Annotated in this window: 50 protein-coding genes and 2 pseudogenes (2 of these 52 running past the window's edge); 21 read left to right on the forward strand and 31 right to left on the reverse strand. The window is 36.6% G+C overall.

The window, feature by feature from the left end; all coding sequences use genetic code 11:
* From fabF to IEV85_RS03185, 4 genes are all read left to right on the forward strand, one after another.
* On the forward strand, positions 1-529 hold the 3' portion of the coding sequence (gene fabF, locus IEV85_RS03170; protein WP_188460352.1) for a beta-ketoacyl-ACP synthase II. Its footprint begins 725 nt before the window's first position; only the last 529 of its 1,254 coding nucleotides appear in the window; its start codon lies off the left edge, out of view; it ends in the stop codon at positions 527-529.
* Between the two features lie 9 nt (positions 530-538).
* Positions 539-1,270: a ribonuclease III gene (gene rnc, locus IEV85_RS03175; protein WP_188460353.1), complete on the forward strand. Its 732-nt coding sequence runs from the start codon at positions 539-541 to the stop codon at positions 1,268-1,270.
* 195 nt (positions 1,271-1,465) lie between these two features.
* Entirely contained in the window at positions 1,466-3,313 is a 1,848-nt protein-coding gene (gene nadE / locus IEV85_RS03180; protein ID WP_188460354.1) for an NAD(+) synthase, read from the forward strand.
* Between the two features lie 50 nt (positions 3,314-3,363).
* Complete coding sequence (locus IEV85_RS03185) at positions 3,364-4,443, forward strand: prolipoprotein diacylglyceryl transferase (RefSeq protein ID WP_188460355.1); 1,080 nt, start codon at positions 3,364-3,366, stop codon at positions 4,441-4,443.
* Positions 4,444-4,463: 20 nt separating this feature from the next.
* Here IEV85_RS03185 and yidD read toward each other — a convergent pair whose 3' ends face one another.
* A complete protein-coding gene (yidD, locus tag IEV85_RS03190) occupies positions 4,464-4,682 on the reverse strand; it encodes a membrane protein insertion efficiency factor YidD (RefSeq protein ID WP_229712510.1) in 219 nt (72 codons plus the stop codon).
* Positions 4,683-4,799: 117 nt separating this feature from the next.
* Between yidD and IEV85_RS03195 the strand changes: the two genes are divergently transcribed.
* Entirely contained in the window at positions 4,800-6,284 is a 1,485-nt protein-coding gene (locus IEV85_RS03195) for a BamA/TamA family outer membrane protein (RefSeq protein WP_188460357.1), read from the forward strand.
* On the opposite strand, the gene IEV85_RS03200 is transcribed toward IEV85_RS03195, so the two are convergent.
* A complete protein-coding gene (locus IEV85_RS03200) occupies positions 6,281-6,922 on the reverse strand; it encodes a toxin-antitoxin system YwqK family antitoxin (RefSeq protein WP_188460358.1) in 642 nt (213 codons plus the stop codon). The two genes, IEV85_RS03195 and IEV85_RS03200, sit on opposite strands and share 4 nt — an antisense overlap.
* A 77-nt stretch (positions 6,923-6,999) precedes the next feature.
* Between IEV85_RS03200 and IEV85_RS03205 the strand changes: the two genes are divergently transcribed.
* From IEV85_RS03205 to IEV85_RS03245, 9 genes are all read left to right on the forward strand, one after another.
* Positions 7,000-7,818 carry a PorV/PorQ family protein gene (locus IEV85_RS03205; RefSeq protein WP_188460359.1) on the forward strand — a complete coding sequence of 273 codons (819 nt, stop codon included), beginning with the start codon at positions 7,000-7,002 and terminating at the stop codon, positions 7,816-7,818.
* Positions 7,815-9,896, forward strand: coding sequence for a ComEA family DNA-binding protein (locus tag IEV85_RS03210; RefSeq protein WP_188460360.1), 2,082 nt, complete (start codon positions 7,815-7,817; stop codon positions 9,894-9,896). The genes IEV85_RS03205 and IEV85_RS03210 overlap by 4 nt, the downstream gene beginning before the upstream one ends.
* 23 nt (positions 9,897-9,919) lie before the next feature.
* Entirely contained in the window at positions 9,920-10,612 is a 693-nt protein-coding gene (locus IEV85_RS03215) for a transthyretin-like family protein (protein ID WP_229712485.1), read from the forward strand.
* Positions 10,613-10,881: 269 nt separating this feature from the next.
* Positions 10,882-14,430 (forward strand): chromosome segregation protein SMC, encoded by a 3,549-nt coding sequence (gene smc, locus IEV85_RS03220; protein ID WP_188460362.1) that lies wholly within the window; start codon positions 10,882-10,884, stop codon positions 14,428-14,430.
* Between the two features lie 223 nt (positions 14,431-14,653).
* Positions 14,654-15,475, forward strand: a complete 822-nt coding sequence (locus IEV85_RS03225; protein ID WP_188460363.1) for a formate/nitrite transporter family protein — start codon at positions 14,654-14,656, stop codon at positions 15,473-15,475.
* Between the two features lie 388 nt (positions 15,476-15,863).
* Positions 15,864-16,541: a guanitoxin biosynthesis heme-dependent pre-guanitoxin N-hydroxylase GntA gene (gntA, locus tag IEV85_RS03230; RefSeq protein WP_229712486.1), complete on the forward strand. Its 678-nt coding sequence runs from the start codon at positions 15,864-15,866 to the stop codon at positions 16,539-16,541.
* Positions 16,541-17,047 (forward strand): FMN-binding negative transcriptional regulator, encoded by a 507-nt coding sequence (locus IEV85_RS03235; RefSeq protein WP_188460365.1) that lies wholly within the window; start codon positions 16,541-16,543, stop codon positions 17,045-17,047. The genes gntA and IEV85_RS03235 overlap by 1 nt, the downstream gene beginning before the upstream one ends.
* A 19-nt stretch (positions 17,048-17,066) precedes the next feature.
* Positions 17,067-17,687, forward strand: a complete 621-nt coding sequence (locus tag IEV85_RS03240; protein ID WP_188460366.1) for an FMN-binding negative transcriptional regulator — start codon at positions 17,067-17,069, stop codon at positions 17,685-17,687.
* Positions 17,671-18,252, forward strand: a complete 582-nt coding sequence (locus IEV85_RS03245) for a DUF1989 domain-containing protein (protein WP_188460367.1) — start codon at positions 17,671-17,673, stop codon at positions 18,250-18,252. Before IEV85_RS03240 ends, IEV85_RS03245 begins: the two co-directional genes overlap by 17 nt.
* A 257-nt stretch (positions 18,253-18,509) precedes the next feature.
* On the opposite strand, the gene IEV85_RS03250 is transcribed toward IEV85_RS03245, so the two are convergent.
* The gene (locus IEV85_RS03250) at positions 18,510-19,124 is read right to left on the reverse strand and encodes a hypothetical protein (RefSeq protein WP_188460368.1); all 615 of its coding nucleotides are present in this window, start codon (positions 19,122-19,124) and stop codon (positions 18,510-18,512) included.
* A gap of 101 nt (positions 19,125-19,225) precedes the next feature.
* On the opposite strand from IEV85_RS03250, the gene IEV85_RS03255 reads away from it, so the two are divergent.
* Positions 19,226-19,468: a DUF1989 domain-containing protein gene (locus IEV85_RS03255; RefSeq protein ID WP_229712487.1), complete on the forward strand. Its 243-nt coding sequence runs from the start codon at positions 19,226-19,228 to the stop codon at positions 19,466-19,468.
* Between the two features lie 1,009 nt (positions 19,469-20,477).
* On the opposite strand, the gene IEV85_RS03260 is transcribed toward IEV85_RS03255, so the two are convergent.
* The 22 genes and pseudogenes from IEV85_RS03260 to IEV85_RS03360 form a co-directional block, all read right to left on the reverse strand.
* Positions 20,478-21,875: an NAD-dependent succinate-semialdehyde dehydrogenase gene (locus IEV85_RS03260; protein WP_188460369.1), complete on the reverse strand. Its 1,398-nt coding sequence runs from the start codon at positions 21,873-21,875 to the stop codon at positions 20,478-20,480.
* Positions 21,876-22,329: 454 nt separating this feature from the next.
* Entirely contained in the window at positions 22,330-23,016 is a 687-nt protein-coding gene (locus tag IEV85_RS03265) for a Swt1 family HEPN domain-containing protein (RefSeq protein WP_188460370.1), read from the reverse strand.
* A 162-nt stretch (positions 23,017-23,178) separates the two neighbouring features.
* A complete protein-coding gene (locus tag IEV85_RS03270; RefSeq protein ID WP_229712488.1) occupies positions 23,179-23,445 on the reverse strand; it encodes a hypothetical protein in 267 nt (88 codons plus the stop codon).
* Positions 23,446-23,592: 147 nt separating this feature from the next.
* Positions 23,593-25,110 (reverse strand): hypothetical protein, encoded by a 1,518-nt coding sequence (locus IEV85_RS03275; RefSeq protein WP_188460372.1) that lies wholly within the window; start codon positions 25,108-25,110, stop codon positions 23,593-23,595.
* A gap of 50 nt (positions 25,111-25,160) precedes the next feature.
* Entirely contained in the window at positions 25,161-26,288 is a 1,128-nt protein-coding gene (locus IEV85_RS03280; protein WP_188460373.1) for a hypothetical protein, read from the reverse strand.
* A gap of 278 nt (positions 26,289-26,566) precedes the next feature.
* Positions 26,567-27,805 (reverse strand): hypothetical protein, encoded by a 1,239-nt coding sequence (locus IEV85_RS03285; protein ID WP_188460374.1) that lies wholly within the window; start codon positions 27,803-27,805, stop codon positions 26,567-26,569.
* A gap of 151 nt (positions 27,806-27,956) precedes the next feature.
* On the reverse strand, positions 27,957-28,511 hold the full coding sequence (locus IEV85_RS03290) for a hypothetical protein (RefSeq protein WP_188460375.1): 555 nt from the start codon (positions 28,509-28,511) through the stop codon (positions 27,957-27,959).
* A 533-nt stretch (positions 28,512-29,044) separates the two neighbouring features.
* Positions 29,045-29,431: a hypothetical protein gene (locus IEV85_RS03295; RefSeq protein ID WP_188460376.1), complete on the reverse strand. Its 387-nt coding sequence runs from the start codon at positions 29,429-29,431 to the stop codon at positions 29,045-29,047.
* Positions 29,432-29,565: 134 nt separating this feature from the next.
* Positions 29,566-29,637 (reverse strand): annotated as a pseudogene (locus tag IEV85_RS25300) (hypothetical protein); the annotation flags it as partial.
* Positions 29,638-29,649: 12 nt separating this feature from the next.
* Positions 29,650-29,805 carry a hypothetical protein gene (locus tag IEV85_RS03300; protein ID WP_188460377.1) on the reverse strand — a complete coding sequence of 52 codons (156 nt, stop codon included), beginning with the start codon at positions 29,803-29,805 and terminating at the stop codon, positions 29,650-29,652.
* A gap of 388 nt (positions 29,806-30,193) precedes the next feature.
* Entirely contained in the window at positions 30,194-30,535 is a 342-nt protein-coding gene (locus IEV85_RS03305) for a hypothetical protein (RefSeq protein WP_188460378.1), read from the reverse strand.
* A gap of 227 nt (positions 30,536-30,762) precedes the next feature.
* Positions 30,763-31,095, reverse strand: a complete 333-nt coding sequence (locus tag IEV85_RS03310) for a helix-turn-helix domain-containing protein (protein ID WP_188460379.1) — start codon at positions 31,093-31,095, stop codon at positions 30,763-30,765.
* Positions 31,096-31,109: 14 nt separating this feature from the next.
* Positions 31,110-31,442 (reverse strand): type II toxin-antitoxin system RelE/ParE family toxin, encoded by a 333-nt coding sequence (locus tag IEV85_RS03315; RefSeq protein WP_188460380.1) that lies wholly within the window; start codon positions 31,440-31,442, stop codon positions 31,110-31,112.
* Positions 31,443-31,603: 161 nt separating this feature from the next.
* Positions 31,604-32,263 (reverse strand): hypothetical protein, encoded by a 660-nt coding sequence (locus tag IEV85_RS03320; RefSeq protein ID WP_188460381.1) that lies wholly within the window; start codon positions 32,261-32,263, stop codon positions 31,604-31,606.
* 36 nt (positions 32,264-32,299) lie between these two features.
* The gene (locus tag IEV85_RS03325) at positions 32,300-33,049 is read right to left on the reverse strand and encodes an AbaSI family restriction endonuclease (protein WP_188460382.1); all 750 of its coding nucleotides are present in this window, start codon (positions 33,047-33,049) and stop codon (positions 32,300-32,302) included.
* A gap of 401 nt (positions 33,050-33,450) precedes the next feature.
* Positions 33,451-34,158: a tetratricopeptide repeat protein gene (locus IEV85_RS03330; protein WP_188460383.1), complete on the reverse strand. Its 708-nt coding sequence runs from the start codon at positions 34,156-34,158 to the stop codon at positions 33,451-33,453.
* Positions 34,159-34,166: 8 nt separating this feature from the next.
* Positions 34,167-34,613: a GNAT family N-acetyltransferase gene (locus tag IEV85_RS03335; RefSeq protein WP_188460384.1), complete on the reverse strand. Its 447-nt coding sequence runs from the start codon at positions 34,611-34,613 to the stop codon at positions 34,167-34,169.
* Between the two features lie 270 nt (positions 34,614-34,883).
* Complete coding sequence (locus tag IEV85_RS03340) at positions 34,884-37,163, reverse strand: tetratricopeptide repeat protein (protein ID WP_188460385.1); 2,280 nt, start codon at positions 37,161-37,163, stop codon at positions 34,884-34,886.
* Between the two features lie 10 nt (positions 37,164-37,173).
* A complete protein-coding gene (locus IEV85_RS03345) occupies positions 37,174-37,848 on the reverse strand; it encodes a DUF1266 domain-containing protein (protein WP_188460386.1) in 675 nt (224 codons plus the stop codon).
* 2 nt (positions 37,849-37,850) lie between these two features.
* Positions 37,851-41,600 carry a zinc ribbon domain-containing protein gene (locus tag IEV85_RS03350; RefSeq protein ID WP_188460387.1) on the reverse strand — a complete coding sequence of 1,250 codons (3,750 nt, stop codon included), beginning with the start codon at positions 41,598-41,600 and terminating at the stop codon, positions 37,851-37,853.
* Positions 41,601-41,603: 3 nt separating this feature from the next.
* Positions 41,604-42,335 (reverse strand): hypothetical protein, encoded by a 732-nt coding sequence (locus IEV85_RS03355; protein ID WP_229712489.1) that lies wholly within the window; start codon positions 42,333-42,335, stop codon positions 41,604-41,606.
* 304 nt (positions 42,336-42,639) lie between these two features.
* Entirely contained in the window at positions 42,640-43,041 is a 402-nt protein-coding gene (locus IEV85_RS03360; protein WP_188460388.1) for a hypothetical protein, read from the reverse strand.
* Between the two features lie 191 nt (positions 43,042-43,232).
* On the opposite strand from IEV85_RS03360, the gene IEV85_RS03365 reads away from it, so the two are divergent.
* Positions 43,233-44,219: a hypothetical protein gene (locus tag IEV85_RS03365; protein WP_188460389.1), complete on the forward strand. Its 987-nt coding sequence runs from the start codon at positions 43,233-43,235 to the stop codon at positions 44,217-44,219.
* A gap of 271 nt (positions 44,220-44,490) precedes the next feature.
* Positions 44,491-45,255: an SDR family NAD(P)-dependent oxidoreductase gene (locus IEV85_RS03370; protein ID WP_188460390.1), complete on the forward strand. Its 765-nt coding sequence runs from the start codon at positions 44,491-44,493 to the stop codon at positions 45,253-45,255.
* Between the two features lie 227 nt (positions 45,256-45,482).
* Here the strand turns inward: IEV85_RS03370 and IEV85_RS03375 are convergent, their stop codons facing one another.
* The 6 genes and pseudogenes from IEV85_RS03375 to IEV85_RS03400 form a co-directional block, all read right to left on the reverse strand.
* The gene (locus IEV85_RS03375; RefSeq protein ID WP_188460391.1) at positions 45,483-46,814 is read right to left on the reverse strand and encodes an ADP-ribosylglycohydrolase family protein; all 1,332 of its coding nucleotides are present in this window, start codon (positions 46,812-46,814) and stop codon (positions 45,483-45,485) included.
* A gap of 468 nt (positions 46,815-47,282) precedes the next feature.
* Positions 47,283-47,765: a DUF2500 domain-containing protein gene (locus IEV85_RS03380; RefSeq protein ID WP_188460392.1), complete on the reverse strand. Its 483-nt coding sequence runs from the start codon at positions 47,763-47,765 to the stop codon at positions 47,283-47,285.
* Between the two features lie 503 nt (positions 47,766-48,268).
* Positions 48,269-48,361: pseudogene (locus IEV85_RS25190) on the reverse strand (winged helix-turn-helix transcriptional regulator); the annotation flags it as partial.
* A gap of 21 nt (positions 48,362-48,382) precedes the next feature.
* Positions 48,383-49,258: a thioredoxin fold domain-containing protein gene (locus IEV85_RS03390; RefSeq protein WP_188460393.1), complete on the reverse strand. Its 876-nt coding sequence runs from the start codon at positions 49,256-49,258 to the stop codon at positions 48,383-48,385.
* 163 nt (positions 49,259-49,421) lie between these two features.
* Positions 49,422-49,892, reverse strand: a complete 471-nt coding sequence (locus tag IEV85_RS03395; RefSeq protein ID WP_188460394.1) for a hypothetical protein — start codon at positions 49,890-49,892, stop codon at positions 49,422-49,424.
* Positions 49,893-50,016: 124 nt separating this feature from the next.
* Positions 50,017-51,948: a TM2 domain-containing protein gene (locus tag IEV85_RS03400; RefSeq protein ID WP_188460395.1), complete on the reverse strand. Its 1,932-nt coding sequence runs from the start codon at positions 51,946-51,948 to the stop codon at positions 50,017-50,019.
* Between the two features lie 343 nt (positions 51,949-52,291).
* On the opposite strand from IEV85_RS03400, the gene IEV85_RS03405 reads away from it, so the two are divergent.
* The 4 genes from IEV85_RS03405 to IEV85_RS03420 form a co-directional block, all read left to right on the forward strand.
* Positions 52,292-55,249 carry a tetratricopeptide repeat protein gene (locus IEV85_RS03405; RefSeq protein WP_188460396.1) on the forward strand — a complete coding sequence of 986 codons (2,958 nt, stop codon included), beginning with the start codon at positions 52,292-52,294 and terminating at the stop codon, positions 55,247-55,249.
* Between the two features lie 1,127 nt (positions 55,250-56,376).
* Complete coding sequence (locus tag IEV85_RS03410; RefSeq protein ID WP_188460397.1) at positions 56,377-56,967, forward strand: nuclear transport factor 2 family protein; 591 nt, start codon at positions 56,377-56,379, stop codon at positions 56,965-56,967.
* 24 nt (positions 56,968-56,991) lie between these two features.
* Positions 56,992-57,471, forward strand: a complete 480-nt coding sequence (locus IEV85_RS03415; RefSeq protein WP_188460398.1) for a Cif family virulence factor — start codon at positions 56,992-56,994, stop codon at positions 57,469-57,471.
* Between the two features lie 22 nt (positions 57,472-57,493).
* Positions 57,494-57,671, forward strand: partial view of a DUF418 domain-containing protein gene (locus tag IEV85_RS03420; RefSeq protein WP_188460399.1) — the 5' portion only. 1,049 nt of this gene lie beyond the right edge of the window; the window shows 178 of its 1,227 coding nt (coding positions 1-178); the start codon lies at positions 57,494-57,496; its stop codon lies off the right edge, out of view.

The following is a 57,671-nucleotide window of genomic DNA, read 5'->3' on the forward strand; positions in this document are numbered from 1 at the left end:
TGAAGAGTATGAGCACGCCAAAGCCAGAGGTGCTAAAATTTATGCTGAGATAGTAGGTGGTGGAATGTCTGCTGATGCTCACCACATGACTGCCCCTCACCCTGAAGGATTAGGAGCAACTAATGTGATGAAAAATGCTTTGGAAGATGCAGGTTTAGAGCCTACAGCCATTGATTACATCAACGTACATGGTACCTCAACTCCATTAGGAGATTTAAGCGAGTCTACTGCTATCAAAAAAGTATTTGGTGAGCATGCTTATAACCTTAACATTAGCTCTACCAAATCTATGACTGGCCACCTATTAGGTGCTGCCGGAGCTATAGAAGCTTTAGCTTGTATTTTAGCGTTGGAAAAACAAATTATTCCTCCAACCATTAATCATTTCACTGATGATGAGCAATTTGATCCTAAATTGAATTTCACATTCAATAAGGCCCAAAAAAGAGAAGTTAATACTGTTTTAAGTAATACTTTCGGGTTTGGTGGTCATAATACTTCCATCGTGATGAAAAAAGTTAATGATTAATCACTCACATTGATTAAGCATCTTTTTTTTACTTTTAAGAAACAAACAGAAAAAGATAAAAGGCTTATAGCCGCAATAAAAAATATTGTGGGGTATAAGCCTTTTAACTTAGCACTGTACCGGCTGGTTACGCAACACAGCAGTATCGCCAAAAAGCATCACAATGGCTTCAAGCAATCGAACGAGCGACTTGAGTATTTGGGAGATGCCATTTTAGGTGCTGTAGTAGCTGATTATTTATTCAAAAAATATCCTTTTAAAGACGAAGGTTTTCTCACTGAAATACGCTCCCGGTTGGTCAATAGAGAGTCACTCACTCAGCTGGCCAAAAAAGTAGGCATCAACACCCTGTTAGATGTCGATTTTTTCCAAAATAAGTATAGCTATAAATCTGTTTATGGAGATATGATGGAGGCTTTTATTGGAGCTGTTTACCTGGATAAAGGCTATAAATTCTGTCACAATTTCATCATCAAAAGGCTCATCCTCCCCCACTATGACCTCGATGAGATTATAGAAAACAATACTAATTATAAAAGCATCCTCATTGAGTGGTCTCAGAAAGAGAACAAGGAAATCTTTTTTAATATTGAAAATATTATTGAAGACAGAAGAAAAAAGGAATTTCAGGCTGTAATAACTGTAAATGGTAAAAAAGTAGCACAAGGCTCAGGTCTCAACAAGAAAAAAGCTGAGCAAAACGCTGCTTTTAAGGCATGCCAATTCTTCAAACTTACTTAGCCTTATTACGTTTATCAAGTCTTTTGTGGTGAAACATTATTCATTGTTTTCGCACAAAAAATCAACTAACTATTTTGCTTCTAATTTAAATTAATGCACTTATTCTTTAGGTGATTTATAGTAATTTCCATTCAACTATTACTTTAATTTGCAGCAGAGTTAAAACAATAAAACCGGAAATAAAGATAGATAATAATGAAAATAGCAGGTGCTACTTTAAATCAAACTCCTTTCGACTGGGAAGGCAATTCCAGAAACATTATTTCAGCATTATCTGAAGCTAAAGAAAAACAGCTAGATCTTATCTGCTTCCCGGAGCTAAGCATCTGTGCCTATGGATGTGAAGACATGTTTTATAGCAACTGGTTGTGGAAAAAGTGTTTTGATGTTTTAACAGAAAAAATTCTTCCTCATACTAAAGGCATAGCCTGTGTAGTTGGCTTGCCCCTGGTACACAATGATAAACTTTATAATTGTGCAGCATTTATTGAGAATGGAGAGCTTAAATATTTAGTTCCTAAACAGAATTTGGCTAATGATGGCGTACACTATGAGGTAAGATGGTTTACAGCATGGCCTGTAGATCTTCAGGAAACTTTTACTTACAAAGACAAAAGTTATCCTATCGGGGATCATGTGATTGAGTATGAAGAATACAAAATTGGCTTTGAAATTTGTGAAGATGCCTGGAGAACAGACCGACCTGCTAATCGGTTGCAGAAAAGAGGAGTAAACCTGATCCTGAACCCAAGCGCAAGCCACTTTGCTCTCAATAAGTCATTAGCAAGGCAGGAGCTGGTAGTAAATAGTTCAAAACAGTTTGAATGCACTTATGTTTATGCCAACTTATTAGGAAACGAGGCGGGTAGAATGATTTTTGATGGCGAGATAATGATCGCAAAAGAAGGAAGGCTTATTGTGAAAAATCAACTACTTTCTTTTAAAGATTATCAAATATGCTTTTGGGATAATTCTGAAAGTAACAAAGAAGCAGAACTATATGTCAGCAACGTTAATGAGGAATTTCAATATGCTGTGGCCCTGGCTTTGTTCGACTACCTGCGTAAAAGCAAAAGCAACGGATTTGTACTTTCCTTAAGCGGAGGAGCCGATTCTTCCACTTGTGCTATTCTGGTTTCAGAAATGATTAAAATAGGACTGAAAGAATTAGGCCTGAAGAGATTCCTGGAGAAAATTCATAAAACTGAATGGATGCAGGAAATCACTCAAAATAAAAGGCCTGAAACCACAATTGCACAGAAGCTCTTAACTACTGCTTATCAGAGCACCTCAAATTCCGGGCATAGCACTTATGAAGCAGCAAGAAAATTGGCACAGGAGATTGGTGCTGTTTTCTACCATTGGAATATTGACGATGAAGTAGAAACTTATAGCAAAAAAATTGAGCAAAACCTTAACAGACCGCTTACATGGGAGAAAGATGATGTAGCTCTCCAAAATATTCAGGCTAGGGCCAGGTCTCCTATCATCTGGATGCTGGCCAATATTAACAACGCTTTATTAATTACTACTTCTAACAGAAGTGAAGGAGATGTGGGGTATACCACTATGGACGGAGATACAAGTGGAAGTATAGCGCCTATAGCAGCAATAGATAAATTTTTCATTATAAATTGGCTGAAGTGGGCTGAAAGCGCACTTAATTATAAAAACCTAAGCTATGTAAATAAACTCAGCCCGAGTGCAGAATTGAGGCCAAAAGATAAAAAGCAAACGGACGAGCAGGATTTAATGCCTTACGAGTTATTACTTGAAATTGAAAAGCTGGCTATAAGAGACAAACTCTCCCCTGTTGAAGTATATGAGTCATTGAAGAATGCTGCAATAGCCGACAAACATTTGTTAAAAAAATCCATTATAAAATTCTTTCAACTATGGACGAGGAACCAATGGAAGAGGGAAAGGCTAGCTCCGTCATTTCACCTCGATACCTTTAATGTTGATCCTAAAACATGGTGTCGTTTCCCTATTCTGTCTTCTGGCTTTAAAGAAGAATTATCTATACTGGAAAAATGGGATTAAAGCATTGAATTCTTAGTTTTTAGGCTAATTTTGTCATAAATTATTAAATTATGTTGAGTTACATCGTCTGGTCACCCAAGCCTTATATTGTGGATTTAGGATTTACCGAATTAAGGTGGTACGGCTTATTATTTGCATTAGGATTTATTATTTCCCAGCAAATAATGTTTTATATCTTTAAAAAAGAAGGAAAAACTGAAAAGCAGGTGGAAGTGCTTACTTTTTACATGGTGATAGCCACAGTAATTGGTGCGCGTTTAGGCCATGTATTATTTTATGAGCCCGCACGATACCTAAGCAATCCTATTGATATTTTTAAAGTATGGGAGGGCGGACTTGCAAGCCATGGTGGTGCAGCAGGAATTTTAATTGCCCTTTACCTCTTTTCCAGAAAGTACAAAGACATCAGCTACTTGTGGATTTTGGACAGGATAGTAATTGTTGTAGCTATAACAGCCACTTTAATACGTACGGGTAACTTTATTAATTCTGAAATAATAGGCCTCCCTACAGAAAGTAACTATGGTGTAGTGTTTGGCAGGGACGTGGAAACACGGATAAATTATCTAAATGCTGCTATAGAGGATGTGTCTATCAGTAAACCAAAAAATAATGCTTCATTAGAAGGGATTGAAAGCCGTTTGAAGTACCCTGTGGAATTAACTATTACTTATAGTGCAGGAAATGATTTAGCAGCAGTTAAAAACTTTACCGAAACCAAACTTCTGGAGCAGCTTCAAAATAACAACATCACTGAGTATGCTGTTTTTGGTACAAACCCAACAATTAATTATAATGAAAAACAAGGCCAGGTAATCGCTACTATTTATGGAGATGGTGTTCCCCGGCATCCGGCTCAATTATATGAGGGCATTTCTCACTTCTTTTTGTTCTTGTTGCTCTTTTATTTATGGAACAGAAACAGAAGCGGACTTGCGGATGGCAGACTATTTGGCATCTTTCTTATTGGAAGCTTTGGATTGAGATTCTTCTACGAATTTCTAAAAGAGAACCAGGTAGCTTTTGAAGATAACCTGGCGCTAAACATGGGACAATGGTTAAGTATCCCTCTTGTATTGGCAGGTGTTTTCTTTATTATAAAATCCTTTAGAGCAGAAAAGAGAATATAAGTTTGGTAGAGGGATTTTAATCAAGGCACAGGATCATGGCCTGAACCTCCCCACGGATGACATTTCGCAATCCGTTTGGCTGCTAATTTAGTACCTTTAATTATTCCATGTTTCATAATTGCCTGTTTAGCATATTCAGAGCAAGTTGGAGTATATCTACATGAAGCAGGAAAAAAGGGAGAAATTCCATATTGATAAAAGATAATAGGCAATGACACTACTTTTCTTAGGAATTTTATTGTTTCTTGTTTTGTTGAAAATGCCAATTATTTATATTTAATTTTAACCAAATCACTATTAGCAAATATATATACTATACTAATTTAAAAAAGCAACTAAATAAACAACTCTGGTTTATGAGGGCTTTGCTTTTCCCCATAATTTTCTGCAGCTTTTATTTCAATGCTTTTTCACAAATTTCGGTTCAGAATAAAAACGAAAGAATAAAAGTAAGCAATATTGATACGGATAGCATTGATAAAAGGATTGTTAATGTAAAAGATATCCGAATTGTTGGCAATAAAAAAACCAAGAAAAGAATTATTACCAGAGAGATAGACATTGAAGTTGGTAAAGGATACACTGTTGGAGAATTGAAGAAACTGGTGAAGCTGGATGAAAACAAAATTTTTAATACCGGCCTCTTTACTTCTGTAATAGGTGAAATTTCCTTCGATCCTGCTATTGAAAACCAGGTGGAAGTGATTTTCTTTATGGAAGAACGCTGGTATATATGGCCAAGCATTATTTTTAACCTGGCGGATAGAAATTTCAGTGACTGGTTATTCAATCAGAATGCTGCCACAGATAGGTTTGAATATGGTTTCAGATTTGACCAATACAATGTAAGAGGCTTAAACGAAAAGCTTAGGGTTATGGCTCAATTTGGCTTTAAAAGGCGCTTTTCGCTCGGTTACAGAATTCCTTACCTTAATAAAAAACAAAAGCTAGGGATGGGTCTTAACTTTTCCTATAGTGAGTTTGACCAGATAGATATTACAAACGTAGGGGATAAGAGGCTGTTCATTGATGCTGACAGTCTTTTTGGAGATAATTCCGGAAGAAATATTATATCCACTAACTTTTATGCATCTCTGGACTTTACCTATAGGGAATCATTTTACAATACACATGCAATTGCTCTTTTCTATGACCAGATTACCGTGGCAGATACTATTAGTTCCCTTAATCCTATTTACCTGAATAATGGTGAGCCGGAGCAAATCTCTTTAAACCTTCGCTATAATTTTAGAAGAGATTTTCGTGACAGAAATAATTACCCACTAAAGGGCTTTTTAATTGATGTTGCTGTTGAGAAAAATGGCCTGGGAATTTTTAACGATATCAATCAGGGAAGCATTAAATTAAAATTGAATCAGTATAAACCTCTTAAATATAACTTCAATGTAGCCAGCTCAGTAACAGGCTATACCAGTTTTCCTAAGCAGCAACCCTACACTACTTTAAGAGGCCTGGGTTTTGCCAATGAACTTCTGAAGGGTTATGAACTGTATGTGATTCAGGGACAGCATTATATCATGCATAAGAGTGAATTGAAAAAAAGAATATTCTCTTTTGAAACTAACCTGGGTAAGCTAATGCCACTGAAGCAATTTCGTAAAATTCCTATTGCAGGTTATTTTAAGGTATTCTTTGATCAGGGATATGTACAAAATAACCTTAGTGTAACCAATGAATCATTATTTAGCAACAGGTACATTTACAGCTATGGAGCAGGTTTTGACCTGGTAACTTTTTATGATGCTGTAGTCAGGTTTGAATATTCCATCAATGCTTTAAATGAAGCAGGATTCTTTATTAATGTAAAAGCAGGTATTTAATCCAAATCGGCAGGGTCTACTGGTTTTTTCTTCCCTCTTTTGGTAAAATAGTACCAATCGCCTACCCTTTTGTCATTTTCATAATATCCTTCATACAATTTTCTTCCTTCCGAATCAAAATACTCCCAGAATCCATCCATCTTTCCTTCCTTAAAAATCCCGCGCTGTTCCAGGTTTCCGTTTTCCTCATAAAAGCTCCACAAGCCATCAGGCAGTCCATTTTTATAATGTCCAATTTGCCTCAAACTTCCATTTTCATTCCAGAATAGCCACTTCCCTTCATACTGGCTCCTTTCATAAATCCCTTTCTTTTCCAGCTGACCATTTTCATAAAAGTAAAATGCACTGTCAGTAAGCTGGTCATTTTTCCATTGTTCAATGGCTGAAAGATTACCGGAAGGATAAAAATACTCTGCCTTACCTGAAAGTTTCGCTTCCTGATAATTTTCGATAGCACTTAAAGCACCCTGAGGATAATAAAACCTCCATGTGCCTGATTTCATACTATTTTGCACTTTTCCGACAGATCTTAAATTACCTGTTTCATAGAAGGAAGAATCAGTCTGCGCATGAGATAATTGAAAAGTATGAAGCCAAATAACTATTAAAAAATACTTACTTTTATAGAGATTTTTCATACTTTGAGATCAGTTTTACCAGAACCTAACAATCTAATGCTCTGTTGTCATTTTTTTCTCCTCAAAAATACAAAAGGATGAGAAGAATTCTACTTCATATCATTCTTTCACAGTTAATCAGCGTCTATTCTAAAGCCCAATCCATTTATGCTCCTATTGGAGGTAGAATAATTGCGATGGGAGATGCCTCTGCCACTCTTGCAGGATTTTGGAGCGGATTCCATAATACGGCTGGCATCTCCAACCTGGAATCTCTATCGGCAGGAGTAGCTTACGAAAATCGTTATGGAATGGAAGGATTTAATTTTCTTGCTGCTGGTGTTTCCGGCCCCATACCTTTCGGCCATGCGTTTATAGGTGCTTTTCGCTTTGGAGATCATTTGTACAATGAACATAAAATATCTTTAGGCTATGCCAATGAAATCGGCATTATCCAATTAGGCGGCAGAATAAACTATTTACAGTATCAGGTACAGGATTTCGGCACAAAAAGCACCTACTCAATAGATTTTGGAGGAATAACATATCTTACTCCACAACTGGTGGTGGGTGCGCAGGCACTCAATATAAGCCAAAGTACTTTAAGTGAGGAAGATGAGCAAACAGTTCCTTCAATTCTAAAATTAGGCATTTCCTATAGGCCTAAGAAGTATTTTATGCTTAATCTGGAAGCTGAAAAAGATATTGAAAAACAAACTATCCTAAAGGCAGGTGCAGAGTATATTTTTCTTGAAAAATTCTTTCTCAGAAGTGGAATTCAGAGCAGTTCCTTCCAGACGTTTTATGGCCTGGGCTTTAAGTATCTTTCCCTCCAATGGGATTACGCGCTCAGCAACCATCCTGAACTGGGTTTTTCACATGCTATTTCCATGCAATACCTCTTAAGAAAGAAATGAAACGCTCAATAAAACCGATACTATTTTTAACATTGCTGATTAAGGGAGCTATACTTTGCGCGCAGAAAAGAAATACCGACTTTGATCTTCAGGATTTTATAGAAAATAACTTTTCAGTTCAGGACGATGATATCAATTACGAGGATATCTATGAGGCTTTATTTCAGCTCTATCAGTCACCGGTAAATCTTAACCGGGCTAACAGGCAGGACCTGCAGTCCTTATTGATACTGAGCAACCTACAAATAAATGAATTCCTAAATTATAGAAATCAGAATGGCAGGTTTTTAAGCATTTATGAACTTCAGGCAGTTCCGGAAATGGATTTGAATACAATTTACAAAATGCTGCCTTTTGTAATGGTGCGAGATGAAGGGTTGCAATCAGACAACAGACCTCTTTTAAAAAGAATATCAAATGAAGACAATAACTATCTCATTCTCAGAGCTGACCGTATATTGGAGAAAAAAAGAGGTTACAAATCTTCTGAGGAGCGAGAAAGACAATATATTGGAGATCCTAACAGGATTTACGCCAGATTCAGAGTAAGGCATACCAATGATTTCAGCCTGGGATTTACGGCAGAAAAAGATGCAGGCGAGCAATTCGCATGGAATCCGGAGAAGCAACAGTACGGTCCGGACTTTCTCTCATATCACTTTCAACTACAGAATCTGGGAAGGGTTAAAAATATTATTTTAGGAGATTACCAGCTACAGTTTGGTCAGTCTCTCCTATTTGGTGCCGGATTTGCTATTGGAAAAGGAAGTGAAACTGTAGCCACTGCCAGAAGAAGTAATCTCGGCATACTCCCTTATACTTCTGTGCTTGAAACCAACTTTTTCAGAGGCTCAGCTGCAACAATAGCACTTACCCAACAACTGGATTTAACTGCCTTCTATAGCTATAACGCTATAAATGCTAGTGTAGAGTTTGATTCAGCACGAAGCACGGAAAAATTCTTTACCTCCATCAGGCTGGCAGGATTTCATAGAACTGCCTCTGAACTGGCTGGAAAAAATGCTATACAATCACAGGATTTTGGTGGCAACCTATTGTTTCACACCAAAGCTGAAAACCTCAATATTGGCTTAAACTATGTTCAAACAATGTATGAAAAAGAGTTTATCAGAAATCCCAGGAAGTACAATCAGTTTGAATTTGCAGGAAAGCTCAATAGAAATGTTGGCTTATTTGCTAATTATTATTGGCGCAACTTTCATTGGTTTGGAGAAGCTGCTATAAGCCAGTCGAAAGGAATTGGAGCTATTGGTGGCTTTATTGCTTCCATCTCTCCCGATTTACAAATGAGCTTTATACTCAGAAATTATGATAGAGACTTTCACTCCTTTTACGGTACTGCTTTTGGTGAAAGCACCAGGAATATTAATGAAAAAGGTGTTTTCTGGGGCTTAAAATTCCAGCCCAACAGGAAGTTTATAGTGTCAGCTTATTACGACAGATTTAAATTTCCATGGCTTCGCTTCAGAGTAGATGCCCCATCAACAGGCAATGAATTCCTGAGCAGAATTGCCTACAATATCAACCGAAACATTTCACTGTACGGTCAGGTACGGGTAGAAAATAAGGAAAGAAACAGTGAAAAGGCTAATGACCCGGTGATTTATGGTTTATCAACTGGGCAAAAAAGAAATTATATCTTAAATTTAGATGTTAGACCAAAAAGTATTGTATCTATAAAATCCAGAATTCAGTTTAGTGAGTTTCTCTTTAATGAGAGATATAGCAATGGAGTAGCGTTAATTCAAGACCTAAACTTTGATTTTGGGAAATTAAGATTAAGTACCCGCTATGCTATTTTTGAAACTGATGATTTTGAAAACAGGCAGTACGTTTACGAAAAAGATGTTTTATATGCTTTTTCTATTCCTGCCTATCAAAATACGGGGGCCAGAACTTACGCCTTGTTGAAGTACAAATTGTCTAAAAAGCTACAGATGTGGGCACGTTGGGCTCGGTTCAAATACCTGGATTTGGAAAAAATAGGAAAAGGAAACGAACAAATAGAGGGCAATACAAAATCAGAAGTTAAACTACAAATGATGTATCAATTTTGAAAAAGCTACTGACTTTCACATTAATGGCTGTACTACTTTCAGGTTGTAAATACGAAACACCACCTGAAATGGTGGTGGGAAAATGGCAGATTGTCAAAATTACTGAAAACGGACATGAAAACACTGCACAATTTGTTAATAAGTACAACAAATTTATCATCTTCTCGGAAGACGGCACTTATACTCGCGGAGTGCTTGACAGCCTTTCCAATAAAAGCTGGATGCTTTACTCAGAAAAAAATGAGCTACTCTTATTAAATGGTAGCCCCGTACAAGGTGTAAAGCAGTGGAAAATCAAAGCTTCTGATAATCAACTGGAATTGACTGACAAACATGGTCATTTTAAAATCCTGCTGAACAGAATTGAAAACCTGCCGGAAATATCCATTAGAACTGAGAAGGATCTTATAGGAAAATGGATTGTGGATAAAGTAACTATCAACGGATATAACAACACAAAGGAGTATGCTTTTCCGGAAAGATGGATTCTACTGTCCAAGAATGGAAAGTTTTACAACGGAGGTAAAGATAACAATCAAAATACAGGTTACTGGCAGTTAGACGAAAACCTGACCGCTATTAACTTCTTTAACAATAAAGAGACAGCGGAAACATTTATTTCATTTTATATAGATGATGACAGAATTTGGTATGAAAAGAAAGATGATGATAGAAATAAGCCTTCTGTAAGAATCTATTTTAAGAAAGAAATGTAGCGGCCTCAAGATTCTTAATTTATAAATGTTTTTATTGATAGCAGATACTTTTTCACTTGAGTTGAAAGCGTTTTAAGTAATTCTTCTTTATCAGATGAATAATTATTATAAATTCTATCTCTTGTATTCAATTCCAGTATAGTTTCCACGGGACATCTGTCAATATAAAAGTCACCTTGGGTTTTTATCTTTTTCATTACGCAGTTATCCAAATAAATGATAAATTTGTTGTTCGCTTTTTTTAAGCAGAATACTTCTTTGGATACGATATGCAGCTTACCAAACTTGAAATTAAGGGATTTAAAAGTTTTGGTGATCGGATGGTCATCAATTTTGATAAAGGTATTACCGGTGTTGTAGGCCCTAATGGATGTGGTAAATCCAATGTTGTTGATTCAATTCGTTGGGTATTGGGCGAGCAAAAATCAAGGATGCTCCGTTCCGATAAAATGGAGAATATCATATTTAACGGGACCAAAAAGCGTAAACAGAGCAATCTGGCGGAAGTATCCCTTACTTTTAACAATACCAAAAATTTACTCCCTACAGAATATTCAAACGTTACAATTACCAGAAGGTATTACCGTACCGGAGAAAGTGAATATTTGTTAAATGGTGTCACCTGCAGGTTAAAAGACATCACCAACCTTTTTATGGATACCGGTATTAGCTCCAACAGCTATGCCATCATTGAATTAAAAATGGTGGATGATATCTTAACTGATAAGGATAACTCAAGAAGGGGATTATTTGAAGAAGCTGCAGGGATAAGTAAGTTTAAAATAAGGAAGAAAGAAACGCTTAAAAAGCTTGAGGATACAGATACTGATCTGGAGCGGGTGGAAGATCTTTTATTTGAGATTGAGAAGAACCTGAAATCTTTAGAAAAGCAAGCAAAGCAGGCGGAAAGGTATTATGAGCATAAGGCATCATACAAAGAAAAAAGTGTGCAACTGGCCAAGCAAACCGTTGCCGAAAAAAGAGATGTTTTCCTTAAGTTAACAAAGCAACTGGAAGCTGAAAATGATAAAAAGATAAGTCTTAACAGGCAGTCAGCCGAGCAGGAAGCCACATTAGAGAAGGCAAAAGCGGACTTACTACAACAGGAAAAGTTACTGGCTTCCAGGCAGAAAGCTTTGAATGAACATGTCAATAAAATACGCCAGTACGAAAGCGAAAAAAAGATAAAAAATGAACGCTTACGCTTTCTGCAAGATAAAAGTGACAGCCTGAAGCAACAGATTGATCAGGACAAACAAAGTAATGAACGGGCTGCATTCAGCATTAAAAGCTTAAGCCAGGAAAAAGAATCAGCAGAAAAGATTTTTTTCGAGACTGAGCAAAGAGTTCAAACGCTACAGGCTGAGTATGAAGCACAAAAAGCAAAGACTGCAGCCATCCGAGAAGAGGTAAATACACTTAACAGGCAGCAGAAAAGCCTGCAGGATGAAGTATACCAGCTGAATAAATCTGTAGAGATCAAAGAAATTCAGCTTTCTTCAGTGAAGCAAGAACTGGAAAGAAGTACCAGCGACAGCTCAGAACAAAGCGCCAGTGTAGCAGAATTCGATTCTAAAATAAATAGTCTCTCCACTCTTTTAGCGGAGAAAAATGAATACCTTCAAAACCTAAAGAATAAGGAAAACCACCTTAACCAGCAGCTTGAGGAAGGTAAACATACCATTGAGTTAATTAAGGAAGAACTTACCCAGTCATCCAGAAAGCTGGATGCGAGAGAGAACGAGTATAACCTCACGAAATCTTTAGTAGATAACCTTGAAGGTTTTCCTGAAGCCATCAAATTTTTAAAGAAAAGCTCCAAATGGGGAAAGAATGCTCCCCTCCTATCCGATGTATTAACCTGTTCGGAAGATTACAGGATCACCATAGAAAACTTTCTGGAGCCTTATATGAACTACTATATTGTAGAAACAGAAGCACAGGCCTATGAAGCGGTAAACCTATTGAGTGATGCCAGTAAAGGAAAGGCTCACTTCTTCATTCTGGATAGTTTCGAAAATTTCCAGCCTTCCGACACAAAACTGTATGACAATGCTGTGGCAGCCACTGAAATTGTGGAGTTTGATGCTAAATACAAAAGGTTGATTGCCTATATTCTGGATAATGTATATGTGGTAAAAGGCGATTATAACAAGATGCCTCAGGACAGGGAAAGCACTTTTATCACAGAAAGTGGAAAGGTGACGAAGCGTAAGTTTAGCATGTCCGGTGGTTCAGTAGGGCTTTTTGAAGGAAAGAGAATTGGTAGGGCTAAAAATCTGGAAAAGCTTCAGGAAGAAATTAAGCAGCTCAACAAAAAAATTACAGGAATTAAGGAGAGTCTGGAAACAAGGCAAAAAGACCTCGAAAACCTAAAACAGCATAGCTACAGGGAAAATATCGAGTTACTGCAAGCGGAAATTAATGAAGTAAATTCCGAATATGTATCTGTTAAAACAAAACAGGAGCAGTTTGCTCAAATGTTAAGCACGGCCGCTAATAAAAGAGAAGGGCTGGAGGAGCAACAGGAAAGACTTACCGAAGAAATAGAGGTGATAAAGCCTGAAGCGCAGGAAAAAACTGATCGTCTGAAAGATATTGAGCAGCGACTTAACCTCATTAGTGAAGACCTCAGCATCCAGGATGACTTGTTAAGCCAGAAGTCTTCTGCTTACAACCAGGAGAATATTGAATTTCACCAGCAGCAAAACCGGGTGAATAGTCTGGAGCAGGAAATTGGTTATAAACAAAATGCTTTTGAAAGTAGCAGCGAAAGGTTAGAGAAAAACACGGTACAGCTAAAGCAAAACGATGAAGACATTAAGCACCTTTTAGATACTGCCGAAAACAATGATGATGAGCTTCTCGGGATGTATGAAGAAAAGGAATCCATAGAGCTGGGTGTAAACGAGGTGGAAAAAGCGTATTACTCAGCCAGAGGGGAAATTGATGAAATAGAAAAGCAAACCAGGCAAATTCAACGCAATAAAGAGCAGGTTGATACGCTATTGATGGAAATGCAAAATAATCTCAATGAGACCAAGCTGCAACTTAATAGTGTGAAAGAAAGGCTATCGGTAGAGTTTGATATCGATTTGGATAAAATAATGGCCGAACAGGATGAAGAGAGTGAGACGAATGCGCCAGATACCGAAGAATTAAGGCAAGAGGTTTCCCGCCTGAAGGAAAAGATGGAGCGCATGGGGCCAATAAACCCTATGGCCATGGAAGCCTACGAGGAAATTAAGGAAAGAAACGATTTCATTATCTCGCAGCGTGAGGATCTGAGAAATGCCAAGGAGTCTTTATTGAATACGATAAGTGAGATTGATGAGGTAGCGCGTATTAACTTCATTGAAGCCTACGAGAAAATAAAAGAAAACTTCATGAAGGTTTTCAGGGCTCTGTTTACAGAAGAGGATGAGTGTGATCTTCAGCTTTCCGATCCGGACAATCCGCTGGAATCCAAAATTGAAATTATGGCTAAGCCAAAAGGTAAAAGGCCATTAACTATTAATCAGCTATCAGGAGGAGAAAAAACATTAACAGCTATTTCGCTACTTTTTGCAATTTACCTGCTGAAGCCGGCTCCTTTCTGTATTTTTGATGAGGTAGATGCTCCTTTGGATGATGCCAACATTGACAAATTCAATAATATCATCAGAGAGTTTTCTAATGAGTCGCAATTTATAGTGGTAACACATAATAAGCGTACTATGTCCAGTACAGATATTATTTATGGTGTTACCATGATAGAACAAGGAGTTTCACGCGTAGTGCCTGTAGATTTAAGGGATTTAGCAGATGCCGTGGAATAATATTCACCAGAGCTGCACTTTTTCTCCAAAGGAGGTTCAGGTTTTACTTAACTCTTCTTATTAATTCCGTATTTAGCAGACACTTTGGGAGATTTAAAATTATAATAAAATAGCACTTATTCATCTTTTATCTCTCAATGTCGTAATTATAGCTTCCAAACAAACTGATGCGATAAAAGTTTTAATGGTAAATAAGCCATTTTTAACCAAACTGCCAGCCACAATGTCTGAAACCGAAAAAAAGTCCAGAAAAGTAGAAGATGCTATAGAAAAGCCGAAGTCAGCCCACGAAATTTTCATGGAGCAGGTAGAAAAAGGTGAATTAGAGCACAAGAGGCCCTCAAGAGGTTTATTTATGTCGGCTATAGCAGGAGGAATGGAAGTTGGCTTTACTTTGCTGTTGGTGGGAATTGTACACACCTTGTTCTATGAGGAGATTTCAAAATCATATTTGGAAGTATTGTTGGCCATGGCTTATCCTATCGGTTTTATTTTTGTAATAATAGGTCGCTCAGAGCTTTTTACAGAGCATACCAACCTGGCTTTTGTTCCTGTTTTAAATAAATCAGCTACTTTTTCTAGTTTAGGGCGCGTTTGGACATTGGTATTTGTAGGCAACCTGGTGGGTGGATACCTTGTCTCTTTGATTCTATCTCTTCTGGGACCGGCTATGGACATTATTTCTTATGATACCTTCTATAAATTAGCCCATAAGCTGGTAGATTATAGTTTTGATATCATTCTGATTAGCAGCATTGTAGCTGGCTGGTTAATGGGTTTAGTTTCGTGGCTGGTGAGCTCATCGCAGGAAACCATCAGCAGGATTGTTGTAATAGTTATAGTTACTTTCTTAATTGGCATCGGTGGACTTCACCATTCTATAGTAGGTTCCATTGAAGTATTTGCCGGTCTTTTAGTCACTGACATAACTTTTGCGCAATATGGCCACTTTCAATTATGGTCTACAATAGGCAACCTGATTGGCGGAGTTTTATTTGTTTCTGTACTTAAATTCAGCACGGTAAAGCCTGATAAAAAGGGTTAAGAACCAACAGCGCACTCGAAAATGCTCTTAAACACATAGATATATATGTAAATAAATCTTATTTTAGTTATATTTCCTGCCTCGTTCAATCATCTTCACTTATTTAAGCTAATTACCTATTTTATTAAAAGAAATTAAGATAATACACTTCAGAGGAATTAAAATATATTCACTTCTAACCATTCATCTCAAAATAGGGATATTAAAACAAAATTGAACAAACTTGCGCAACCATCAATCCTCAAAACCAGTAAACTAAAAAAATAAGATTATTACTATTTTTTTCATTCTCTTCATGACCATTTTTTTTTAATTGTTGAAGAGTATTTTTTAACAAAAGCAGGATGCCTGTCAATAATTGACAGAGCAAATAATGCACTTTTTAATAATGGAAACTACCACACTAATACCCGATCGATTACAAGTTTTTAAAGAATTTGAGAACTTTATTGTAGCACAGGATCATCCTTGTCTGATGGCGCAATCTGTATTTAAAATGGGAGAAGTTGAACTTCATACCTATGAAAAATTAGGAGATAAAGTAACAACTACCCTCATTCTGGAAGACTTAGGCAATTACATTAAGGATTATAACTTTAAAGACAATAACTTCCAAACTTTCATAGCCTCTTTCCCTAATGAAGCTTATCCTTCAGAAGAATTTTTTGAGCAGGCTTTATGGGAGCAGTTGCAGCTTTTACACAATCAGGATACAGAAAGTTGGGATAAAACTGTGAGCAACAATCCGGAAGATAAAAACTTTAGCTTCAGCATATTAGGAAAGGCTTTCTATATTGTAGGTATGCATCCTGAAAGCTCAAGATATGCCAGAAGAAGCCCCTACCCAACTATTATATTTAACCTCCACTGGCAATTTGAAAAGTTGCGCGACATGAAAGCTTATGAAAATGTGAGGGATAAAATAAGGGAAAGAGATAAAGCACTGCAAGGGCACATTAACCCTGTACTGGAAGATTTTGGAAAAAGCAGTGAAGCACTTCAATACAGCGGTCGCAATGTTAATAAAGAATGGAAATGCCCTTTTCATGCTAAAAATAAGGAGTGATGAAAAGCGTAGACCAACACACTAAAACCAAAAAAGAACTGATATTTGATTTCATTCAGGCAAACCCGATCGCAAATATTATTGTAAGCGGAAATGACTTCTTAACCACCACTGTACCTATTTTAACTAAAGGTACAGCTGATGAATTTGTGCTTTACGGACATATGGCTAAGCATAATGCGCAGTATAAATACCTGGAAAACAAGAAAAGAGCTTTGATCATTTTCCAGGAAAAAGATTTATGTACTTCGGCATTGGATACTCCTGAGGCACAGTCTGAAACAGAATTTTCCGCTGTGCACATTAATGGGGAATTAAAGCTCCAGACAGAGGAAGAGTTGAGGAGTAGCCTGGAAAAAACGTTCGAGCGCCTCAGGCTATTTTATGGTAAAGAAAATACCTGTACCGAAAAAATAAACACCATCATTGAACGACAAATGCATCTTATAACCGGATTTTGGTGTTACCCAAACCTTACAAGTCCGGTTTCAAGACTTGTACAATAATCTTAAGAAAAGAAGTAGTATGTTTCAATCTGAAAAATATAAAAAGAGCGATAGAGATTTCACTTTTAATTTCATCAAAACACATCCTTTTGCCACATTTGTTACCTCAGAGAAAGACTTAATAGCTACTCACATCCCTATTTTGCTAAAGGAAGATGCAGAGGAATTTACTCTCTACGGACATATAGCCAACCAGAATGAGCAACTGAAGGATTTGAAAAATGGGGTAAAAGCTTTACTTATTTTTAAAGGGCCGGACAGTTACGTCTCTTCCTCCTGGTACCAGGAGAAGAATATAAGCACCTGGGATTATACTGCACTGCACATCAACTGCAGCTTAAAAGTGCAGACAAGTGACGAATTGGTAGAAAGCCTTAAGCGATTGGTATATCATTTTGAGAAAGATCGCCACGACCCACTACTTTATCATGAGCTGCCCAAAGAAATGCTTGAAGATCATCTTAAGCGGATTACAGGTTTTTGGCTGTATCCGGAACGAATACAAGGGATTGCAAAACTTCACCAGGGTTTTAAAAAAGAAGACATTTATAACATTACAAAGGAGCTGGAAAAAGAGGAAAACTACCAGGCTTCCGAAATAAGCAAACAATTGAAAGAAATTCATGGCACAGATCATTGAAAAACAAAGTGGAGTAGCCTTCCAAATCCAAAAAGGCCAAAAATTAAAAGTAATTGACCCAAAAGGTGGACAAGTAAGTGACATGGTGCTTTTTAATGCGCATGACAGACGCGAGAAAATTTCCAGTGGTAAAACGATGGATTTTGAAGAAAGCATTTTGATAACAGAAGGGAACTACCTCTGGAGCAACCGAAGCAACAAAATGATGCATGTTCTGGAAGACACCAATGGCAGAAATGATTTTCTGCTGGCTCCCTGCAGCCCTGCTACCTTCAAAATTATGTATGATGTGGACGGTTACCATCCCAGTTGCTTTGAGAACCTGCGCACTCACCTTACAAAATTCAATATTGATGCGGATGACATTCCTACTGCTTTCAACATTTTTATGAATGTGCAATTTGATGCCGAAGGCAAGCTAAGTGTAGAGCCTCCTTTGAGTAAAGCAGGGGATTATGTACTATTCGAAGCCCAGATGGATTTAATTGTGGGGCTAACTGCCTGCTCCGCTGAAGACAGCAATGGTGGTACTTTTAAGCCTATCCACTATGAGGTGATGGATTAGATATTACTTAAATAGAAGATATAAATAAAGTGTAAGCAGTTTCTACCTACTAAATAGACTGTAAATTATTCAAAGTGGTTGATTTGAAAATCTGCAAATAAAGCTAACACTAGCAAAAATAAGTTTTATTCTCGACAGTGATTTCGTTTTCTAAATAGAAGCTTCTTAATCACTTTTATTTAACTTCAAAAAACTAGTTTCAGATTTTAAATTCACATGCAATGTACATATTGCATGTGAATTCAACCTTATGGATACTATTCCATTATATCTGGTATTCCATTGCCATCACGGTCAGGATCTGATCCATTACACAATCCATCTCCATCATCATCATCAGTCTCTGAAGGAGATTCATTTAAATCAATAATTCCATTACAAGGTGAGCTACTTCCAGAATATTCTAAACAATAATTCACAGATGACATAGTAGTTTCTAAAAGATTATAATCACTCTTGATATCTACTACTCCATTTTTATAAACACCGTAAATTTTAACTTTTACTGTATTTAGTACCCCAACTGGAGTATCAAATACTGCAACATTGTTTGATTTCGTTTGTAAAGCAGGTATTTTAAGTAATTTTGCCTCAACAATATTATTATTACTTATTATTCCCACATAAACATGTCTATCATAAACGGTATGTTTTGTTCCCGATGAAGCATATAATGTGTAAGACTTGGCATCTCTAGCACAGTTACTCTCTATTACCAAGGCAGATAAAAGATGAGGTTTTTCGGGAAATGGATAGATGGGCCCATCGAGTACTTGAAGCTCACTTGTAGGAGCAATGTTAAAATCATCTTCGCTTTGACACCCTGAAGATAGAATGATAACTAATAACAATAATCTCAAAATATTAGACATTATGTAATAAGGTTTTAGTTTTAATATTGTCTAATATACCATTTTACAATTAAAACAAGAACATAAATTTATTTTAATTCACTTATTGCACATAATAAATTATGTCTACATATCTAACTAAACTCAATATTGATGCGGATGACATTCCTACTGCTTTCAACATTTTTATGAATGTGCAATTTGATGCCGAAGGCAAGCTAAGTGTAGAGCCTCCTTTGAGTAAAGCAGGGGATTATGTACTATTCGAAGCCCAGATGGATTTAATTGTGGGGCTAACTGCCTGCTCCGCTGAAGACAGCAATGGTGGTACTTTTAAGTCTATACACTATGAGGTGATGGCGTAATTCAAAATTTGCATTACATAGGGTGCTCATGATAAATCCTGCACTGTTCGATAACCAAATAATATCCCGATCGTTCGGGAAAAAGTCTTGCTAAAACCGGGCGGGCTGGTCGACAAAAAGGCAGGGAGCGCGTTGAATTGTAGCGTGGAATTTCGCCAGCTGGCGGATCTTGATTTTCCCCAAAGGGATGCCTTTGGCATTGTATCTTTTTGATCAAGTCATCGCAGTTATTGGAACTGAACTTCAAATGAGATAACTTGCCGCTGGTCAGCGATTGTCGACTTCCAGCTTTTTGAACTCATCCCGAACCCCGCCAGCTGGCGGGGCCCACCCTTCTCTTTTATGAAGAGAAGGGAATATTTGCAGCGGTCATTGTTATGTAACAATAGTAAGTTTAATGAATAATATCGATTTTTACGAGATTTCTCCCCTCTCTCCTCAAGAGAGAGGGGACAGATTTGTCAAAGACGAATCAGGAGCCTGCCAGCCCTTTGGCTGGGTGAGTTCTGCAAAGGTGGCTTCGCAACTATCCGTTTAAGCTACTTATATAGTAGCAAAAAGATAAAGAATAAAATTTTGTTTAAAATACCTTAAAGTGTAATTGAAACCTCAATATTTAGTAAAACCTCTCTTTTTTTGAGGTTTTACACTTAGTTTTAAAGTTTAAGAAACACTTATTAAGGTCAGTATATCTGGTTTTTGAGTTCAATTTCATTTTACATGAGTAGCCTATAGTAAATATTAATGAGATCACGGATAATTTTCTTTTTTTGAAAAATGTAAAAAGAAAATTTCCGAGATGACGTCATTATATAACGTTACGTCAATTTTTAATAAAACGAACTCAATTTACTGTGGATGTTTGACTCACATGGGCTGCTTTTACAATGTGATTTTCGGTAACTCGATGTTTTGAGCAAATATTTGGATTACCTGCATATAAAAAGCCACTGAATTTATATATCCAGTGGCTTTTATTGAATTATTTAATCATTCATTTATGGATCACTTAATTTGACAGGGTGATAGCTTTTACGTTAACAAACTCTTTCATCCCGAAACCACCATGCTCACGGCCGTAACCGGAATTTTTCACTCCACCAAAAGGCATACCAGGATTGGCCAATCCATAGGAATTGATATGTACCATACCTGTATCAAAGTGCTTGCTTGCCAATTCGAGTGCGCGGTCTTCATCTCTTGAGAAAATGGCACCACCCAAACCAAATTTACTATCATTGGCAATGCGCATAGCATCTTCATCATCCTTTGCTTTAATTAAGGAAGCTACAGGTCCAAAAAGTTCTTCTTCATAAGCTGCTTGGCCGGGCTTTACATTGCCTAGCACCGTAGCCGGATAATAATAGCCTTCCCTATCAGGAATTTTACCTCCACACAATATTTCAGCACCATTTTTTACACTTTGCTCCACTTGTTCGTGTAGCTCATCCCTCAAGTCTTTACGAGCCATTGGACCTAAGTCGTTGCTGTCATCTTTAGGATCACCATATTTCAAGCCAGCCATTGTTTTGACAAAACCTTCTTTAAATGTGTCATATAACTTATCTGTCACGATAAATCTTTTGGCCGCCACACAAGTTTCTCCATTATTAAACACGCGTCCTTTCACACACATTTTCACTGCCAGCTCTACATCAGCATCTTCCAATACAACGTAAGCATCATTGGCTCCCAATTCCAGCACGGTTTTTTTAAGATGCTTTCCAGCCATCTTAGCTATTTTGCTACCTGCTCCGGGACTTCCCGTGAGGGTAACGCCTCTTACGAGCTTATGCTCAATGACCGCATTGGACTGATCATGGCTGATGATCAATACAGTAAAGAGATCCTTTGGCAAACCTGCTGCTTCAAAAATTTCCCGGATCAATAAAGCACTGCCGGTAACTGAACTGGAATGTTTCAATAGCACGCTATTACCAGCCATTAGGTTAGCAATGGCGTAGCGAACTACTTGGTAAGTAGGGAAATTCCATGGTTGAATACCGTAAATCACACCTATTGGAGAGTAGGTGATTATCCCTTTACCCCCATCAGGCAACTCACGCTCTTCATCCTTCAAATTATCAGGGCCGTTAGCGGCAGTATACTCGCAAATACCAGCACACAATTCCACTTCCTGCTTGCCATGCTTAAGCATTTTACCCATCTCCTCGGTCATCATCTTGGCCAGGTCATCAGTTCTCTCAGTCAATTGCTTGCCGATAGCTTTAATTACCTCTGCTCGTTCTTTTGGAGTTTTTTCCTTCCACCGTAGAAATGCTTTATGGCAATTTTCTATAGCTGCATTCATTTCCTGATCAGTCATTGAAGTATAAGTATTGAGTTGTTCTTCCGTGGCTGGGTTGATGGTCTCTAGTTTATTTTCTTTCTCTGCTATTTCACTCATGGTAGTTCTTTTTTAGTTATTTAAAAGAACGAGAGCAAATATGCTTTGTTGGCGTATTTCACTTAAACATCTGGCAGCAAAAATGGTTATGGGGCCCATCCGGGACTCATTTGCAATTCAACTTTTTAACTTACTTCTTTTCATAAGTGGATCACAAAAAGCGCTATGCAAATGGTTAACAAGTTTATATTTACCAGCACTGCAATTAGCTGCTTATCTATGATTTGTATTGGAATTAAAAGGAATGATCTTTCGGTTGAGCACTTAGCCAACATAATAATACGAAAAAGCACCGCTTCTATAGCAAATAGCACAAAAAGCAGCATGGCTTATAATGTTATAGAAAGATAGCCAAGCAGTTGATAGTAGTGTCTTGAACTAATGATAGAACAAACCCACCCTTTATGGCTGGCTTTCTTATGGCTTTTCATAGCATACAGTGTTGTAAGCCGTTTTATTCGTGTCTGGTTCCGTTAATCTGACTTAAAAATTGATTATAGTATAATCCTAGTAAATCTTTTTCTGAATTAGTAATCATACTGTTATGAGCAACTAAATTTCGACACCTTGACAATTCATTTATTTTAGAAGTAACAAATGCTTGTTCAGGAAAAAATGGTTTAAAATTCTCCCAATTATTTACAATAATATCTCCAAGTTCTTTGAAGTCTAAATAGAGTAAGTCCGAATTCCCTCTAATACACAACCATTGATTTTTTTCTTCCTCTTCTTTTCTCTGCTCGATTTTTCGTTTCACAGAATTTGATATCGATAATTGATTAAAGTAATCGTCTCCATACTTATCAGTCCCAATTTGTTCTATAAAAATTCTAAGTGTATTTTCAATACAATATAAATAAGAGTACACTTCAGACATCTCCTGTCCTTTATCTTTTATGTCTTCTGGTAGTGTTTGAATTATTGCATAAGATTCATTTTTGGTTATATCCTCTAAGTCATCTTGGAGAGTTTTGTTAGCAGATATTGAATCTAAAAGTGGTCCGATTTCTATTTCCGTTATATCAAATCCTGTTTCTTTCGGCATTATCATATCACACACGCTCAACAAAATTGTTTTGTCAGAATGGTCAATTTGGTCAATAATGTCAATTGGAACATAAAAATAGATCGTGGTTTGCATTCCATTCCATCTTTTTTGAGAGAATGTTGAAGAGTCAGAAATAGTACATTTTCCAAGTTTTAATTTACTTGCTAATTCTTTTTTTTTTCAAGAACTTTTAAGACAGCCTGAAAATATGTTTTTTCATCTGGTTTTTCGTAGCTAAAATCGCTCATTACAGGTTTATTTTAAAGATGCGATATAATCAGATAATTGATTCTCAAAATAATTAATATAAGTTTCTTGAGAGTCAAATTTTAAAACGTCTTTGACGCTAAAAGTAGTTTCATCTGAGTAATTTTTTTCAGCCTTAAATGTTGCAACAGCTTGTGATGCAAATTCTGAATCAGACTTTGTATTATCAGTACTTCCAATTGTAATATATCTAATGTCTGAAGCTTTATTTGGCTCATTAACTTCAATTATTACAAGAACATTATTTGTAAACATATTTTTAGTTTCATTTTTTATCAATGGCTTACGTCTAACTAAAATGAGTATGCGCCCCAGTTGCTAGAAGCACTAATGTATCCTGTTCGCATTTTAGTTTCAAAGTGCTCAGTTCGCGTATTCATTTTTAGTGTTTGTTAGCTGAAGTTAATAATACCTATTTCGTAATCTGTTACTCCTTGAAGCCCATCGAAATCCTTGTACATCTGATATAGGAATTATTTTTCTGTCAATTCCATTGGTTTTATTCTTTTCTATTGAAGTAAAATTACCTTCCTCGATTCCGGTTAAGATACTTTTACTGGTACCATTGGTTAGTGACAAATAGAAACCATCTTGCCAGTCAACTCTATTTGCATTTGGACCAATAACTCCTGTAGTTTTTTCGTATTCAAAATAATACATGTAGTAAGTCGATATTGGAATAATGATTCCTTTTAAGTATCTAAGTTTAGAAGAGTTTGTTTCTATTTCAGAGTAGACTTCACCAAGTATTCTTAAGAGCCAATCATTATCAATGAACCTTTCCCAACCCCCACCTGATGCTCCACTTCCATCGTCATCGTTAATCATCAGAGAGATAGAGGGCTTAGATTCTTGCCCATAGCGTCCTATTCCATGTCGAAAATGGTCGGAGGGTGAAAATGAAAAGTATACTTTTTCACTAAGGAAAAGCGGCTTTATAACTTGCTTATCTCTAGCGTCAAAAGGGTTCCTTGATCCACGAAGGAATCGTGATTCTCTTGTGTTAGACATTACTCCTTCAATGATGTCTAAATATAGTTCGATGTATTTTTTCTTATCTAGTAGATCAGCAAGTCCAATTAGAATATCAATGCCTTCCGAATTTGAAATTTGGAATATTGCCAAAGTTCTTTTTATGTAAACTTCAGAGTTCTCATCTCTTAACGTACGTAAATCCCTTTTTAGAGCTTTTAAAATTTCAACTTTGTCGTTGTTATCTCTAATTAAGTTAGGAATCAATTCAATGTACTTCTTCTGTAACTCATTTGAATATGAGTTGTCATTTACAATGAAAAGGAAATCATTCATTCCTGTTTTATAATCAAGTATACTTAAAGAATGGAGAAGCTCAATTGATTTTTCTTCAAACTCATCTTTTTCAAGAGCTAATGATAGCTGAGCTTTTAAAATTCCGCCAAATTTTTCTTTACCTTCCTCTTTAAAGTATTGAAAGTTCCTAATTATAGTTTGTAAATCTCCAAAGTATTGAGTTTCTAAACTATTAATTTCAAGTTCAATAACTGACAGTTCACTTGCACTTAGTTTGAAATCACTTTTATCTATTGAAATGATACTGAGATAGTGAATTAAGGCTCCTTTACTATACTCCAGAACTTGTTTTTCTACACTTTCTGTGATATGATCTTCACTTATTACTTTCTCAATTCTCTTGTCAGCATAATCCTTCAACTTCGTTTCGATATCCCAATATGTCTTAATGCCTAAAATGCCGGTAATACCAATTAAGAATCCGGCAATCACATATAGAATACGAACTGTCTTATTGAAGAGTCCTTCTAGGTATTCTTTATGATCCTTGACTTGTTTTTCTAACCTATCTTGAAGCTCATTATAAGACTTTAGGCCTTGGATAGTTTCATTCAGGGAATCTATTTGCTTGTTTAAATCATCTTGACTCATGATTTCTAATTTCAGCTAACGTTGAGTGTAAAATGCGTTTTAATGCATTTTTACATGGTGTTATGCTTATTTTCTTTTTTTTGATGGACTACACCTCCAAATCTTGCTTCTGAAGCTAAGTATTCATCAGTCCCTATAAATATTTTCACACTTTTATCAGATTCTTTGAACACAAGTTGAAATTCTCCATCAATATATTTTAACTCGTGTTTATCTTTATAATCTAAATCGTTTCCCTTTTCATCTTTAATTAAATCAACACATTTCCGACATGCGTGTTTAGGATAACGAGGATAATATAAAACTCGCGCTTTACAGTTAGAACAAAACTGCCAATAAACATTTCTATTTAGTGAATTATCCCAGCATTGATTCATCCATTCATTTATAGCTTTATGGCTATAATAACTCAATTCATTGGCATGAATTAAATAGTTATGCCATGTAATTATATAATAATGAAGAGATGGATGAATTTTTCTAGGTTTTAGAACTTCAAACCAATTATCATTTTTAGATAAGTAGTTCCAAAACTCATTTATTAGTGCGAATTCATTGAGAATTTCAATCTGATAATTATCCCATTCTTCTATTGATTTAGGTCGAGTGGCTTTACCTAATATAAAGCGATTATTATCAAATGTTAGTTTGTAAACGTACTGTTCATTATAGTATTCTATAACCTGACTTCCTGACTCAAGACTTTGAAAATATTTATCTTTTAGGCCTTCGGGATATTCCCCTAGTTCTAATTGCTTTTTATAACTTTTAGCTCTTTCGATGCTTTCATAATAGCCATCAATTAACGTTTCTCTTTTTTCTTTCCTAAAAGAAACTCCAGTAGAAGTAGACAGCGTTTGCCCTGATTCAACATTTATCAATTCCTCCTGTATTCCGTCAGTATTTCTTTCTGGTTCATGAACTCTTGTTGTTAATAATTTGAGTTTTCCATCTTCACTATATGATTCGGTAGTTTTGTAATTGAAATATTTAGACCAATCAGTATGATTAAGAATCTGACCTGTTTTTGGGTCGATAATAAATTGCCTATTTGGGATTTGCCTGATTCCACCACCAACAATCCAATTATCTTCATTTTCGTCACTTTCACTTACTACTAAAAGTCCAGATTCGAAATCAATGAATGCCTGAGAAATTTTCCATCCTATATCTGGCACCAGCTCGAAATTACCGAACTCGGACTTTCGTTTTTTCAATATGGTACTTTTGAGAACTTTCATTTAGTTAAGCATAACGGTTTTGTATATGACAAGTAGCGTGAAAGTTAGCGGATATTTTCAGTAAAGCAACAAGCCAAAATTTTTGTATTTTGTTTTTATTTTTTCTGTTTAAAATTCCAAATCAAAAGATTTGGCGACTTCCTCAATATACCAAAATTTTTGATCTTGAAATTACTTAGCTATTTGTTATATACGGTGTTGTGCATAGTTGTTTTTTAGCCAGGTTGAATCCAATCGGCACCATCTACAACAAATATATATTGAAAATAGTCAGTTGTTGCTGTGTTTTTGTTCTTAATGTTAATACTGGGAGCGAAAGGAAGTAAACTAAAATTTAATATTCCTCTTAAAGAATGCTTATAGGGTGCTTCATCAGCATTCAGTTGAAATAGATTAATCGATTTCCTTTTCCCAGCTCTTTTGAAATCTTCAATACCCAAAATATAATTATCAAACATATTGTCGCTGGAAAAAGACAATCTTGTATATTCTGTATTATCGGCAATAAATGAGGGTAAGTAGGAGCTTAAAACCGTTATATGAGCGTTGGTATTTATAGTATTTATAGAAACCATTTTTTCTTTTATATTAGGTTGATTACTGTTTCTTAGCCTCCCTGCAAAAGTTCTTTGTAACCCTTGAAGCGTGTGGTAAAAACCAAAACAGCCGTATAGATTATTATTCGCCCAGTCATTTTGTTTATAAAAACGTTTAAAGTTTTCAAACATAAACTCGTCCCGATACTTGATATTTTTATAATTTGATAAATTATAATAGATGTTTTCAAGTAACTGGCGTTCATTAAATCCAAAATCGTGATTTGATAGTATCTTTGGAATGTTTGCCGTTCCCCATTTGATAAGTTTTTCTTCACCCTTTGGAATTTGGTATTCATAGGGTATTTTTTCATTTAAAAGATTATGTAAAAGACTAAAATCACTTATTTTATCAATGCCAAAAACCTTAAATTTCTTATTGTCAGGTAAGCTTTGATAATAATCTTTCAGTTTTCCCCATTTTCCGTTTCGATATGCTTTACTTACCTGTCCGATGAAAACACTCCAATTTTTTAAGATGGTTTCCAGATTTTGTGTTGATGAACCGTTCAGGTATTTGTTTAAATAATAGGCTTGAGCAATATCCATTTCGGCAATGTTTGCTGTGATATTCACTTTTTCGTTTAGATGTATAAACATTGCAACATCTATGATTGGGGAAGTTGCCACTTCGTGAAGTTCGCCTACCAAAAATAAATTGTTGTTATAAAATTGGTCATTAAATTTTAACACTAAAGAATCTGCTATTGGGGTTTGTTCAAGAGTGTTTTTTTCTAAGTAGCTTACATATTTATTACCAACAAAATATTCCCTAACTCTAAATCCAGTATACAATAAAAATGCAAGTATGATTAATCCTAATAGACCTTTCAGGATAAATTTTATTGTTTTTTTCATTTATTGAATTTTGGTTTTACAATTATGCACAACGATTAGTATATGAAAAGTAGGCGATTTCTAAGAACCAAACTTTCTGTTAAACACAATGTTTGATACAAGACAAAAGCCTTGATTTTACTAATATTTTGCCTGTTTTTTATATACAATGTTAAGTGTTTTTTTTAGTGATCGAAAAGTGTTTCGAACTTCCTAACGAATTCCCAAATATTGTCGCAGTTACAAATAATATAAAAACCTGAATTATCTGAAATAGCTGTGCAGTAGAGGAAATTGGTTTTATATTACTAAGTAAGAAAGCAGTAGTACATTCAAGCCAAACATCTTTAAATTGAACATAATTGATTGGGTTTTTAATCATTGATATTATTTCATTTCGGTGAATTAATTTGATTTCAATTGCCTTTTTTATTGGTTCATCAATTATATTGAACGAGCCAATTATTTCATTGGGTTTAGTTAAACGCGTGATATCAATTGTTTTTGCTTCATAGCCTTCATGACCTCTATCAACTGGTCTCGTCATATCACTTCGTTTTTTCACTTTTAAAGAAAAAACACCAACATTTATTACTGTATTGACTTGATAGTTTTCAACTTTTGAATTGAGAATACTGTCATTTTTTTGGTCTAGTAATTCTTCTAAAATACTATAATCCGAATAATGTTCTATTTCGCGTTCCAGTATTGTATTCTGATACCTCAAATACTCTTCACTGTATGAATAGTTGTTTCGATCAAAACTGAACAAAATAAAATGGAAAAAGGGGAAGACAAATGCGATTAAAAGAACAAGGATGTAAAGAATCAAAAGGTTGTTGAATTTGGATCTATATACCTTATAGAAGTATGTTATTAATCCAAAAATTACAAGGAGAAAAATTATATTCACAACAATTGAGTCAACATAATTTGTAAAAAACTGAAAAACGAATATCAAACAAAAGGACAGTAATAAGCTAAGATGGTTTTTACTTATATCAGATTGTTCTTCGTTTTGTGTTTCCTCCTTCTTCATCATAAATATTGATTCATTGCACTTAACGTTTACTGTATGTTTTCGTGGCTGAATTAAAGGTAATGAAATTTCGGTTTATCACTGAGCCAATCTGCAAGATTGATTGCTAAATTTGCCCTCCGAAGCTAGTCAATCTTGAAGATTGACGGGATTTCTACGAAGAACCAAAGCCTCGAAAACCACTAACGAGCCATGAAATATACAGAGTGTTGTACACCGTTTTACTCTTTCATTATATTAATCACATGAGCTACATAGTTTCTATGATTTTCAAATCCGTTATTCTCTGGGTTTTCCAAATCAATCATACTTCCTAATCCTGTATCAAAAATTTGCCATCCGTGTCGTTTTGCCAATTCTATCAATTCGAATAGTCCATTCTCCCCATACAAACTCAACATTTTATTACTTACGAGTTCATCATCAGCAAAGAATTCAATAGAAAAGTCTTTTCCGTTTATTTCTCGGTGGTTATCATCTATGATAATGTCATTGAATGATTTTTCGAGGATACCTGTGAAGTCAATTGGTTCAAGTTTGTGCTCGTCAAGTTCTTCAATTGAATCTATTGTTTCCTTGGAGTTAAATAGTACAATATCCCAGCTCATATTTTTAAAAGTTTTCGGTGTTTGATATTTAAGCGTTCAGAATATTCAGAGTCAATTTTGCCTATAAGATCTTCCTAAATTTTAAAAAGTTGAATTCTGAAATCTTCATTTTCATTCCTGTTCTCTAATTCTAGTCAAGTTGCGATTTCAAAAGTTACTGCGTCAAATACCCAAAAAAGGAATTCCTTCTCATCAACGGTTTGGCGTCTTTGTAATTCCTATCCTCTTTCAACAACTACCCAGTGTAGCTCATTTCCTTTAACCTCTATGTGTGGTCTGGCAAAATCTTCAGAATAACCATAAGTTGGCAAATACTCTTTGGGAGCGTTTATTCTATTTGCAAGTTCTTCTATTTTTGATTTTATCCGTTCCATCTATGGTGTACAACATAAATATATCAACATTGTTGATACATATTATTATCGCACTACTATATTAGTGATTTTAATAACCGACAACAAACGACTGTAAACGCTTACAAACATTTACAAACGCTTAATTTGTGATTAGTATATTTAAAGTACTGAAAATACCCTCCTCCCTACTCAAATCCTAATTTTTAGTAGAAATCCATTAAAAAATACCTAAAAGTAGGTAGTAAGTTGAATTTAATAATTCAAAAGTGCCTTTAAAGTTGGTTCGATAGTAAGAGTAAAGAATGAATATTGGTGAGGGTTTCAGCAATGACTACAGCTCTTTTTTATTTAATAAATAAAAAATTTATCTTTTATTAGTGCTTTAGGTAGTTATTATCACCCCATTTTATTGCCTCGGATTATCCAAATCCTTCTTTAAATCAAATGTTAAACTGATTTTGTCATCAGTTACTTCAACTTTGTCTGCATTTTTTGACCATTCTTTAAAAACTCCTTCGTTGAACTGATAAAAACTTTCTTTATGTTCAATCCATGAAGGCGAATTGAGGACAATATGCGTGACCTCCTTTAATGATAGTTTAAGTTTTCGTGCAAGGATAGTCATAGTCAAAATCAAACTAGCATTCACGGATTTTAATTCTGCAATAAAAGAATTGATATCATCGGGATGACTGGTCAATTCTTTATTACTCACAATTTCTATTTTGGGGTCGTTTATAAAGTGCATTGTAGATTAGCTGATATTACAGGTAAAGCCACTGTATGAATTCGTGGCAGATTAAAAATGTATAAATTTCAGTTAACTATCAAGGCAATCCGCAGGATTGGCTTATTAAATTAATTTGTATCAATAAGTCAATCTATCGGGTTGACAGGCTTTCTACGAAGAGTCAAAGTTTCGTTGAGCACCTACCAGCCATGATTTATATAGAATGTTACCTGCAGTGTCTTATTCTAAGCGATGTTCAAATCAGATTGGTCTAATTGCACACTGAATTTAACGTTCGCCTTTAAAGCATTGAAAACCTTTAAAATTGTTTCAATCGTCACATTCTTCGTATTGCGTTCGAGTTTGGAAATCTGCGATTTTTGAACTCCTATCAGTTGTCCCAATTGTTCTTGTGTTAAATGTCGCTCCTTTCTGACTGATTTTATCATGTTGCCAAGGACTTCCATTTTAAGTTCAAATTCATACTGGTCTCTTTCTGGAGTACCAACCTCTCCAATGTCCCTGTCTTTTAACTGGTCGAGGGTCATCATCTTTAATTTTTTGTCTTTAATAGCCATATTTTTTAATTGTCTTAAAGTTCAAGGTATACAGCCCTAATTTTCATTGCTTTTTCAATTTCACTTTTAGGTACTTTGCTCACTTTTTTGATAATTCCATGGGTTGAAATAACCAGAGTTTCACCTTTTTCTGTTTTATCCCAGAAAGCAAAAAAGCGATACTGAAGTCCGCTATATTTTGTCCTGAATTCCCAAATTTCATCAGTCAATTTCTTGAATAGCTTTGGATCGTTTCCGTACCTGGCTTTATCAAAATTATAGTAAATTTTCTTTCTGGTTTTCAAGTCCAAAGAGTCGATAAAACTAAGTGCTTCTTCCAAAAATATGACTTCAAATTTTTTATTCATTCAGCCCCTGTTTTGGTTTAACAAGCAAGTATAGTAAAAAGTTGATTTATATGGAAACTATTTGAAAAGAGATGCTATCATTAAAGGCAACGTTTCGGCTAAAAAGCGTTGCCATTCCGCAGGGTGCTATGATTTTTTAGCCTTTGTTGTGTGTTCGTGTTTTATTGATAATTAATGTTTTCCCAAACCAGCAAATCTTCAATCCTTTCTAAATTCAAGTTTTCTGATTCATTGATTGCTTGAATTCGGTTTGCAAATTTCTCCAAGGTCAATTCCGCTTCTTTAATTGCTTTTTTCAATTCCTCTTTATTAAATCGAAAAATTCTTCTCTCAGGAATTGGAGTAAACTCCTCATCAAACTCCTGAGCGGTCAAGTCAAACAGAATCTCTTCATTTTCAAATTTCACTATGGGAGCAGGGTGTCCTTCGTAAAATGATTCTTTGCCATTTGATATGTTTCTCCAAAACTGGATATCTCCTAAGTCTCCACAACATTGAGGATAGAAAAGTCTTTCTCCATTAATTTCAAGGACGTATCCGCCAAATAAAGGACTTGCTTGTTCTCGGTCATACTCGCCTTTTCTTAGTTCTTCAGTATGATCGACAACTATTTTTTTAAGGTTGTCGTCACTAATTAGCCCAATTTCGTACAGAGACGCGCCAGGGTCAAATGGCTTAAATGAGTCTTTAAATCCTGCTTTTCTGTATGACTCATTATTGAATTCATCCCACTCTTTCGGATATTCCCAATAAGGTCCATGTTCAGGAGTTTCAACACCCTGATTTGCATATCCAATTTCTATTACTGGTATTAATTTCATTTTCTTTTAATGACACACAGCGGTTTGCGGCTGTATTTATTCCTTTAAATCATTTCCTAATATTCTGTTTGATGTAACAATCCACTGTTCTGTTGTCCCACTTGATAACAAAGAATGATTAGGTAGTTCCAGTCCTTTGTGTATATAACCAAGTCCCTGTCCGTAGTTTTCCCAATCCTCAAGTTTAATTGAATATACGTTCGTCACGGTGTCACCAGAAATGGTTGCAAACGTGTCTGCATTTTTTCTAATTTGTTCACTTATTCTTATTGGCCCCCTTGTTGGGTCAAAACCACTGTCAAAGGGTTTTGTCGCTTTAAAAAATACGGTTTTAGGGTGGTCTTTTTGAGCTTGAGAAATATCAAAAGTTTTAATTGTCCACTTTGTAAAGCTACCCAATTTTATAAGTTCATCTCTTTTGCTTACTATGAATTCCTTCAATATCTTCAAAGTTGTTGTAAAATCGAATTTATCATCAATTTTTACTCTTTTAAAAGTACATTGTTCTTTTTCAGTTATAATCCTTTCTCGTTCCGTATCTTCCGTTATCTGTTTCTCGTGGTATTCTTCGTCAATTTCAATTGCAATTTTTAGGTCTGAGTAGTATAAGTCAATAAAAAATAATCCCGAATCACTTTGTACGCTGTGCTGTGTAAATGGTCGTATATCTAACAGTTCAGGGTCAGTAAGTAAAGGTGCGATTAAAAGAATTTCGTAAGGCTTGTTTTTCAGCTTATGTACTTGTTCTACTATATATTTTGTCTTATGCGTATTTGTCTTTTCCATTTTGTCTATTTTCTAATAAATAGTAGAAAAAAAGTCAAAAGTCATTTTTTTGAAAATATTTCTCACTTTTTTGTTTTTTGCCGTTTGTAATATAGCTGCTAACAATTCGCTATGTGTGTACCTCTAGGTACACATATTTACTTTATATTTTCCCTAAGCGACCACAAACTATAGTAAACGTTTACAAACGTTTAATTTGTGATTTGTATATTTAAAGCACTGAAAATACCCTCCTCCCTACTCAAATCCTAATTTTTAGTAGAAATCCATTGAAAAACACCTAAAAGTAGGTAGCAGAATTGAGTTACTTTGCCTTTTTTGAGTTGTATAAACTTTTCCGCAACTGTTCAAATTTGGGTTTAGCGCTTTAAGACTATGCTGCTGTCTATTGCAGTGTACAATTATTTTATCCTCTTTTTTAATTCAACAATTTTAGAAGTTTCGTACCCATCGTGAATTTCTGAAACGTATTTATTAATTTCGATGCTAGCTTTTTCTGTCTGATTGTTTTCAATCAATGCTTCTATGTAAACCTCATAGTCCGCAGGTACGGTATGCTGACTATCAATAGCTTTTCCAGATTCTGACAACGCCAATTCCTTTTTATTCAAGCTTAATAATAATTTCGCATACACTCGAATAGGAGCTGTTTCATAAGATTTGTAATTTCTTACGTTCGGCTCGTATTGATTGAAATATTCTTCAAGAACTGATTTTGCAATTTCGTCATATCCTGCTTCTATAAAATTACGTGCACATTCAGCCCAGTCATTAGGAGAAACACCCATTCCATATTTGCCATCAGGCTGTGATCTCAATTCTTCCAATTTTACAGTTGCCGCCTTTGAATTCCTTCCTAAGTCAGACAGTGTTTTTGAGTACCAATCCTTAGCACCCGGGTAATCAGGATTAATCTTTAGAAGTTTTTCAAAATCCAAAAGAGCAAGCTCATCCCTTTCCTGGTTTAAATAAATCACTCCACGTTCAAAATAAACTCTATCATAATCTGAATTGCTTTCAATAATCGAGTCGCAGATTTTCAAAGCTTCTTTGTATTTTCCTTCATCCGAAAGATCAATTACTTTAATTATTAGTTCTTCTATCTTCATTTAAAATGCTATTTACCGTAAACGTTTGGATTAAATAATTCCATGTAGATTTCCGGCTTTGGTAGTTTCACAAATCCATATTTTTCATATAACCAGTCAGCAGTGGAAGTTAATAAAATCCATCGCCTGAGATCTTGCAAATTGGGGTGTGCCATAACAACATCCATTAGCTTTTTTGAGAGTCCTTGTCCTCTATAATTATCCAATACATAAATATCACCTAAATAGGCAATTGTTGAAAAATCTGAAATTACCCGTGCAAAGCCGATTTGTTTATTGTTATGAAATAATCCGAAATTAAGAGAATTGTCAATAGATATTTTTACTTTTTCAAAAGGGATATTGTCACTCCAACCTGAATGTTTTGAAAGAAAATCATGGATTGCCACAATATCCATTTTCGATCTGTCTGTTGTAATTATAAAGTCGTCAAAAGTAATTTCAATTATTTCCATTTAGCATTCATCTCTATTTGTGCCTTTGCCCATTTTTAAGTGTGCTTAAAAACAACCACTACTTTTATGGTTATAGCAATATCGGGATTTAGAAGCCAATTCCTCTTTCTCCTACCGTAAATTTATTTAAAAATAATATTTTCATTTAAGTCTTTAGTCCACATTTGTTATAGCCGACCAATTCCCATTAAGCAATATTTTTATCATATGAAAAAAGGCTCTCCGTAAGAAAAGCCCTCATTCAATTGTGTCACATTGTTTAGTCGTTCATTATGGATAAAAAACTTCTTCTTTTATCTTATTCCGTAAGCGATTCAGCTTACCCAGTTCTTTTTGCGACAGTTCCATTTCGCTATAGTCCATAATCAGTAAAGTTCCTAAATGGCTTAATTCACTGTACTCCTTTTGGTTAGCAGCTATTTCTTCTAAAGCTCTTAGGTCGTAATAGGTAGATTCCTGTTTTTGACTACACTTTGTGCTTAAATACTTCAGGGCATCCTCGTAATAACCCTTCTTCCGATGTGCCTCAAACATAACGGAAGTCCATTTTATTGAGCTGTCAAGGTCTTCTGCTATTACCGGGTAATCATACAGAATCTCCTTATAAGCAGCAATGGCTTCATCGTAGCGCTCAAGTTTGTACAGTGAGAAAGCCCATCTGGCACCATACACATCATCAAACAATTTAGGAGCATGTTGTATCACTTTATCATATAGCTCTACCACCTTATCAAAATCTTTGGCTTCAAATGCATGATGAAAGGCCTGCCCATAATGAGTCCCGGGTTTAAAGCCCAGTTCAGCTACCTGCGTAAAAGCTTCTGCTGCCTCAGCATATTTATTCATAATGCTTAAGACTTTGGCATTTATCAGGTGATCCAGTGCATCTTTAGGTGCTGAAATGATCGATTTTTCTGATAATAATTCAATGCCCTCCGGTACTTCTATTTTTGACTGCTTGTGGTGGCCATCATGGATGAGCAGTTGCAGATACAATAAGTAAATACCTGATAATGGATGGTGGCTATGAATATGCGCCAGGTATTCATAGGATCTATCGAAAGCCCCCACCTGATAAGCCATATCTGCCATAAGTAGCATAGCATCCCAGTATTCTCTACTATTGACGCTACACAAGGGTACAAGTTGGTTTATATCCTTTATGGCTTCATTAAAATAAAAAAGACTCCTGTAGAGCAGGGCTCTATAATAAAGCGCCTGCCGCGTATTGTAGGTTTCGGAAAATTCAGTAATGGTCTTAGTAAGCCATTGCAAGGCTTCCTGTGTATGTCGTAAAAAGTACAGCGCCAGTCCCATTAAATAAGCCGAGCGGCTGGTTACCATCTCATTTTGATGAAACGCATTTAGTACCTTTATCACATTTTTCCAGTCACCCAGCGCAAAATACATTTCAGCAAACTCTCTGTAATATGTTTTTTGATCCAATCCACTGGCAAAAGCTTCGTTGAGGAGCGTTAATGAGTCTGAATATTCTTCCAGATCAAAGTGTGCTCTGACTTTACCTATTATAGCGAGTGCGTTATCAGGCAAAATACCTAAAGACTTTTCGTGTTGATCCAGCGCGCCATCATGCAATGATAAACCTCTCAAGGCGTTGGCATGTACATAATGCATCTGGGCATATACACTGGCCGGGATGGATGTGGTTTCATGCTCCATCAACTCTTTAATGCTGTTAGGTACCCGGGGAGCTGAATAGGCAGGGAAATCCTCCAGTAATTGCGTTATTTCTTCATACTCGCCTGTCATGGTAAGTATTTCAGCATATGCTACTTTACCAATAGGACTTTCAATGGTCTCTTCATCATAAATATAGGGCCATTTGTCCAGGGCACTTTGCCAGTCATCGCTTCGGCAAAGGTTAATACACTCCAAATGAATTCTCGCTTCTTCCGTAAAGTGATCTTTTGCTTCTTCTTTTTCGAGCAAAGCCAGACAAAAATCAGCTTTATGCGCTTCATGTGACAGTTTTAATACTTCTTCAAAAGCTTCAGGTGGCACATGATCCGCTTCGAAATCAGTAATTTTTGCCAATTCTGCTCCGGCTATCTCGTGTTCTTCTATCAATATAGAGAGGTCGAACGGAGCTTCTTCAAATGCATGCTTCAGGCACTTTTTGGCTTCTGCTATTTGCCCATTGTGTACATAATATTTAGCCAGGTTTGTTTTGATAACTGCATTGTGCGGATATAGCCTGAAGGCATTTTCAAATACATCAAATGATGCCTGTGCATATAGAGAAGTGGCTAGTTCATATTCTTTAGCGGTGGCTTTATCCAGTTGCTCAAGTTCGCTCAGATGTTGAAATACCATATTAGCCCTGTTGTCAACGTCCTTTTGACCATCCTGCCATAGATAAAAGCGAATGTGCAGTTGATGATAAAGTGCCAGATCATCAGCAGCTGCCTCTTCACGTACCTGCTGATAATAGGTGCTGGCTTTCTTTAATTCGGCATGCATTTTAGCCTTTTTTAGCTCTTTATAGCATTCTTTTGCCTCACTTAGGCATTGTATAAATTCTTGCGTCATGGTGAATCGTTTAGGCGGTCCAGGTATTTTGATGAAATGGGTGGTCGTTAAGGTGAACTGTTTCCATCAGTTGGTAATAGGTACTTAAAAGCTTGCCCTGAAAGGAGCTTTGCTGGATGTAATAGGTTTTTGAAGCGGTTACAAACTGTTCCCCGAGGATTACATTTTTGTTAAAGGCAGTCCAGGTGCTAAAGTACTTTTTAGCTTTTTGCGCAATGTCTAAAACTCTTCTGGTGAGTTCTTCTTCCGTCATGTAGCCACATAATGTACACAGCCGGCATAGCATTACATAACAGGAAATATCATAACCAACCAAACCAGTTTGTTGTAACTGGCTGCCATAATAACGCGCCAGTATTAATCGCTTTTTGTCTATTACACTTTCCTGTCCCTCAAGCATTTCCGTAAATTCTGCATCACTTAGTAAGTCCGTACCATGTGCCATTTGCTGAAATAGCTGGTTGTACATCAAATCATTTCCGTAGAAATAAAGTCGGTCTTTCACCTCCTTTTCACTATGGATTTGCTGAGTTGCCAGGTAGCTTTTTACATGCTGCACAATACTGCTGTCCATTCTATCATAACCCAGCAGCGATTGGTGCTGGCAGGTATCGAGGTGTTGCATTTGCAAAGCAGAAAGGCTTAAAGCCCAGTACAATTCATCTGATAAAATCTCTTTTTCCATGATTAAGAAGCTGCTTTAAGTTGATCTAGTAAGTTTTGAAGCATTTGGGTGTGTGCAGCAGAATAGGCACCCGTGTTTAGCATAGTTTCTACCGAGCTGATATACTGCATAGCAAAGATAGAACCATCAAGCAGTTGCTGCATTTGCAGTGCTGCCAAAAGACCGTAGGTTGAAAATGGACCATCAGGTGCACAAAGCGGGTCTATCAGCACCTCAAATAGTTTTTGGTAAAGGTTGATGGCTGTTCCCATGTCTTCGGCTAAAAATGTTCTTATCTCAGTCTGCTTCATGCTGAGTACTGATAGCAGCATGGGGTTATTACTTTTGTCTTTTTTGTAATAAGGAATATGGTTAATCAGCTTTTCCATTTGTTCGGTATTTACTGTAAATGACCCCATGAAAGTGCTGATTTCCATCATATCCATGTATATTTCATCCGGATCATAGTCTATATTATCCGGAATTTCCATGCTGGAGCCTGGCATTGAGACAGAATCTTCTGATGCTACAACAAAGGTTTCAGCCTCTTCTAATTCTAATGAAATACCATTGGCTTCCATCCAACGTTCCAGATCCGTTTTAAAGAAGAAGTTGATCTCATCCAGATGGATTTTATACTGTAAATCAAGCCAGATATCATCCGAGATGTCTTCCTTCGGCATATGGTCAAGTATGGCGATCACATGCTTTTCAAACTCCTTCTGAATACGCTTCTGATCGCTGTCATAGGGTTCCTTATTACTAAAGGCAATCAGGTGGTTGATTTTCTCAGCCATTAAAGTGCTATCCTGACTGAAGCCTTTGGCTATGTCCTCAATATTTTCTTTCATAACATCGGCTACCCAGGGCGCACTGTATTTTCTGAAATAGTAATCTTCCAGGTAGGCATAAAGGAATTTGATACCATATACCGGATTATGTTGCAGCATATTGCTTACCTGCGCTTTCACGAAGTCATACACTTTTTCAGTAAGCGTGAAATGTAGATCAGCCATTTGCCATACCCGCTCGATGATGAAGTTTCTATCCTCTACGACAGGAGCTATTTGCAACAATACATTTAGAACGGCCGATAGCCAGAATTCCCTGGAATGTTCATTGTTTTCAGTATTCTTAGCCATAAGGAAAAGACTGTTCACCAAGCTTGTAATCTGTTCCTGATTTGTTAGGTGCTCCTGAATTTCAGTACCTAGATCCTGCAGTGCATGTAGAAGAAATGCGTTAGTTTTATGATTGAGTCCATAAGGAAAGTTATGTTGTGCATAAGCGATTACTTCCTCAAAATCCTTAAAAAGGTGGGTTATAACGTAGGCTCCGGTCAGTGCAAATGACTCTCCGTCTTTTAATACGCTAACCATTGGATTACTGGCGGAATAGGGCACCAGGCAACCAAAACGATCATTAAAGAAAGCGGCAATTTGCTCATTTTTATTGCGTACAGCTGCCATCTGTAGCCATGTTTTAATCATGCCAAATGGCACCTGCTCACTTTTTACAGAAAAGTTGAAGAAATCTCTGCCATATTTCGCAAAGATAGGGCTGTAATAATTTCGGAAATTATTGCGGGTTAACCATTCATGAAAGTGGTTTAAACATTTTTCTGATTGATTATAATGAAGGACATTTGGCCTGTGCGCATAAAGTATAACATCCCCTGTATCCCATTTTTCTTTATTCCCTAATGCTTCAATAAATGGAAATTTATTATCGTGGGTTTCAATTTGAAAAATACCCGGCAAACCAAATAGAATGGCTTCTTTATGCCCTTCCAGTAAGCTATGAGTAATAGCCGGTTTCTCCATTAATGTTTGGGCTACTTCTTCCTTAACAGGCTCAATCCATGGTTCAATAATATCATTATACTCATAGTTTGCGTCCATCTTGCAACGGAATGTCATTACTTGATTATAGCTGGCGGCAAATTTTTCCCATGATCCATCAAAGAAGTCTTCTATGAAGGTGTCTGTTAAAGCAAAATCACGAGGTTCTCTGGAGTTACCTACATAATACTGGCCTTTTAAATAGCCGGAGGTACAAGTCACAAATAAGAGCCAATCGGTTGTTGAGTAATTGGTAAGATCAAACAGTTCTCTGATCAGAAATTTTGCAAATGTGTAGGAAACCGGATGCTGAGCAAATGCTATTTCATTAAAGAAATTGAGCATAAGCGTTCTATTTACACTATCAGAAATACTTATTTTGCTGAAATGTAGTTTCAGAAACATCAGAATTTTGCTCAGCGACTGCTCACTGGGGTAGTTGCCATTTTGTACCATGGCAAGCGCCTTTTCCAGAAAGGCAAATCCTGTTTCGTAGATTTCAAATTCTTTTGGCCTATCGAACCAGAGTGCATTTACTTTCTGTAAGTCCAGATTGTTAGCACTTACATAGCTCAAAATAGCCTCGGCCGCATCGAAATAACCACTCGATTGACTGTTCTGAACTAGTTTGTCCAGTTGTTCTTGTGTGATTTTACCAAATTGCCCTGCAAATGCGATGATGCGATAATAAAAAGCCTTTCCAGATGCATTATGGTTAGCGCTGGCTCTAAACCCTTCCGCTTCCAATAAGTTATTCAATGCATATTGTGCCAGTTGCTCAAATGGAGCTTTCAATGCTTCCGGCAACACAAGTGGATGCTTCTGAATCTCTTCCTCCAAAACATCTAGTTGATGCGCACTTAATTTGTTATTACGCACAATTTTCGGAAGTTTATGTGGCGCATGATCAATGAGCCAGGCAATGGCAATAGCCGAAACAGGTGAGTCTTGATGGGTTACAGTGAGTACCCTGTCAGCCTGTTCGAAAAGTATAGCCGCGGCCAGCCGAAGGGTATTATCATCATGGCTTAATGCTTCTTCTGCTACCAGTTTGAAGCGTTCAAATTCCGGATGCCGTTTGGCCTCCAGTTGTTGCAGTAAATGAGCAACAGCCAAAGCTGCATATGGCCTGATGTAATTGATTTTCAGCAAAGGATTGGCCAATTCAATACAGTAGCTGATGAAGTCTTTTCCCTCTGGTTTAAGAACTTCAGCTGTGTCTTTAATGGTTTGCCAGTCGAAAACCGGTAAAAAGCTATTGATGTGGCTAAAGAAAAGCAGGCTCTCCTGTTTAAAAAGAGAGGCCTCCTGTGTAAGCCCGTTCCGAATATATTGTGAAGCAGTACTCTTATCCAATGCAGTAGGAAAAGGCACCTGTCGCACATAAGCAATTTTGGCGAGTGCCTTATTTACCTCACTGGTAAAGGATTTACGCCTGCTAAGGAAGTCCATCTCATTTTGAGCTGCATCCAGTTTTGCATAAGCTTTGCAACGGTCCAGATAGGCCTTATCAAAAGGAATTTCCGGAAGTAATTCGTTTTCCAGCGCGGTAAACTTTTCCTGTCCTTTGATTACCACATGATTTTCTAACCGCTGTAAATCCTGCCGGGCTAACTCAATAAAAGCATAATGCTGGTTGAACTGATTGCGATATTGCTCCCGTTTAGAATCCTCAAGTTCACTTAGTTTTTGCGTAAGCGCTAACTGATCCACTCCCAGGCTTTTCAGGATTCGGGCCGGACCAAAGTTCCTGTCGGATTGTACTTCATTGCCACAATGCTTACAGAACTTTCCTTTAGGAGTATTTTGTGCACACCAGGCGCAGCGTACTTCCTCTCTTACAGTACCTCCACATTGGTGACATAAGTCCCCCGATTTCCAGTCATTAGGCTGCTGAGCATCGCAACTTTCACAATATATTACTGCTGCCATAGCTTACCTCGTTTTTCTGATTTTTGCCCAGGTAGAATCTTTTTCCTGCGGGGTCATTTCTTTCACCAGTTTTACAATGGCATTTTTTGATTCTCCTTCTCGTTTTAGAAAAATGCCGATTTCATAATCAGAAGCACTTAAAAACTCCGAGCCACATTCACGACAGAACTTCCCCGGCCCGGAATTTAAGCACCAGTGGCAATTCAGCACCGGTTCAGCCTGATGCCCGCAGGATAGACATAAATCTCCTGTTTGGTAATCCTTGGGTTGCCTGGCACCACAGTGAGTACATTTCACTACATCTGCACTTTCTACAATTATGGGAGCCGAAGGTGTTGCTCCTGCAGAAGCGGAACTGGTATTGCTTTCAAACTTATTACCAAGTGCCCAGGCCATTACACTTTTACTGGTTTCCTCGTCAATGCCACTAATATCCATCAGTGTCTGGAAATCTCCTATGTATTCAAAATCAGCTTTACTGGTTATATCGGCTTGTTCCAGTGCACTAACCTGTTCTTCTGTTAAACCCTTAGCTTTCAGTATGTTTATTAAAAGCTTGTTCATGTTATTTTCTTCTGCCATAATGTCGATTGGTTTAGCTGCTAAATTATTAGATACAATCCGGAGTGCTTTCACTTTAGCGGGTGATATGGGAATATCACGGTATTCAGTGAGGGGATAATTTGAGTGAGCAGAAACCTTTGTGAAAGAGTTAAAATACAACGAATTGTGCATTTTCGGTTAACTGCGGGAAAAGTAACGGAAGATACTTTAGGAAAGGAATCCTTAAATGAATCGGTGCATCAAAAATCCGTTTGAAAAATACCGAAGATGAAATTGTGAAGCTGGATAAGCGTTGGGGGAAGTAGTATTCCATAGTGCGCAAGGGTATTCTTATAATGAATCGTTTGGCGCATGATCTGCTTAGGATTACAAACCACAGATGAGTATTATAGTAAAAAGAATAGAATTTAACTAAAAGAAGTAATCAAAAAAAAAGAGTTAGCAGATGGCTAACTCTTCATTGCTTATAAAACTATTACAAGTTATTTTCTAAATACTCTTTCATTTGGGTATCATTAAAGAAACCACTGTAATGACCACCAAAACTGGCTTTAATAGTAAATACACCACCTTTTAGTTCCATGCTTTTGTTGGCTTCTGCATTTTCCTTCTCAATATTCACAATGCTTAGCTGGTTGATAGCTTCCTGAACGGCTTCTTTACCCATATTATCACTGCAAATGTCACGGAATGCATCTATTGGTCTTCTTACCGCTACACCTGGAATAAATTTGATGGCGTCAGCATCATTGCTGAATGAATCCCACTCAATTTCAATTGGAAGTTCTTTTCCAACAATCTCATTTAATTCTTTCTGAAGATCGTCCATATACTGATCTTTGATGCTCTGAATCGCTTTTTTCTCTTGTAATCCCATTTGATATTTTTGTTTAAAACCTTTGTTACAAAGGTATTTTGCCTTGAGCAATCAGCTTTAACCAGTAGGGGTGAAAAGATAAATTCACGGAATTCCGTGAGGAAGAAGTTTTTATCTTCGCAGATATTTAACATTATTTTGACATCGGTTTGTCAACCGGTATATTTTAAAATAAGCTAATTAGCATACATATGAAGATTCTCATTTGGGTAGGAATTGGGTTGGTTGTAATGGCAGCTATTCCTTTTTTGTTGTTATTTCTGGGCATGGGTTTTATGCAATTATTTGCCATTTCTGAGAAAAAAGCCAGGAACGAACTAACCGATATTATCCGGACACAATATGATTCTGCCTGGACTATTAAGAAGGCTACCCGTTTTTTTAATGAAGGTAATATGAATCCGAATATGTTTTATATAGAACTGGAGTCGAACCAGGAGCCGAAAGTGACTTTCTGGATTTATTGGGATGCTAAATTGAAAGAACCCCGGTCGAGCTATGGAGAGAAGGAATATAGCTTAAATAGCCAATACCAGCTAGCATTGGAAGATTATGCCATGCAAAAGGATATTGAGCAGGCGATTGGAGATGAAGCTCAACTGGAATATATAGATTACTGGAAAGTGAAAATCGCGGTCAATGATGGTGCAGCTGATTTCATGCGTAAAACAGCTCAAAAAGTGACAACAGTTATCCGAAAGTATGCTAATTATCGTACGGTTCATATGGATGTAATTTTCCTGACGGAGGAAGAACCAGATGGCTTATACAAAATTGAAATAGCATTGACTGAGCCACGAGATGATTTGTATATTGGCCTGAATACAGTGGCAAAAGGTGGCGAGCTGGATCAGATAAAAGAAAAGTGTATGGAGGTGCTTACACCTGTTTTAGCCAGCCAAAGACCTACCTATGATTTGCGTGATGCGTTACTGGAAGCCTGGGTTAATCAGAAGAATGTAGCACAATTCTATGGCGTACTGGAAGCAACCAGCCAGAAAGTGAAAGGCGATGAGCGCATTGGTATGCAACAATACGAAGGTCTGATGTTTTTCCATTATAACATGCTGGCGCATCAGCTGACGGAAGTACGCTTTGTGGAAGCGGGCAAAAGTATCTCCGATGATGTGAAAGCGTTGAATGCGCAACTTCCTGCTCAATACCGAAAACCTGAATAGCAAAAGACTACATTATTATGGATGATTAAGTAATAGTGTCGTGTAAAAATAAAATACTTACATCTAAGGAGAGGATGCCTCCGGATTATATAGTTCAGTAAAAAATTTATTAACAAGATTCTTTTTGTTCGCAGTTGAATCCTTGATATTCAGTAATTTAAAATTCATTTCTCTTTTTCTGCCTCCAGAGACAAATTATTTATGAAACTGAGTCAATTTTAAATCGTTGACGATATTAAAATAAACAATATAAGTTTAAACATATAATTTAATGAAAAAATTTGATAATAAAGTAGCCATAATCACTGGAGGCTCAGGAAGTATTGGTTTTGAGACTGCTAAGAATATGGCTGAAAAAGGAGCTAAAGTGCTTATTGTAGATATAGATGAAAAAGCACTTCAGGAGAAAGAGAAAGAAGCGAAAGAAGCCGGGCTTGAAATTTCATATTGCGTAGCAGATGTTACCAATAGCGATCAAGTGAAAAGTTATGTAGATACTTGTATCGAAAGGTACGGTAAAATAGACTTCTTCTTTAATAATGCGGGTATAGAAGGGGTAGTAAAACCAATTCAGGATTACCCAGAAGACACATTCGATAAAGTATTGGCTGTAAATGTTAAAGGGGTATTTTTAGGAATGAAGTATGTAATTCCTAAAATTGAAGATGGAGGAAGTATTGTAATCACCTCATCTGTGGCAGGTTTTCAGGGGAGCCCTGGCGTGGTAGCCTATACTACCAGTAAGCACGCTGTGATTGGAATTATGCGTACTGCCGCTCTGGAACTAGGATCGAGAAACGTAAGAGTGAACTCATTGCATCCTGGTGTGGTAGATAACAGAATGATGCGTTCTCTGGAAGATGGTATGAATCCGGGACATGGAGATGAAGTAAAAACTCAGATGGAGAATTCAGTGCCATTAAAGAGATATGCCACTTCAGAAGACATTAGTAATATGGCTACTTTCTTGTTTTCTGATGAAAGCAGCTATGTAAATGGTACTACCCTCTCTGTAGATGGAGGAATGAAAGCGTAAGCTTAATACCCTGGATTTATTTTGAAAGGCCCGGCTATCCGGGCTTTTTTTATGCCATTGGTTACAAAAAACTATTAGTTTTCCCTACCTCAGGTAGATCAGCTACTTTCATCAATAAAGCAGAAGTACTTTGCAATCAAAAAGTCAGCTCTCCCATTTAAAAAGCTCAGTTTTTGTGGCTATAAGGTAACACCTGGCTGATACTATAGATACTCATAAGTGATTTGTCAATCCAAAGGAATAACCCATTCATTTTTTTCCTCATTAATAGTTCCTCCCATTTCTTCTTTCACTACTCTATCAATCACCGTAAGCCCTGTTTGCGCCATATTTTCAAAAGTGTCTATCCCATCATTAGGGAAGTTTTGTCGGGTTCTGTGAATATTGAATCTGTTAGAGAATGACCTATCAAAAGCCTCTTCAACTCCTTCCTTCCCTATCATAAAACCGATCAATCCTCCCCAGGTAGCTGTGGGATTGTCGGAATCCCAACCTGAGAGTGTGCCAATCTTTATAGTTTTTTTGAGATCACCCTCGCCATAAAATAGGCTTACTAAGCTTGAAGCAAAGTTGATCCCTGCGGCAAAGCAACCATTACAGTACAAGTTCTTTGCGGTAATATCGTAACCATCTTCCTGATTGACCTGATATTTATAATATATAGAATCCCTGGTTTGCTCCCACGGAATACCTGACTGGTATAACCTCTTTGTGTAATCAAACATTTTTGCTGGATAGGTGCTATCCGGGAGCACCTTTCTGGCTTCATCAGCCATCTCATGTATACGCTGACTCAAAGTCTTTCCTGTATTCAAAGAAGCCAATGAATGCATAGTAACATAAAAATTTGCAATATATTCTGCCTCTTCTCTGGCAGTGGTTTGAACAGGTAGAAGTGCAATTCTGGTAGCTACATCCGGCCTTGCAGGTGCAAACAGGCCAAATATTTCTGTTGTAAGCTGAGCATCAATCATTTCATAATGCTCATTGTTTATCGGGTTTCCAGTTTCAGGGGGTAAAACGCCTTCCATCATAAGATCAAAAGCCCTTTGGTTAGATACCCACAAGTAGTTTTCTTCCTCAGCTTTGATGTGCTTTTTCCAGCCCTCCCGTATTTGCTCAGGTGTTAAAATGCTGGTCTTATTGACAAACATCAGATACTGGTACATATACTCAATATCGGTATCATCATCGGCTCCCCAAATTTCATCTTCATCTCTAAGAACAAAATCAATGGTTTCGGATAAGTCACTAGGCACCCCTTCTCCCCATATACTGGGTTGATCAGGTTTGCCCCAATCTGCACCGGTATAAAAATCTCCGGTTTTTATCTCTCCAATGTTTCCAATTTTATCCATTTCCGTTACTAAACCCGTCCAGTTAGCAATGCACTGCCCCAACCAAAAACCATATAGTTGATCAGCATATTCTTCACGCGATAGGGTGATGTGGTCTTTCTCCTCTTTAGTAAAGCCCTCTTCCCTATCACTATTTTTACTATCATTCTTGCACGAGGAAAGTATGATAAGGCAAAATGCTATCTTGACGAAGTTTTTCATAGTAAGTAATATATCTTTTCTGTGAACGGATTACATAAAGAATCGTACAAAAATAGAGTATTCTACAGTTTATGGAATACTTAAAAATAGAAATATTGAAGTAAATTGTAAAATAGGTAGCTTATAGCAGTAAATGCCAGAATTATGAGAGTTGTCCTTCCCAGGTTTTTGGCTGAGAATTAAATATTAGAACGGGTTCAACAGGATATGATTCCTGTATATTATTAATCTGGAGTTTCCGTTTTCATGTTGCGGTTCCAATGTAAAACAACTTATCTGCTAACCAGTAGTATAATTTCATCATATTTAAGAACAGTACTGTAGATAGCGAGTCATAACGTCTTTGTGTATGGCTCGTTGCTGGAAATCAGCTATGATTTCCCTCCATAACCAAAAGCTAGCGAATAAGATTGAATTTCCGAAAGGAAATTCAGCAGCAATGAGCTATACATGGTGTTTTAAACCATTTTATTTAACGTAATTTTTATTTTCAATGTCTATATTATTCCAAAGTACCTTAAGAATCCAAAGAGAATTTTTAGAATATTCTAATTCAATTATGTCTCCTATTTTTATTTTTTCATAAACTTTATATTTAACGTAGTATTCTTTAATATCTTCATTTCCTTCAAATTCAATTATATATGTGGTTCCTCCAGAATCAGATTCTGTACGTTTTTGGGCCACTTTCACTTTTGTTGCTATTTTAATTTGATTTTTTAAATCTTTCTTCGAATTGTCTCCGAATATTATATTAAAAACTATGTAAACAGTTATAGTAAAGAAAAAATATGCAATTATTTTTAGAAATATTGGTGTCGTAGATTCCATAAAGTAAACTATAACTCCTAGAAGAATAAAAGCAATAAAAAAGGCTATATTGGATTTGTTTCTTTTGGATTTTATCTTAGCAAGATCGTCTCTTGTAAATCTTAATTCAAATTTCTCCATTTAATTTTTTGTTCGACTTTTTAATGGTTTACAACGCCAGAATATAGTAACCACAGTTGTTATATACGTATTATATTTTTCCTAACCGACAACAAACATTTACAAAACGCTTAATACCAGCTTCAGATGAGTAATGATAATAATAAACCATTACTTAATGAAATCCTACTTATTCATCTAAAAGCAATGAAAACATCTGTAAGTAGGTAGCACTTTTTGCTTAAAAATGACGGAAAGGTTTTTATAGAATTCTGCGCTCCAATTTAGCTAAACCCATAAGGAAAGTAGCTCACCTATAGCGCTTTATAAATTATCTGTTTATATTTAACACAAAACTAACCGAAGCTTCACTTCTAATATTCTTCTTCTTTATTTGTGCCTGCATCGCTCGCTTTACCTACGGACAAAATGAAGCGGATTCTTTACGTCAACTTGTTCTTATTACCATCAACAATTCGCTAAATGCAACTTAAAGCACATCATCCATTAGCATTTCTTTGCTATCAACTTTTCTTTTCAATTTGCTTATCTCCCCATTGTCTTAAGTGATTAATAAAAGAGATCAATTCAGAACCGGTTTCAGTTAAAGAATACTCAACTTTTAGAGAAGCCTCTCCTCACCTAACCTTCCAGTTGTTCAATGAATCTCGAACCATTATTATTTCTGAAGTATGATTAGATATTTTTACTTCATTATTATTTATTTCAAATGCGCAAATTAAGGAATCACTCACGAGCATCTTATCAAGTAATTCTCCATTCATATTTTTATATGTTAGCTGCCTAAATACAATTGTGTCTGATGATTGCATATAGAAATCAAAAGATTTTTCAGGTTGTCTGTTTTTAAAAATTTCGATAAAATGATCTTGTCTAACTTCATAATTTTCACCAAAACTCCACCATCCTGTTGGATTGAAATTTATGAATTTAGTGGAATCTATCTTATAGTTAAATAACTCCAGAGATCCAGAAGTTACATCCCAGAAGTCCCAAATTTCATCAAACATATCTGAATATATAGAATCCTCAGGGTAATACGCTCTGTAGAGCTTTTCAACTGAACTTTGAGAAAGTGGCTGCTCAAAAAGCTTTTTGTTCAAAGCATCTACACTTGTTAAACCAACATTTCTCACAACTTCATTGCCGTTCTCATCAAATAGTATGATAGTCGGAAAAGAGTTGATACTATTTTTAACAAAAATCTTTTTTGCTTCTTCGCATTTTTGATTAACGACAATAAAGTCATAGTTATCTTTAATTCTTTTCTGTATCTGGTCATTTTCCAAAATACTTAATTTGAGTTGCTTACTTGGTGATTTTTGATATTCATTATCCGGTACCAAACCCTGCTCATCAAAGAAAATTATGATTTTTTTTGTTTCTAGGGACTCTATTTCCGAGCAATCTGGAGACATGTTATAATAATATGATCTGTCGTTGCAGCATTGAAACAGGAATACAGATATTAAGAGGAATACTAAATTTTTCATTAGAAAATCGTCAATTTAAAGATAACGTTAAGAATATGGTGCGTTAGGCTATTCAAGTCTCCAAACTTCCAATTCGCTACATATTTTATTAAATGTAAGCATTTTCAACTTTAGCACTATCTGCCCAATGACCTATATTTAGTGTTGGTAGCAGTTTCTCTTGTCAGCTTATCCATAAATTATATTCTTTGATTAATTTCCATTTACTATTTTCCTTTTTGAATAGTAAAATGCTTCCACTACCGAAAAGCCAACCACCTTGTCCACTATGTTCAACGACAACAACAGTTTTGTCTTTATTGAAAATTGGCTTAGAATAGTGGTGATGCCCATAATTCCCAAATAGTTCTCTAAAATTTACCCAATAATCTATTGTGTCATTTTCTTGAGCTTTGTAAAGGTCTTTAGGTGTCAAGCACCATACGTTTATTAACTTGTTTTTGTCCCACAAAAACGTTTGACTATCAAATTGGGATTTCAAATGATTTTTTTCCTGAATGGTCAGAATCGTATCAGGTTGTGAGTTTATGAACTTCTTTAATTCCGAACTGTGCTTTAATGAAAAACAGTTTAATTTTATAAACTCCCGTCTATCGTCAATAGCACTATCTGCTTCAAAAAGCGTATAATTCAAAAAATCATAAATTTCTTGTTCGGAAATTCTCCAAAAATGAAGGCCTAAAAAAAAACTAAATGTGCTCAGTATTTTTCATTCAAGAGGGTTGTGCAACGGCTACCGTTGTTGGTACACGTTTTTTTTATATTTCTTTTCTCAAATTACAGTTACAACCCACATGAAAAGGAAGTTTTGGAGGTCGGTTTTTACTGTATTTTTTATCGCATTCTTTCCTGGCTCGTTGGCATATGAAGTCAGGAACAAAATCTTCATGTTTCTCAACTCTAAATCCTTTAATCCAAGATTTGTCGCCTTTTATGTCTTCTGTACAGCGTTCTGAATCTCTGTAAGTATGTGTCAATAGTCTTATGTACTCTTTAACGTATGACCATGAAGCAGATAGGCTGTCTAAATCAATATTCTTAAACTTCTCAGGTAAAGGTTTGATTTTAAACATTGAACGTGTCGAAACGTGCTTGCCGATATTGTCTAATAATTTTGGGTTTTCTTTCAAATAGTCAACAGCTTTTTGCTTTCTTTTAAAAAGTCCTTCTTCTTTTTCAGCAATCTTATTGAGCGTTTTTAAAGTTAGAGAAAACAACACCTCTTCATTTGGGAGGTCGCTGCCCGAAATGGCTAAATCTGCTTTTAATAAATCTTCAAATTCTGTTCTTTCCCAATTGCTTATAATCTTGTCTTTACGATAACTAAAGCCGATATATTTGGAAATGGTCTCGAAACCATATTCTTTAATTAGTTCATCGTCAAAAGTTTCAGGTATATCACTTCCTTCAAAAAGTATATCAAGTTCACAAGCTGCTTTTTCGTAAAGATTATTGATTGCTTCTTCTATGAATTCATTTTCAATATCCAACCTATCCATTTCGGAAGCTGATTTGTATTCGTCCGATTTTGCCTTTGCCTGTTCAATGAATTTGTGATACTGTGGCTTATACTCTGAAATGTAATCTTCAATCTCTTTGCACTTTATATTGTGAGCAGTAAATAACGGGAGTAAATCCTTTTCCTTATTCCAAATGTTATCGTCTCTCAAGATTTGAATCGCCTTCTTAATTTCCTTTTGATTTGCGTTGTATAAGGTGAGTTCAAATGTGCTTTTAGGATTTATTACAATAGGGTTGTTTAACTCCTTTGTTTCGGCAAGAGGTTTTCTTTCACGAGAATCCAAATTATCAATGATTTCTCTAAGTGAGTTTAACATAGGCTTAAATCGGTCATTGTCTGAGCCGTTTTTGTCAAACTCTGAAATAGTCATATCTGCAATTTCAACAACCTTTTCTTTTCTTCTCTGCTTTGCATCATCTCTTTTAAGGTTTTCAATCTGTTCCAATTGCTCTTTATAAAATCCGTTGAAACAGTTAAAAAGGCAATCAGAATAGTAATCGGTTAAGTTTTCGTGGTCTGGTCGAACTAAAAGTTGAAGTTCGTAGTCTTTTAAAATTCTGTCATAGTACATCGACTTGTATTGGTCGATTGCCACTTGTATATCAGAAATATATCTTTTGTTGTGTGAGGCTTTTACAAAGTCATCATACATCTTTGAAACGAAGTCATATCGTCCAATTAATGTGTCAAGATTTTTGGTAGTGTTCAGTATGTTAATACTTTCAAGAAGTTGAAGACCTTGACGCTGAATCTGCATTAGAACATAATTGAAATTCCTTATTTCAGCTTCTCGTTGTTTTTGTTTCTCTTTAAAAAGTGCGACTAAGTTTTCTTCGTTAAGGTCGATTGTCATTTCAGTTGTATTACTGCCGACTTTCCGACTTGTTAAATTCACTAAATCATCGGTATTTGCTTTGCCTTTGTTAGGATTTGATACGGGTTGAAAATGTCTCGTTTTTTGATTTGTCTTATTGTACTTTGAATTAAATTTTTGGTCAGAATATGACAGTAACACTATGAAGTCAATTAGTCCGACAAACACAGGAATAAAAGTCCAACATAGAAGCAAATAAACTATTCCGAGTATTGGTTGTCCAAGGTAGAACCTGTGAACTCCAAAACCACCTAAAAAGAATGCCAATATTGCTGCTGTCGTTTTACTTTTCATGTGTCGTTTTTAATGTGTGCCAACAATTCGCTAAATACACCAAAAGGTGCATTTATTTACTTTATATTTTTCCTAACCAACAAACGACTGTAAACATTTACAAACGCTTAATACCGGCTTCAGATTAATAATGATAATAATAAACTATTACTCAATGAAATCCTACCCATTCATATAGAAGCACAGCAAAATACCTATAAGTAGGTAGTAGCTTTTGCTTAAAAATGATAAAAATTTTTTCATAGAATTCTCCACATCAATTTTAACTAAAAATTCGAGTAAAGTAGCTCACCTGTAGCCTTTTATAAATTATCTGATTATATTTAGTATAAATCCTACTACAATGAAACTTCGTTTGCTATTTCTATTGATTTTAATAGGTAACCCAAGCTTCTCTTATGCACAAAACGAAGTCGATTCTTTACGTCTGCTCATTAAAAGCCAACCTAACGATTCAAATAAGGTCAATACTTATCTCTACTTTTTCTATACCGATTTATATTACAAGAATCCTGAAGAGGTAATCCAGTTTGCCAAAAAAGCTGCAGCGCTGAGCAATGCCATTGATTTTGCCAAAGGTGAATCAGATGCTTACAACACAATGGGCTACATGTACCGCATTCGTAGTGAAAATGACTCAGCACTCTTTTATTTTAAGAAAGGGGTAAAAGTAGCAGAAGGAATAGATTATTTGTCTGGTATGGCAGATGCTCATACAGGTTTGGGAAATACTTATTGTCAGGTTGGTGACTGGCAAAAAGCAATTCCACATTTCGAAACTGTAATTAATGAAGCACAAAAAGCCGGAAACAATATTTTAATAGCCAGTGCTAACAATAACATTGGCAATATATATCTTTCAAAAGGAGCTTATATTAAAGCCCTTGAGCATTATCAGAAAGGTGTTGACCTTGGAAATCCTTCCATCAAGGAAACATCTCTCATCAACATCGGACTTGTCCACCAGCAATTGGCTGATTTTAGCAAAGCCAGGAAATACCTGGAAGAAGCCGTTGCACTTTGTAAAAAGTCTGGTAATCAATATGCGCTTGCTTTTGTATATCAGCATCTTGGCAGTATAGAGCAGCAATCGGGCAACTATCATTTAGCCATCGACTATTTTAATGAGGCTACACAAATTTTTACTGATATTAATGAGCGATACAATGTATCTGATATTAAAACCAACTTAGGCAACTTGTATTTTGACCGCGCCAATTATCAGAAAGCTTTATCACAATATCGTGGCAGTATTGCCATACAAGAGTCCATTGACCATTATGTAGGGATCTGCAATAACCTGTTAGGTATAGGGAAGGTATTATTGGCTGAGAAAAAATATGAGCCTGCGGAAGATACACTTCTTTTGGCCCACCAAATGGCTGATACACTGGAATTATTACCAGCAAAAATTGCAGTTGCGGAAAGGCTAAGTGATTTGTACAAGAGCAAAGGAGACCTCGCCAGGGCTTTAAGTTATTATGAATCTTACAAAGTACTCAGTGATAGCCTCACCAACTTAGAAAAGTCTGAATTAGTAGCCGAAATGGAAGCCAAGTACGAGATCAGCCAGAAGGAACAGAAAATAGAGTTATTGAGTGCTGAAAATCAGGTGGCTAATCTTCAACTACAGAAACAACAAAATCTCAGAAATTACCTGTTGATTTTAGCCATCGTACTTATTTTGTTGGTGGCTTTGGGCTACAGTCGCTATCAGCTCAAAGTAAAAGCCAATCAGAAATTAAAAGAGCTGGACACTTTGAAAACCAATTTCTTCACTAATATTTCCCATGAATTTCGCACCCCACTTACTTTAATTTTAAGTCCTTTAGAAAAAGTGCTAAGAAAGCATACAGATGAAGAAACCATTCAGGACTTGCAGGTAGTTCAGCGGAATGCCAATCGCTTGTTGGAGTTGATTAATCAGTTGCTGGATCTTTCTAAACTGGAAGCGGGCAAACTTACTTTACAAGTAAGAGAAGGTAAGCTCCGGGAATTACTTGAAATTATAGCAGCTTCTTTTGAATCTCTGGCTGAGTCTAAGGAAATTGATTTTAAAATTACTATTCAGGATTTGCCTGATGAGGCTTATTATGATGAAGATAAATTATATAAAATTCTCAACAACTTACTATCCAATGCCTTTAAGTTCACTCCCACAGGAGGAAAGGTTTTACTTAGCGTACATTCTACAGAGGGGAAATTGGTGGTTAGCATAAAGGATAGTGGTTCCGGTCTGTCTTCTGAACAGCAACTACAAATATTTGAAAGATTCCATCAAAATGAACAAACTGCAAAAGTAGGCGGAACCGGTGTGGGCCTTACGCTAACCAGAGAGCTGGTAATGCTTCATGGTGGCACCATCGCAGTAGATAGTAAACCAGACAAAGGAAGCACATTTAAATTCACCCTTCCACTTACAAGACAGGCTTATAAACAGTCCGCCTTTTATGAAACTACTGCTTCTGAAATTAAAGTTAAAAATGTGTCTCACCAAATCCCCCGGGAAGAGCCCTCTCCTACTGAAACCAGCTTACCCATCGCCCTTGTGGTAGAAGATAATACTGACTTAAGAAACCATATAAGTAGCTTGATGCAAAGCAGTTATACAGTTCACACAGCCCGGAATGGAAAAGAGGGTTTAGAAAAGGCGCTCAAGCTGATTCCTGACATTATCATTTCTGATTTGATGATGCCGGAAGTGGATGGCATGGAACTATGCCGGCAGTTGAAAGCGGATGAGCGAACCAGCCATATTCCTATCATTATGTTGACAGCTAAAGCAGACCAGCCAAGTAAACTTGATGGACTAAAAACGGGTGCGGATGATTATCTCACCAAACCTTTTGATGCAGATGAATTGAACATTCGAGCTAAAAACCTGATTGATCAGCGAATAAAGTTGAGGGATAAATATTCCGTGACTTTAATGATCGCTCCTTCAAAAATCGAGGTAACATCCCCCGATGAACTCTTTATAAAGAAAGCGCTAAGCATTGTGGATGAACATATTAGCGACCCGGAATTTACAGTTGAAAATTTTCAAAAAGCCATTGGCATGAGCCGCATGCAGCTACACAGGAAACTGAAGGCACTCACAAACCACTCTGCCAGTGAGTTTATTAGAGACCTTCGGTTGCAGCGTGCTGCTGATCTGTTAACAGTTCATGGCACCACAGTGGCTGACGCTGCCTACAACTGTGGTTTCAATAGTCTTTCTTATTTTGCCCAATGTTTTAAGGAAAAGTATGGTGTAACGCCTTCTCAATATGAGAGTGCTTCACTCATACCTCGCTCATAATCACGGAAAATAAAGGTCGTCACTGCCTGCCTACAACCGTGATCTGTGGCTCACAGATCACTTGATGCATATCAACTTATTATTTAAAGGTCTGTGAGCCACAGACCTTGGTTATAAAACAGACCTTGGTTATAAATAAAAGTCGTCACTGCGAGGGAGGAACGACCGCGGCAGTCTCCCGTTATATTTTATTAGTAAACTTAAGCAGGAGATTGCTTCTTCACTCGTACCTCAATACATCACAAACGAAACAGCCTGCCTAAGCCGACTATTTGGACTACTCAAGGAAAATGAAATTGAACTCAAAAACTAGATATACTGACCTTAATAAGTGTTTCTTAAACTTTAAAACTAAGTATAAAACCTCAAAAAAGAGATATTTCACTAAACATTGAGGCTTCAATTACACTTTAAGGTAGTTTAAACAAAATTTTATTCTTTATCTTTTTGCTACTATATAAGTAGCTTAAACGGATAGTTGTGAAGCCACCTTTGCAGAACTCACCCCTGATTCGTCTTTGACAAATCTGTCCCCTCTCTCTTGAGGAGAGAGGGGAGAAATCTCGTAAAAATCGATATTATTCATTAAACTTACTATTGTTACGTAACAATGACCGCTGCAAATATTCCCTTCTCTTCATAAAAGAGAAGGGTGGGCCCCGCCAGCTGGCGGGGTTCGGGATGAGTTCAAAAAGCTGGAAGTTGACAATCGCTGACCAGCGGCAAGTTATCTCCCTTGAGGTTTATTTCCAAGGCTGCGATGACTTGATCAAAAAGATGCAAAAAATCAAGATCCGTCAGCTGACGGACTCCCACACTACAATTCAACGCGCTCCCCGCCTTTTTGTCAACCAGCCCGCTCGGTTTTAGCAAGACTTGTGCCGAACGATCGGGATATTATTTGATTATCGAACAGTGCAGTATTTACCCTATTTGGTGCTTAGGATGAAACAATCTTCCTTAAACAGGCACTTTATTCTCGAATTCTAGTCAAAAAAACTACTTTTAAACCTTCTAAACCCTCTTTGTTACATTTCTGATAGTATTTGGGATATATCTGACACCCTTTGTTTTTTATTAATCCGACTTTCATAAGACAAACGAACACGAACCTTAATATCAATCTTATGAAACGCTTAATAATAGCAGCCCTTTGCCTGGCCTGTTGCCTGAATGCACACCCTCAAACAGATTCTATAGCGCTGGCACAGCAACAGGCACGCGAAGCCCGCAATAAAGAAATCGCACATAATTTCTATAAAGACCTGTGGTTTACCAACAACACGGGTAACTATACCTTATACATGGCCGATACCTATGTGGCCCATGATATAGGAGACCGAAAGAACGTTACCGAACCCGCCATAGAACAGAAAATAACAGCCGATAGGTTCTGGAATAACGGTACCTGGGATTCAAAAATTAACTATCAGCTGGCTGATGGCGACCTTGTGGCCACCCGATGGGAAGCTACCTACAACCCCACTACGCTTTTGGGTAAGGTTGTTTTTGGATCAGGTACCATTCCCATTATCAATGTTTTCCGCTTCAATGAAGAAGGTAAAATTGTGGAACTTTGGAACCACCGGCATGATATCGATACCAACCAAACCATGAGGTTTACCATGAAAGGATTGCTCATTGGCCTTATCATCGCTCTAATCCCCACCATCATCGCTATTAGGTTAAAACGAAAACTCAAAAGAGCACTACACTAATTTTCACTTAAACAAATCACCAGTATGAAAACTGCAAAAACACTAATCCCCGCAATAGGGATTGCCCTTGCCATGGCCTGTGCCTCAAAAGGAGCACCTGTATCTACACCTGCTACCGATATAAAAGTAGAATTGGCTCGGATAGAAACCATGCGAAATAATTTTCAGCAGGCTATTAAAGAGAAACGCTATGCCGATTTAAGCAAATATTCCACCAAAGATATTATTGCGATAGGTCCGGGCAGTGCCGATTGGGAGGCGTATCGCAAGATGCGCGAAGAACCAAAAGGCTTATTCAGTTACGACAGCATTATTATGCATCCCAAGGAAACGGTTATTGTGAGCGACACTGTAGCGTATGATTTTGGAGTGAGTTCCGTGTACTACACCGATTCATTGGGCAATACCATTGAACTGAAAGACTCCTTCCTGGTCATCCTGAAAAAAGACAAGGAAGGCAACTGGCGATTGCATAGGGAATTGGCTTCAGCCCAGGTGAAATAGATCCTCTTAAAACAGTAACACTATGCAACCGACTCAACCCCATGAACGCCATCTTATTTTAGATGTGCTACGCGGATTCGCACTAATTGGTGTGCTTTTCGCCAATATGCCTTATCATTCCGGCTTCTGGATGTTATCTCCTGAAGCGCAGGCAAATATGCAACAAGCAGAAGCGGGTCATGTACTCATGTGGCTACTAC

Source organism: Marivirga lumbricoides (assembly GCF_014636295.1).
GTDB lineage: Bacteria > Bacteroidota > Bacteroidia > Cytophagales > Cyclobacteriaceae > Marivirga > Marivirga lumbricoides.

Excerpts from the sequence above, each read along its gene's own strand:
- nadE (WP_188460354.1), top strand. The coding sequence starts at position 1,466 with ATGAAAATAGCAGGTGCTACTTTAAATCAAACTCCTTTCGACTGGGAA.
- IEV85_RS03185 (WP_188460355.1), top strand. The coding sequence starts at position 3,364 with ATGTTGAGTTACATCGTCTGGTCACCCAAGCCTTATATTGTGGATTTA.
- IEV85_RS03195 (WP_188460357.1), top strand. The coding sequence starts at position 4,800 with ATGAGGGCTTTGCTTTTCCCCATAATTTTCTGCAGCTTTTATTTCAAT.
- IEV85_RS03200 (WP_188460358.1), bottom strand. The coding sequence starts at position 6,922 with ATGAAAAATCTCTATAAAAGTAAGTATTTTTTAATAGTTATTTGGCTT.
- IEV85_RS03205 (WP_188460359.1), top strand. The coding sequence starts at position 7,000 with ATGAGAAGAATTCTACTTCATATCATTCTTTCACAGTTAATCAGCGTC.
- IEV85_RS03210 (WP_188460360.1), top strand. The coding sequence starts at position 7,815 with ATGAAACGCTCAATAAAACCGATACTATTTTTAACATTGCTGATTAAG.
- IEV85_RS03215 (WP_229712485.1), top strand. The coding sequence starts at position 9,920 with ATGGCTGTACTACTTTCAGGTTGTAAATACGAAACACCACCTGAAATG.
- smc (WP_188460362.1), top strand. The coding sequence starts at position 10,882 with ATGCAGCTTACCAAACTTGAAATTAAGGGATTTAAAAGTTTTGGTGAT.
- IEV85_RS03225 (WP_188460363.1), top strand. The coding sequence starts at position 14,654 with ATGTCTGAAACCGAAAAAAAGTCCAGAAAAGTAGAAGATGCTATAGAA.
- gntA (WP_229712486.1), top strand. The coding sequence starts at position 15,864 with ATGGAAACTACCACACTAATACCCGATCGATTACAAGTTTTTAAAGAA.
- IEV85_RS03235 (WP_188460365.1), top strand. The coding sequence starts at position 16,541 with ATGAAAAGCGTAGACCAACACACTAAAACCAAAAAAGAACTGATATTT.
- IEV85_RS03240 (WP_188460366.1), top strand. The coding sequence starts at position 17,067 with ATGTTTCAATCTGAAAAATATAAAAAGAGCGATAGAGATTTCACTTTT.
- IEV85_RS03245 (WP_188460367.1), top strand. The coding sequence starts at position 17,671 with ATGGCACAGATCATTGAAAAACAAAGTGGAGTAGCCTTCCAAATCCAA.
- IEV85_RS03250 (WP_188460368.1), bottom strand. The coding sequence starts at position 19,124 with ATGTCTAATATTTTGAGATTATTGTTATTAGTTATCATTCTATCTTCA.
- IEV85_RS03255 (WP_229712487.1), top strand. The coding sequence starts at position 19,226 with ATGTCTACATATCTAACTAAACTCAATATTGATGCGGATGACATTCCT.
- IEV85_RS03260 (WP_188460369.1), bottom strand. The coding sequence starts at position 21,875 with ATGAGTGAAATAGCAGAGAAAGAAAATAAACTAGAGACCATCAACCCA.
- IEV85_RS03265 (WP_188460370.1), bottom strand. The coding sequence starts at position 23,016 with ATGCAAACCACGATCTATTTTTATGTTCCAATTGACATTATTGACCAA.
- IEV85_RS03270 (WP_229712488.1), bottom strand. The coding sequence starts at position 23,445 with ATGTTTACAAATAATGTTCTTGTAATAATTGAAGTTAATGAGCCAAAT.
- IEV85_RS03275 (WP_188460372.1), bottom strand. The coding sequence starts at position 25,110 with ATGAGTCAAGATGATTTAAACAAGCAAATAGATTCCCTGAATGAAACT.
- IEV85_RS03285 (WP_188460374.1), bottom strand. The coding sequence starts at position 27,805 with ATGAAAAAAACAATAAAATTTATCCTGAAAGGTCTATTAGGATTAATC.
- IEV85_RS03295 (WP_188460376.1), bottom strand. The coding sequence starts at position 29,431 with ATGAGCTGGGATATTGTACTATTTAACTCCAAGGAAACAATAGATTCA.
- IEV85_RS03300 (WP_188460377.1), bottom strand. The coding sequence starts at position 29,805 with ATGGAACGGATAAAATCAAAAATAGAAGAACTTGCAAATAGAATAAAC.
- IEV85_RS03305 (WP_188460378.1), bottom strand. The coding sequence starts at position 30,535 with ATGCACTTTATAAACGACCCCAAAATAGAAATTGTGAGTAATAAAGAA.
- IEV85_RS03310 (WP_188460379.1), bottom strand. The coding sequence starts at position 31,095 with ATGGCTATTAAAGACAAAAAATTAAAGATGATGACCCTCGACCAGTTA.
- IEV85_RS03315 (WP_188460380.1), bottom strand. The coding sequence starts at position 31,442 with ATGAATAAAAAATTTGAAGTCATATTTTTGGAAGAAGCACTTAGTTTT.
- IEV85_RS03320 (WP_188460381.1), bottom strand. The coding sequence starts at position 32,263 with ATGAAATTAATACCAGTAATAGAAATTGGATATGCAAATCAGGGTGTT.
- IEV85_RS03325 (WP_188460382.1), bottom strand. The coding sequence starts at position 33,049 with ATGGAAAAGACAAATACGCATAAGACAAAATATATAGTAGAACAAGTA.
- IEV85_RS03330 (WP_188460383.1), bottom strand. The coding sequence starts at position 34,158 with ATGAAGATAGAAGAACTAATAATTAAAGTAATTGATCTTTCGGATGAA.
- IEV85_RS03335 (WP_188460384.1), bottom strand. The coding sequence starts at position 34,613 with ATGGAAATAATTGAAATTACTTTTGACGACTTTATAATTACAACAGAC.
- IEV85_RS03340 (WP_188460385.1), bottom strand. The coding sequence starts at position 37,163 with ATGACGCAAGAATTTATACAATGCCTAAGTGAGGCAAAAGAATGCTAT.
- IEV85_RS03345 (WP_188460386.1), bottom strand. The coding sequence starts at position 37,848 with ATGGAAAAAGAGATTTTATCAGATGAATTGTACTGGGCTTTAAGCCTT.
- IEV85_RS03350 (WP_188460387.1), bottom strand. The coding sequence starts at position 41,600 with ATGGCAGCAGTAATATATTGTGAAAGTTGCGATGCTCAGCAGCCTAAT.
- IEV85_RS03355 (WP_229712489.1), bottom strand. The coding sequence starts at position 42,335 with ATGCACAATTCGTTGTATTTTAACTCTTTCACAAAGGTTTCTGCTCAC.
- IEV85_RS03360 (WP_188460388.1), bottom strand. The coding sequence starts at position 43,041 with ATGGGATTACAAGAGAAAAAAGCGATTCAGAGCATCAAAGATCAGTAT.
- IEV85_RS03365 (WP_188460389.1), top strand. The coding sequence starts at position 43,233 with ATGAAGATTCTCATTTGGGTAGGAATTGGGTTGGTTGTAATGGCAGCT.
- IEV85_RS03370 (WP_188460390.1), top strand. The coding sequence starts at position 44,491 with ATGAAAAAATTTGATAATAAAGTAGCCATAATCACTGGAGGCTCAGGA.
- IEV85_RS03375 (WP_188460391.1), bottom strand. The coding sequence starts at position 46,814 with ATGAAAAACTTCGTCAAGATAGCATTTTGCCTTATCATACTTTCCTCG.
- IEV85_RS03380 (WP_188460392.1), bottom strand. The coding sequence starts at position 47,765 with ATGGAGAAATTTGAATTAAGATTTACAAGAGACGATCTTGCTAAGATA.
- IEV85_RS03390 (WP_188460393.1), bottom strand. The coding sequence starts at position 49,258 with ATGAAAAATTTAGTATTCCTCTTAATATCTGTATTCCTGTTTCAATGC.
- IEV85_RS03400 (WP_188460395.1), bottom strand. The coding sequence starts at position 51,948 with ATGAAAAGTAAAACGACAGCAGCAATATTGGCATTCTTTTTAGGTGGT.
- IEV85_RS03405 (WP_188460396.1), top strand. The coding sequence starts at position 52,292 with ATGAAACTTCGTTTGCTATTTCTATTGATTTTAATAGGTAACCCAAGC.
- IEV85_RS03410 (WP_188460397.1), top strand. The coding sequence starts at position 56,377 with ATGAAACGCTTAATAATAGCAGCCCTTTGCCTGGCCTGTTGCCTGAAT.
- IEV85_RS03415 (WP_188460398.1), top strand. The coding sequence starts at position 56,992 with ATGAAAACTGCAAAAACACTAATCCCCGCAATAGGGATTGCCCTTGCC.